Source organism: Microbacterium sp. Root280D1 (assembly GCF_001428975.1).
Classification (GTDB): domain Bacteria; phylum Actinomycetota; class Actinomycetes; order Actinomycetales; family Microbacteriaceae; genus Microbacterium.
In genome coordinates, this window is the sequence record NZ_LMJK01000004.1 from 111,279 (window position 1) to 168,949 (window position 57,671).

The following is a 57,671-nucleotide window of genomic DNA, read 5'->3' on the forward strand; positions in this document are numbered from 1 at the left end:
AGCTCGGCATCCGACCTCGTGCGCGGACGCGCGAATCCGTCGTAGCCCAGGTAGGCACCGCGCTCGGCGAGCGACGCGTGCAGCCCGGCATCCGGATCGCGGTCGGCATGCGCGAGCACGACGCGATCGGATGCCACGCCTTCGCCCTCGAGCAGATCGAGGACCTCGTGCGCGGCGGTGCAGAACTCCAGGTGCACCATGACCGGCGCGCCGGTCGCTCGGTGCGCCGCTGCGACCGCGAGCAGGGTCGTGTGCTCGAAGGCGGTGATGCTCCAGTAGCCGACGCCGGCTTTCAGCATCCCGGCGCGTACCGGCGATCCCTCGGGCGCAGCCGCCCGGGGCACGTCGGGGGTCTCGAACACCAGCGCATCGTCGACGAGCATCCCGCGCATCACCTCGGCGATGAAAAGCTCGGCCAGGCGCTCGACATCCCACACCTGCATCGGATGGTCCTCGCCGTAGTGCGCCTCGCGGTGGCGCCCTGTCGTGGCGACGATGTGCAGTCCGGTGCCGGCGCTGATGCGTGCGACCCCCTCGGGATCGCGCCCGAGCCCGAACGGCGTCGCATCGACCATCGCCGCGAAGCCGCTGGCCCGCAGCAGGGCGGCCTCCTGGCCGGAGAGCTCCTCATCGTCGAGCTCATCGCCGACCAGCAGCGGCGAGATCTGGAACAGGTGCTCGTGATAGTCCGTCGCCCCGAGCCGCGTCGGGTCGATGTCGCCGAGCACGGTCCGCACGACGGGCATCAGCGCACCGATTCGGCGGCCTGGGCGAGCCGCTCGACGATCTCGGGCGTGAGGTCGATCTCGAACACGTCGGCGACGACCTGCGACCACCCGTGGATGAAGTAGCGCCAGCCGTCGACCACGTGCAGACCGCGCGCGCCCTCCTGTGCACGCGCCTGATGCAGGAACTCGAGCGAGCCGCGGTAGTTGAACTCCCACACCCACGCGTCCTCGGGGAACGCGACGTCGTCGGGCAGCGGCGAGCCCGGGCGGTCCTTGCCGAGGCCGGTGGCGTTCACGATCAGCGAGCCCGCGGGAGCGCCTGCGACGATGGCCGCGGCATCCTGCACCGTGTCGGTGCGCACGTACGTGATCAGCCCGTCGGGGGTGCCGTGCTGGCGGTGCACCTCGCGCAGGTGGTCGAGCTTGTCGTCGTCGCGAGCGGTCACGGTGATCTTCGCCGGAGCATCCGCCCTCTCCGCCAGCGCCCAGCTGAGCGCGGTGCCCGAGCCGCCGGCGCCGAGGATCACGACCTCCGCCCCGGTGCGGGCGAAGTGGTCGGCCGGCAGGAAGTCGTCGAGTGCGAGATCGACGGTGAGGGGGTCTTTGGCGCGGCCGATCAGGCGGTCGCCCCGCTTCGAGATGCTCGAGATCTCGGAGCACGAGACGGCGAACGGGTCGAGCTCGTCGAACAGGTCGGATGCCGCGGCGAACACGTTCATCTTGTGGGTCGTGACCAGTGCGCCCCGGTGCTGCGGGTCGTCGCGGATCTGCTCGACCATGGCGACGTACTGCTCGGGAGTCGCATCCATCGGAAGGTCGTGTCCGATGAGGTTCTCGGTGGGGAGGCCCAGCACCTCGGCCCACTTCGGGAACACCTTCATGATCGACGACGAGCCGGTGCTCACGCCGACGAAGCCCATGTAGCCGCCGGTCGTGGTCGCGGTGGTCGCGGTGTTCTCGGTGATGGTCATCGCTGGGTCCTTCAGGGTCGGGGGGAGACGGGGTGGGCGGGAGCGGTGCCCGCGAGAACCGCGAGCACATCGTCGAGGGACATCGAGCCCATGTTGTCGACGGCCTGGGTCGTCTGCGCGCCGAGATGCGGGGTCACGGTGACACGGTCGGCGAGGTCGTCGGCGAGCAGCGGACTCGCGCTCGCCGCGGTGTCGCCGGTCAACGTGTCGGCGGCGTATCCGCCGAGGCGTCCGTCACGCAGGGCGGCGGCGAGTGCCGCCTCGTCGACGAGATCGGGGCGGGCGGTGTTCACCAGGATCGTGCCGGGGCGGATGCGGTCGAGTCGCGCCGCATCGACGAGCGTCTGCCCGCCCGGGGCGTGCAGGGTGATGACGTCGGCGGTGCGGAACAGCTCGTCGAGGTCGACCGGTTCGGCGCCGCGCTCGGCGATCACGTCGGCCGGCAGAAAGGGATCGGCCGCGAGCACGCGTGCGCCGAAACCGCTCAGACGTCGGGCGACGCCCTGGCCGATGCGGCCGAAGCCCACGATGCCGACCGTGGCGGCTCCGAGCTCGCGACCGCGCCGCACGGCCCAGTCGCCGGCCCGCACGCGGCGATCGCCGTCGGGGATGAACCGGAGCGCGGCGAGCATGAGGCCGACGGCGTGGTCGGCGACGGCATCCGCGTTCGCCCCCGGGGTGTTCGTCACCGGGATGCCGCGCCGCAGCGCCGCGTCGAGATCGACCGCCTCGGTGCCGACGCCGTAGCGGGCCACGACCCTGAGGTTCGGCGCGGCGGCCAGGTGGTCGTCGGTCACCGGACCCGTGCCCGCGATCCACCCCTCGGCGGCAGCGAGCAGGGGTGCGAGCTCGGTGAGCCCGTGGTGGGCGGGGCCCCGGACGATCTCGTGGCCGGCGGCCCTGGCTCGCCCGACGAGGTCGAGGTCTCCGTCCGAGAACGACCGGCTGGTCGCGAGGATGACTCCCATCAGGCGCCTCGGGTGGCGGGGGCCTGGGCGAACCACGGCTCGAGTGCGGCGTAGGCGCCGACGAAGCGCGAATGCCGCTGCGCGTGCACGGCGTGCCGGCCGGCGTCCGGAGTGAACTCCGCCGTGACCTCGCTGAGCGCCCGCGCCGCCGAGAAGTCGGCGAGGCCGAGGCCGACGGCACCGGTGACAGCGGCGCCGAGGCTGTTGGCCTCTTCGACGATCGTGCGCCGTCGGATCGGCACACCCCAGACGTCGGCGAGGATGCCGAGCCAGGCGTCGCTCTGCGCTCCGCCGCCCACCGCGTCGATGCGGTCGATCGACGCACCGGATTCGCGGAACGCCTGGATGCAGGTGAGCAGGTTGTACGCGACACCCTCGAGCACGGCTCGGGTGAGGTGCGCGCGGGTGTGGTGACGGGCGAGGCCGACGAATGCTCCGCGGGCGTGCGGGTCCCACAGCGGGGATCGTTCGCCGAGCAGATAGGGGAGGAAGTAGAGGTCCTCGGTGTCGAGGTCGCCCCCGGCCTCCGTGGTGAGCCGGGCGGTGTCGGGGCGGGCGGGGTCGGGGGAGAGGGCTTCGGCGATCCACTGCACCGAGGCGCCGCCGGCCTGCATGGTCGCGGTCGGCACGAAGGATCCTGGCACGACGTTGTCGAACGTCATGGTGCGCATCTGCGGGTCGTGCAGCGGTGTGACGCTCGCGAACGAGATCCACGACGAGGTGCCCAGGCACACGTACGCACCGTCTTCGGGCGCGACGATGCCCGAACCGACGGCGGCCAAGGGGCCGTCTCCGCCGCCCATGACGACGCGGACGGATGCCGGAAGCCCGAGGGCGGTGGCCGAGTCGGCGGTGAGGGACCCGGCGATCGTCGTCGATGCGAGGATCTCGGGGAAGAGAGCGGGGTCGAGTCCCGCGGCGGCGAGCACATCGGCCGACCACTCGCCGCGCACCTGGTCGTAGGCGTTGGTGCCCGAGGCGTCGGAGCGCTCGGTGGCGAGGCGTCCGGTGAGACGGTAGACGATGTAGTCCTTCGCGACGCAGAAGTGCCGCACCCGCGCCCAGACATCCGGCTCGTTGTCGCGCACCCACATGATCTTCTCGACCGAGTAGGTGGGGTTCAGTCGATGGCCGAGCACGCGGTAGGCGTCCTGTGCGCCGAGACGCTCTTCGAGCTCACGGGTCTGCGCGCCCGAGCGGGTGTCGGCCCAGATGATCGCGGGGCGCACCGGCTCGCCGTGTGCGTCGAGCAGCACCGTGCCCATCATCTGGCCGCTGACGACGAGTCCGCCGACGGTCGACGGGTCGACGCCCGCACGGTCGATCAGCTGTCGGGTCGCCGAGACGACGGCATCCCACCAGTCCGCCGGATCCTGCTCGGCGATGCCGCCCGCGGCGAAGTGCGCGGGGTACGGCACCGTGACCGAGGTGACGAGGCGTCCGTCGTCATGGTGCAGGGAGGCCTTGTCGCCGGTGGTCCCCAGATCGTGCGCGATCAGCATGGCCGGAGCCTATTCCGCGGAGGGGGACGCGGAGTAGGGGCGCAGGTCCACGCCCTCGGTGGCGCGATAGGCCCGAGAGCCCATCCCGTGCTCGAGGACCCAGCCGTAGTCGTGGCCGGCGCCGCCCGGGTACACCGCGAGGAACGAGTAGGGCTCGTCGCCCGTGTTGACCGAGCGGTGCGCCCAGCCCGGCGGGATGTAGCCGATCGTGCCGGGCAGCATGTCGAGCCATTCGGTGCGCTCGCCGTCGAACATGAGCAGCCCGCCGCGGCCCTTCAGCGCGAGGTAGATCTCGCCCTGGTGGTTCGGATGCTGGTGGCCCTTGGTCATCCAGAGCTCTCCCGAGGTGTCGCCGGGCATGATCGTGGTGATCGACTGCGGCAGCTCGCGGTCGACCTCGGGCACGGGAGAGCTGACCACGGTGTAGACGACGGGGTTGTCGCCGGCGGCCGCGGCAGCCCAGGCGTCGGCGTCGAGGAAGAGTCCCTCGAGGTCGGACATGCGCCGCGTCAGAGTGGGTCCCTCCGGGGAGAGCGTGAGCTTCTCGGCGTCGAAGGCGATCGCCATCGGCGAGATCGGGGGAGTGTGGAACTGGGGCATCGGTGCTCCTCGTGCGGATGCTGCGGCGCTGCGCAACCTGTAATGACAAGTTGAGTGTACCTGTGATGACAAGTGGCGTCCAGTGCTCGGATGCGCAGGCCGGGGAGCGCGGGTGTGCGCTGCTCCTGGATCGCCCGGACCCGTCGGGCTCGCCATGCGAGTTTCTCCGGAGTCATGGAGCGGAGGCGGCGCGCAGTGCGCGCGCGAGGTGGGCGCGGCCGCCTCTGACGGCCTCGGCTGTCACCTCGTCGGCCCCTGGGTAGTCGGCATGGCCGGCGGGGAGGACGGCGAGTTCGAGCATCCGCGCCGCGTTCGCGACGCCGAACTGTCCGGGCGGCGGCACGTACGGGTCCCACAGTGCCGCCTCCACGCGCACCGGAACGCGGGCGAAGCCGAGGGCTGACGAGGCGTCGAACCAGCGCAGCGCCTCGCGCGCGTCGGGATGCGCGGCGACGTGATCGCGCACGGTCTCCCCGCTGCCGAGGCAGTGAACGGCGAGGCGCTCGTCGTACTGCCCGAAGCTCGGGACGATGAGGGTCGCCCCGATATACCGGTCGTCCCACGGCAGGGCGAGCGCTCCGATGCCGCCGCCGAAGCTCTCGCCGACGTAGTAGAGCGGCACGCGTCCGACGAGCGCGGTCAGGGCATCCGCCGCGAGCCAGAGGTCGCGGGCGCAGAGTCCCAGCACGTAGTCGTCGGGGTTCTCGATCCCGGCCAGCACATGCTCGGCCTGGATCTCGGGGGCGCCGATGCCCGTGTTCAGCGTGGGCAGTCCGCGGGCTACGGGGAAGATCGCCGCCGCATCCTCGGGAATACGAGCGAGGTCGATCGCATCCCGCCCGCCGTATCCGTGGCTGTGCACGACGCCCACCCGCGCGGGCGGCGAGACGGGCTCGACGAGCCAGGCACGCAGTCGGATGCCGTCGACTCCGGCGTGCTCGATGATCGACACCCGCCGTCCGTGGATGCTCTCGGTGGACGGCACGGCGGGTGCGGCATCCACCGTCTTCGCCTGTGCGCGCCACGCCTGCCAACGCGCGGTGAAGCCGTCCGGCGCTGGAACCGGTGCGATCTCGCGGAGCGTGGCGAGCGTGTGTCCGTAAGCGGCGTCGAACTCGGCGTCGGGGAACCAGGTGTCGTAGGGAGGGGGGAAGGTCATGACGAGACGACGCTACCGAACGTCCTCCGGATGCCGCGGCTCAGGCGCTCGCGCGCCGCGCACGATACGCCGCCACCGCGTTGCGATTCGTGCAGGTCGTCGAGCAGTAGCGCTTCGACCGGTTGCGGGACAGGTCGAGAGCGAGCGCCTCGCACGTGTCGTCGGCGCAGATCGAGATGCGGGATCCCTCGTCGGTGCGGATGACGTCGATCAGCGCCATCGCGGTCTCGATCAGCACGCGCTCGGCGAGGGGGCGCTCGTCGGCGACGGCGTGCAGGTGCCAGTCCACGCCGTCATGGCGCACGAGTCGCGGCGCGAGAGACGCTTCGGCCAGCGCGGCGTTGACGTGCTCGGCCATCTCGTCTCGTGGCGCGATGAGCATGGAGCGCAGGCGCGGGCGGATCGCACGCAGCGAGGAGAGCTCGGCGTCGTCGCGGTCGAGGCGGCCGGAGTAGGGGAAGTCCGCGAGAAAGGCGTCGTAGTCGGCGAGCGTCTCGAGGGTCTCGGGCTCTTCCGCCGAGTTCACGAGCCGGATGGCTGCGCGGAGCGCCTCTTCCGTGTCATCGGTGAAGTTCATGTTGACACCTTACAACGTGCACGAGTAGCGTCACCTGTCATGAGCAAAGTTGCGAATGACATCTCGATGCGCGGCGTGCGTCTCGGTCTGCCTCTGGCGATCGGCGCGGCCTTCGCGTTCGGGATGTCCGGTGCCTGGGCTCGCGGGCTCATCGATGCGGGGTGGACGCCCGGTGCTGCCGTGACCGCGCGTGTCTGGGTCGCCGCACTCGTGCTGCTCGTGCCGACGGTCCTGTCGCTGCGCGGGCGGTGGGCAGTGCTCCGCAAGAACGCCGGGATGGTCGCCGCCTACGGACTGCTCGCCGTCACCGCCACGCAGCTCTGCTACTTCCAGGCCGTCGCCCTGATGGACGTCGGTCTCGCACTGCTCATCGAATACACCGCGCCGATCGCCGTCATCCTCTGGCTGTGGCTCCGCCGGGGCGAGCGGCCGAGTCGGCGCAGCGTGATCGGCGCGGCCATCGCCTTCGTCGGACTCGTGCTGATGCTCGACATCATCACCGGCGCCGAGGTCGATGTCGCCGGCATCCTCTGGGCACTCGCCGCGATGGTGGGTGCGGCGACGTACTTCCTGCTCTCGGCCAAGGCCGACACCGGACTGCCTCCGATCGCGCTCGCCGGGGGTGGGCTGCTGCTCGGCGCGATCGCGCTGACGGTCGCCGGACTCGCCGGCATCCTGCCCATCGCCTGGACGACCGACGACATCACCTATCGCTTCGGCACCGTGCCGTGGTTCGTGCCGGTGCTCGCGATCGGCCTGGTCGCGACGGCACTCGCCTATGTGCTCGGCATCGCGTCGACGCGGATGCTCGGCTCCCGCCTCGCATCCTTCGTCGCGCTCTCCGAGGTGGTCGCCGCGCTGCTCTTCGGCTGGCTGCTGCTCGGACAGCTGCCCGATCTGCTGCAGGCCCTCGGCGGGGCGCTGGTGCTGGTCGGCGTCGTCGTGGTGAAGCTCGGCGAGCCGCGTCCCGCCGAGTTCGTCGAGCCGGTGCCGGATGCCGTGGAGCGGCCGCAGCGGTAGCGCAATGTATACGCGAAGCACCAGATGACCGCGCCCCTGATCATCGAAACGTATTTGTGTATACACTGAGGGCATGAGCTCTGTCGCCGATCGCATCACCGCCGGCGATCGAGCCCACGCCGCGCTGCTCGAGGAGATCCAGTCCGGCGCCCTCCCCGCGGGGTTCGTGCTCGGCGAGGTCGAGCAGGCCGCCCGCCTCGGCATCAGCCGCACCCCGATGCGCGAAGCGCTGCGCCGCCTCGCCGCCGACGGCCTCGTCGTGCAGCAGTCGCCGCGAGTGACGGTGGTCGCCGACCTGGATGCGGACGACATCCGCGCGCTGTTCGAGATCCGCCGCGCGCTCGAAGAGACCTCCGCCCGACTCGCGGCCCAGCGGGGTGACGCCGCCCTCTTCGCCGCCCTCGCCGACGAGTTCGCGCACGTCGACCTCACCGCCGTCGAGGGCCGCGACGCGTACTACGCCCTGATCGCCCGCTTCGATGCCGCTCTCGACGGTGCGGTCGACAACGACTACATCGCCTCGGCCCTGCGCACCGTGCGCACCCACCTCGTGCGAGTCCGCCGCATGGCCCGCGACAAGCCGGCCCGCCTCGCAGCCTCAGCCGCCGAGCACCGAACGATCGCGCAGGCCCTCGCCGCCCGAGACGGCGACCTCGCCGCCCACGCCACGCACGTGCATCTGCACAATGCGCTGACCGGCATCCTCGACTCCCTGACCGCCAACCCAGAAGGTGTGAAATGACCGTCACCCACCACGTCCGCGTCCACCGCAGCGATGAGAACCTCGCCCGCGAAGACCAGCTCGCCTGGAAGATCGCCGAGGTCGCCGCCGACCCGGTCGAGGTCGAGCAGGACGTCACCGACATGATCATCAACCGCATCATCGACAACGCGTCGGTGGCCGCGGCATCCCTCACCCGCGGGCCCATCAACGCGGCTCGCACCCAGGCGTTCAGCCACCCCGTCTCGACCGGCGGCATCGGCGCCACGGTCTTCGGCGCGGCGCTCGACCACCGCACCAGCCCCGAGTGGGCGGCGTGGGCCAACGGCGTGGCCGTGCGCGAGCTCGACTATCACGACACGTTCCTCGCGGCCGAGTATTCGCACCCGGGCGACAACATCCCGCCGATCCTCGCCGTCGCCCAGCACGTGCAGGCCGACGGCCGCGCGTTGCTGCGCGGCATCGCCACCGGCTACGAGATCCAGATGGACCTCGTGCGCGCGATCTGCCTGCACAAGCACAAGATCGACCACGTCGCGCACCTCGGCCCGTCGGCCGCCGCCGGCATCGGCACGCTGCTCGGGCTCGACGTCGAGACGATCTACCAGGCCGTCGGTCAGGGCCTGCACACCACCACCGCCACGCGTCAGAGCCGCAAGGGCGAGATCTCGACCTGGAAGGCGCACGCCCCGGCCTTCGCCGGCAAGCTCGCCGTCGAGGCGGTCGACCGGGCGATGCGCGGTCAGACGAGTCCCGCGCCGATCTACGAGGGCGAAGACGGCGTGATCGCCTGGATGCTCGACGGCAAGGACGCCGCCTACGAGGTGCCGCTTCCTGCCGCGGGCGAGGCGAAGCGCGCGATCCTCGACTCGTACACGAAGGAGCACTCGGCCGAGTACCAGGCGCAGGCGTGGATCGACCTCGCCCGCAAGCTCGGCACCGAGAATCCGGCGCTGCGCGACCCCGCCAACATCGAGGCCGTCGTGCTGCACACCAGCCACCACACGCACTATGTGATCGGCTCGGGTGCGAACGACCCGCAGAAGTACGACCCCACTGCATCCCGTGAGACGCTCGACCACTCGATCCCGTACATCTTCGCGGTCGCGCTGCAGGACGGCGGCTGGCACCACGTCGATTCGTACACCCCCGAGCGGGCCGGTCGCGCAGACACGGTCGCCCTGTGGCACAAGATCACCACGGCCGAGGATGCCGAGTGGACCCGCCGCTACCACTCCGAAGACCCCGACGTGAAGGCGTTCGGCGGGCGCGTCGAGTTCCGCCTCACCGACGGCACGACCGTGGTCGATGAGATCGCCGTCGCGGACGCGCACCCGCTGGGTGCTCGTCCGTTCGCCCGTGAGAACTACATCGCGAAGTTCCGCCTGCTGGCCGAGCCCGTGCTCGAGCCCGCGGAGATCGAGCGGTTCCTCGAGCTCGTGCAGCGTCTGCCCGAGCTCACGGCCGCGGAGGTCGGCGAGCTGTCGATCATCGCGAAGCCCGGCCTGCTCGAGGGCGCCGATGCCCCGAAGGGCCTGTTCTGATGCTGTATTCGCACGTCACCCCGGCCGACAAGCGCCGTCTGTTCCGCGAACGGCTCGCGAGTGGCGAGCTGCTGCGCTTCCCCGGCGCGTTCAATCCGCTGAGCGCCCGACTGATCGAGCAGAAGGGCTTCGACGGGGTCTACATCTCGGGTGCGGTGCTCTCTGCCGACCTCGGGGTGCCCGACATCGGCCTCACCACGCTGACCGAGGTCGCCGGTCGGGCCAAGCAGATCGCGCGGATGACCGACATCCCCGCGATCGTCGACGCCGACACCGGTTTCGGCGAGCCGATGAACGTCGCCCGCACGATCCAGGAGCTCGAGGATGCCGGCCTCGCCGGCACGCACATCGAAGACCAGATCAACCCGAAGCGTTGCGGCCACCTCGACGGCAAGAGCGTCGTCGACGAGAGCACGGCGATCCGTCGCATCCGCGCCGCCGCCGACGCTCGACGCGACCCGAACTTCCTCATCATGGCGCGCACCGACATCCGCGCGGTCGAGGGACTCGAGTCCGCGATCGATCGTGCGAAGGCGCTGGTGGATGCCGGGGCGGATGCCGTCTTCCCCGAGGCGATGCGCACCCTCGGCGAGTTCGAGGCGATGGCGAATGCGCTCGACGTGCCGATCCTCGCCAACATGACCGAGTTCGGCAAGAGCGATCTGTTCTCGGTCGACCAGCTGCGGGATGCCGGTGTGAACATGGTCATCTGGCCGGTGTCGCTGCTGCGCATCGCGATGGGCGCGGCGGGCGGTGCGCTCGATACGCTGAACGAGGAGGGGCACCTCACCTCGAAGCTCGGTGAGATGCAGCACCGTGCCGATCTCTACGACCTGATCGACTACGAGTCCTACAAGCAGTTCGACTCCGGCGTCGCAGGCTTCACCGTCACGAAGGAGTGAGCATGACCGAGCCGGACATCAAGAAGGGCCTCGCCGGGGTCGTCGTCGACACGACCGCGATCTCGAAGGTCAACCCCGAGACGAACAGCCTGCTCTACCGCGGATATCCCGTGCAGGAGCTGGCGGCGACCCAGCCTTTCGAGGCGGTGGCCTACCTGCTGTGGCACGGCGAGCTGCCGACGGCCGACGAGCTGGCCGCTTTCCGCGCGGAGGAGCGCCTCCATCGCGCTCTGACCGACAGCGTGAAGACGGCGATCGACCTGGTTCCGCTCGACGCGCATCCGATGGACGAGGTGCGCACGGCGGTCAGCCTGATCGGTGCCTCCGACACGAACGCGGGCGGATCGGTGCTCGATGCCGGCGGCAGCCCGGAGGAGAACCTCGAGCGCAGCATCCGTCTGTTCGCCGCTCTCCCCGCGATCGTCGCGTACGGTCAGCGCCGCCGCCGGGGGCAGGAGACGATCGCACCGCGCGACGACCTCGACTACTCGGCGAACTTCCTCTGGATGACGTTCGGCGAGGAGCCCGATCCGGTGGTCGTCGACGCGTTCAACCGCTCGATGATCCTGTATGCCGAGCACTCGTTCAACGCCTCGACGTTCACGGCCCGCGTGATCACCTCCACCCTCAGCGACCTCTACTCGGCGGTGGTCGGGGCGATCGGCGCGCTCAAGGGGCCGCTGCACGGCGGCGCCAATGAGGCTGTGCTGCACATCTTCGACGAGATCGGCGAGGCCTCGAACGTCGTGCCGTGGCTCGACAAGGCGCTGGCCGAGAAGCGCAAGATCATGGGCTTCGGGCACCGCGTCTACAAGAGCGGCGACTCGCGGGTGCCGACGATGAAGGCGGCGCTCGACACCCTGGTCGAGCACTACGACAAGGCCGAGGTGGCAGAGCTGTACGACGCTCTCGAGTCGGAGTTCGTGGCGCGCAAGGGCATCTACCCGAACCTCGACTACCCGTCGGGTCCTGCCTACAACCTCATCGGCTTCGACACCCTCACCTTCACGCCGCTGTTCGTCGCGGCGCGGGTCACAGGGTGGACGGCGCACATCATCGAACAGGCCGGTGCGAACGCTCTGATCCGCCCGCTGTCGTTCTACGACGGCGTCGACGAACGCCACATCGAGAACTGATCGGCGCACCGGCCCGGGTCGACGAACCCGGGTCGGTCGCCGGATCGGATGCCGCACTCCGCGGCGCGACGTCAGCTCGCGCGCGGGAGGGTGCCCAGCTCCGTGCCGGACGCGTCCTTGATCACGAGGACGTCGCCGTCGATCTCGACCGCACGCACGCCCCGCATCCAGCCGTCCACTCCGGGGCACGCCTTCAGCGTCGAGGCGAATCGGGCGAGATCGACACGGTCGCCGTTCACCGAGTAGGTCGTCGTGATGCCGTTGCAGCCGTCACTGCCGTGCACCTCGCCGTCGGCGGTGAACTCGAGGTGCGGCTGACCGGAGGCATCCTCTCCCCACAGTCCGACGAGCTTCTCGACGACGGCGCTGTCTTCGCCGTTCGGGTCGGCGCTCGACGTCGGCGCACTGCTGGGGCCGCCGGTCGCGCAGGCTGCGCCCATCACGGCGAAGGCTCCCAGGATCGCGAGGCCGACGAGGGTGCGTGCTCTGCGGTGGGTGCTCATGGTGGCCATGGTAACCGTGTCGTCTGCGAACGCAATCCGTTGTGCGGCGGGCGGTCGTTCTGCCGTATCGCAAACGAGAGGGCCAGGTCAAGAGGCGAAATTCTGGTAAACAATTTCCCCATTCTGTGGATTTACTGGGTACGCTTCTGGAGATCCCTGCTCGTCTCGACGAACAGGATCCTGCTTGTCGGGGGGCCAGCGTCGCAGTTCACGCCTCCACCGGGAGGCGAACGGTTCTGTGTGCATCGCACACTGCCGGAGATGAAACTGACTGACGATCCGTGACCAGCAAGGACATACATCACATGAAGCACAGAGTGACAGGCCGCCGCCCATTGGCGCTGACGGCCGCCACCACGCTCGCCCTCTCGGGGCTCTTCCTCGGAGCGCCTGCGGCGTTCGCTGAAGATTCGACCGACGCACCCAGCCAGGACGCTCCTGCTCAGGTGCTGAAGACGAAGGCGGAACTCGACAAGGTCGGCACCGACATGGTCGCCGTCGGACAGACCGCGGATGGCGGCAACGTCGTCGTCGTGACTGCTGACAGCGCGTCCGCCGACTCCGAGATCACGCAGATCGCCGCGACAGAGGGCTTCCCTGACGCAGCCGTCGTCAAGGTCGACCGTGTGCTCTCGGCGTTCGATGAGGGCGACGTCGTCGGCGGACAGGGCTACCTGTCGGTCAGCCCCGACCTCGACGGTTTCCTTGCCAACGAGCCTGGAAGTGCCGCCTGGTCGTGCTCCGTGGGCTTCGCAGCATTCACACCCACCGGTGACCCTGCGCTCCTGAGCGCCGGACACTGTGCCTTCGACGAGAGCGGCGAACCGCTCACCGACACGACTCTCACCGTTCCCGGTGACGAGCCGGCAGTCGGCGGAACCCCCTCGCTCCCCGCGTCGGTCGAACTGCTCGGCACGTTCGGCTTCGCCCAGTTCGGCGGCGGCGACGGTGGCCTCGGCTCGAACGGCGACACCACCGCGACCGACATCTCGGTCATCGACATCGACGAGGCCGCAGGCTGGAACCCGGTTCCCGCGGTCACCGACTGGACAACGGCCGGCGACTCGCTCAGCTCACTCGCTGACAGCGTCATCGCGATCAAGTCCGTCGCCGCCCCGGCGCTCGGCGAGGTCAACAAGAGCGGTCGCACCACCGGCTTCACCACCGGCGTGGTCGACGGCGACGACATCCTCGACGGATGGGCGAGCATCGACGGCCACTGGGTTCAGGGCTTCTCGAGCAACACTCCCGCGGCTCCCGGTGACTCCGGCGGCGCTGTCATCCAGGGCAACGCGGCCGTCGGCGTCATCAGCGGTGGCTCCGAGGCGACCGCGACCGAAGAGCAGTTCACCTGGGCGACATCGCTCGTGACCGCTCTGCCCAAGACCAACGGCTACCAGGTCGCACTCGACCTCGACGCACCGGTCATCACGAGCCCGACCGACGGTGCAGAGGTGCAGCCGGGAACGGCCATCACCGGAACCGCTGTCGGAGCGGCCAAGGTCACGGTCAGCGGCTTCGGCGCAGACCAGACGGTCGACGTCGTGGACGGCGCCTTCTCGGTCGTCGGCCCCGTCGAGCTCGGCGAGCAGACCATCTCGGTCCGTGCACGCACCGGTTTCAGCTCTTCCGAGACCGTCTCGATCGACGTGACCGTGGTGCCTGCTCCGCTCGTCGCACCGGTCATCACCTCGCCGGCTGACGGCTCGACTGCCAACGAGACCGTCACCGCGATCAGCGGCACCGGCCTGCCGGCCACCGCCATCACGGTGACCGACGCCGAGACCGACGACGTGCTCGGCACGACCGAGGTCGCCGCAGACGGTTCGTGGACCGTCGACGGACTCACCCTCGAGTACGGCTCGCACAGCGTCGTCGTGACGCAGACCCGTGACGACGAGGTCTCGCCTGAGGCCACCGCGTCGTTCTCGGTCATCCCCGTCTCGCCGGCCGTGACCTCGGTCACGAACGGCGCGGAGTTCGCCCACAACGACGGTCCTTCCGGGCTCGCCGGCACGGGCATCGACGGCGCGACCGTCACGGTGAAGCTCAACGGCGCTGAGCCGGCGTCGGCCAACACGGCGGCCCTCGCGGGCACCTTCGCCGCCGCGAGCGGCACGTTCACGGCCACGGTCGAAGACGGCGCATGGAGCGTCGACTTCGGTGCGGCTCTCGAGTCGGGCACCTACACGGTCACGGCCACGCAGGCCATCGACGGCGTCTCGTCGGCTCCGACCGACCTGGCGTTCGCTGTTCTCGCCGCACCGGTCGCCGGTGGTGGCGGAGCAGCTCCCGGTGACGGTGGCGCAGCGGCACCCGGTGACGGCGGACTCGCCGTGACCGGTGCCGACATGCTCGTCCCGCTCTCCGCCGCAGCCATCGCGCTCGCGCTGCTGTCGGGCGGACTGCTGCTGGTCGTGCGTCGTCGCCAGCAGATCCAGAGCTGATCGCCTGATCACGATCTGACGGAGTGACCGGCCTCGGCCGTGAACCCCATCGCTGAGAAGCCCGGTATCGATCGATACCGGGCTTCTTCGCGTCTGCAGGGTGCTTCGTGGTGCAGGCGCGCGGGATGCCGGACACGCAGAAGGCCCGACATCGGAATCCGATGCCGGGCCCTCTCCTGTCGAGTCGAACCTCAGGCCAGCTCGATCACCGACCACGACAGCGGCGGGAGCGTCGCGCGCACCGCGCCGTCGACGACCTCGGCGGCTGCGAGCGGCACCATGTGCACGGCATCCTGCGTGGTCTCGAGGTTCGCGGTGCGACGATCGCCGCCCTCGGGGATCGTCAGCGTCTCGGCGTTCACGACGCGGAGGCCGGTGAGGCCGCGCAGCTCGACGGTCAGGTCGCTCTCTTCGGTCAGCGAGCGGTTCGCGACGAAGACCACGACTCGTCCGGTCTCCTCGTCCCACGTGGCCGCGGCATCGACCGAGTCGACTCCGCCGTAGCGCTTCGTCTCGATCTGCGGAGCCGACACCGCGAGGCGCAGGATGCGGCCCTTGGCGAGACGGGCCATGCGCTCGAAGGGCCAGAAGCTCGTCTGGCGCCAGGCCGGACCGTTCTCCTCCGAGCGGATCGGCGCGATCACGTTCACGAGCTGCGCCTGGTTCGCGATCTTCACGCGATCGCCATGACGCAGCAGGCTGTTGAGCAGCGTGCCCACGACGACGGCATCCGTCACGTTGTAGGTGTCCTCGATCAGACGCGGGTGCTTCTTCCACCCGGCCTTCGCGATCTCGACCGACTCGACGTCGTTGAACTTCACCTGGTCCCACACGTTCCACTCGTCGAACGAGATGTCGACCTGCTTCGTGTGCTTGCCCGCCGCCTTCACCGCATCGATCGTCGCGATGACGCCGTCGATGAACGCATCCATGTCGACCGACTCCGCGAGGAACGACTCGGCGTCGCCGTCATGCTCCTGGTAATACGCGTGCATCGAGATGAAGTCGACCTCGTCGTACGCGTGAGTGAGCACCGTGTGCTCCCAGGTGCCGAACGTCGGCATCGACCGGCCGGACGAGCCGACGGCGACGAGCTCGATCGTCGGGTCGACGAGCTTCATGGCCTTGGCCGACTCCTGCGCCAGCCGCCCGTACTCCGTCGCGGTCTTGCCGCCGATCTGCCAGGGGCCGTCGAGCTCGTTGCCCAGGCACCACAGCTTGATGTCGAAGGGCTGCTCGGCACCGTTCTTGCGGCGAAGGTCCGACCAGTACGTGCCGCCCGGGTGGTTGGCGTACTCGACGAGCGACCTGGCCTCCTCGACACCCCGGGTGCCGAGGTTGATGGCCTCCATGACCTCGACGTCGGCATCCTTCGCCCAGTCCATGAACTCGTGCAGGCCGAAGGCGTTGGTCTCGATCGTGTGCCAGGCGCCGTCGATGCGCACCGGGCGGTCTTCGACCGGGCCCACCCCGTCTTCCCAGCGGTAGCCCGAGACGAAGTTACCTCCCGGGTATCGGACCACGGTCGGACCCATCTCCTTCACCAGGGCGAGGACGTCCTGACGGAAGCCGCGCTCGTCGGCCTGCGGGTGCCCCGGTTCGTAGATGCCGGTGTACACGCAGCGCCCCATGTGCTCGACGAACGACCCGAAGAGCCTCCGGGGGACGTCGGCGATGGTGAAGTCGCGATCGATGGTGATGCGGGCCTGAGACATTGCTCTCCTTGTTTCTGGCTCTCGAGCCGGGTGGGGGACTACTGACCGCCGAAGCCGCTGGTCGCGACGCCCTTGACGATCTGCTTCTGGAAGATGATGAACACGATGATCAGCGGCAGCGCCGCCAGCACGGCCTGAGCCATCACCTGGGCGTACTGCACGCCGTAGGCGCTGATCACCGTCTGGAGGCCGACCGGCAGCGTCATCAGCGTGGTGTCGTTGATGACGAGGAACGGCCAGAGGAAGTTGTTCCAGGCGCCGATGAACACGAAGATCGCGACGGATGCCAGGATCGGGCGCGACAGCGGCAGCACGATCGACCAGAAGATACGCAGTCGGCTGGCGCCGTCGACCCGGGCGGCGTCTTCGAGCTCGATCGGGATCGCGTCGAAGAAGCGCTTCAGGATGAACACCATGGCCGGCGCCACGACCTGCGGCAGGATCAGACCCCAGTAGGTGTCGATCATGTTGAACGCGAGCATCTCGTAGAACAGCGGGATGATGAGTACCTGCGGCGGCACGACGATCGAGGCGATGATGGCGACGAACAGCCACTTGCGACCGGTGAAGTCGAGCCGGGAGAAGGCGTAGGCGGCCAATGCCGAGATCGTGAGCGTGATCAGGGTCACGGCGATCGACGTCCACAGGCTGTTGAACGCCCAGGTGTAGACGTTGCCCTGCGACAGGATCGCGGTGAACGCCTCGATCGTCGGGCCCGAGGCGCCGATCCAGGACGGGTCGCCGCTGGCGGCATCCGTCTCGGTCTTGAACGCCGTCGCGATCGCCCAGAGGAAGGGCAGCAGCCAGCCGACCGCCAGGACGATGAGGACGACGAGTGCGCTGATGCGCAGCACGCCGAACGGCTTCTCGCCCGGCAGGTGCGGGCGACGGGCCCGCGCGGGCTTGGTCGTGGTGATGGTCTCGGTGAGAGTGGCGGTGGACATCACAGCTGCGACTCCTTCCGGCGGCGCGTGATCAGAGCCTGCGCGACGCCGATGATGACGATGAGGGCGAAGAACACATAGGAGATCGCGGCCGAGTAGCCGAATCGGTAACTGACGAAGCCGGCTTCGTAGATGTACTGGACGATCGAGCGGGTCGTGTCACTCGCGACACCGCCGAGCATCTGGTACGCCTGATCGAAGAGCTTGAGCGACGCCAGGATCTGCAGGATCAGGATCAGCACGGTCGCCGGTCCCAGCTGCGGAAGAGTGATCGACCAGAACTGGCGCCACGGCCCCGCGCCATCGAGCGATGCGGCCTCGTACTGCTGCGGCGGGATGTTCTGCATCGCCGCGAGGTACAGCAGGAAGTTGAATCCGACCGTCCACCAGACGGTGGCGATCACGATCGACAGCATGTTGGTGTCGGGATTCTGGAGCCAGGCGAGAGGCTCGAGACCGAAGAACTCGAGGATGTTGTTCGCGGCACCGATCTGCGGGTTGAAGATCCACACCCAGATCTGCGAGATCACGGTCGAGGCGAGCAGATACGGCATGAAGAACGACAGTCGCCACAGCCACTGACCCGGGATGCCGCGGTCGACGAGCGCCGCCATCAGCAGAGCGATCACGACGAGCGGCACAGTGGACAGCAGGGTGAACCACACCGTATTGCCCATCGACTGCCACATCTTCGGATCCGTCAGCGCCTCGGCGTAGTTCGCGAAGCCGATGAAGGAGCCGCCGGCGCCCGTGAGCGATTGGTCGGTGAAGCTGAGGATGATGCCGTGCACGATCGGCCAGGCGAGGAACAGCACGAACGCGAGCAGGAACGGAGCGAGGAACGCCCAGCTGATGAGCTGCTCGCGGTTGCGGGAGCCGGCGCGACGGATCGGGATGGCGGCCTTGGAGCCGGTGACGATGGTGCGCGTGGAGTCGGTTGCCGTGGTCATGATGCGAACGTCCCCTCGGGGTCTGCCGGGTTGGGCTGACGGAGCAGGGTGTTCACCCGTGCCTCGAACCGGTCGATCGCCGCCGCGGGGTCATCGCCCGACAGCAGGACGCCCTGCACCGCGGCGCCGAACTCGCCCTGGAAGTTGGAGCCCGATCCGGTGAACCACGCGGTGGGGTCGTACACGACGTGCTGCGCGGCCTCGGCGTAGTGGGCCTGGGGGACGAGATCGGCGTACTCGGGGGACTCGGTGACCGGCAGGAAGGCGGGGATGTGCCCGGCCTCGGCCCAGCCGAACGAGCCCTTGAGCATGTCGGCGACGAACTGGTACGTCAGGTCGCGCTTCTTCTCGTCGGCGTCGGTCTGATGCGGCAGCACGAACGAGTGCGAGTCGGCGTAGACCGCCGGGGTGCCGTAGAGCGTGGGGATCATGGTCGCATCGAACGGGATCTCCGCGTTCTGCATGGTGCGGAGCTCCCAGACGCCGGTGAACAGCATGCCGCTCTTGCCGGTCGCGAACTCGGCGACGGCGCTGCCGTAGTCGGCCTGGGCGAGGGCGATCTCGCCGTCGAGCAGAGTGCGCATGAGCGAGAGGGACTCGACCGCGGCATCCTTGTCGATCACGGCCTTGCCGCCGGCGGGCAGCTCCATCGCACCGCCGTGCTGCGAGTAGAAGGTGTAGAAGAGGCGCCACATCTGCGCGCCGTCGCCGAGATATCCGTACGACAGCGCGTGGCCGTCGGCTTTGCCGCCGATCGTGCGCAGCTGCTCGACGAACTCCTCGGGAGACGACGTCTCTGCGAGGCGACCGTCGCTGTCGAGCACTCCGGCGGCATCGCAGATGTCGGTGTTGAACATCGCGACGAACGGATGCGCGTCGAGCGCGACGCTGTACATGTTCTCGCCGACGAAGCCCTTCTCCCAGATGGGCTTCGGGAACGTCGATGCGTCGACGCCGAGGTCTGCCAGTCGGTCGAGATCCCACGGGTCGAGCAGACCGCCGGGGGCCCAGCCGACCGTTCGGGTGGCGTGCATGATCGCGACGTCGGGGGCGCGGCCACCGGCGCCCGCCATCGCGAGCTTCGTGTAGTACGGGGTGCCCCAGGCGAGCACCGTGGGGCGGATGCGGTACGCGTTCTGCGCCGCGTTCGCGGTGTCGAGCAGTTGCGACATGGTGACGCCGTCGCCACCCGAGAGCAGATGCCAGAACTGGAGGGTCGTGGTGTTCGAGCCCGGGACTGTTCCGGGGGCGCAGCCGGCGAGCAGCGCCGCGGCGGCCGTGACGGAGGCGGCAGTCAGGAACTGCCGTCTGGACATATCGAGCGGGGGCGTCATCGTCACTCCTTCGTGACAGCGGGCGGGGTCGGGGTACATCATTACATCGATGTAATCAGCGGCGCAAGAGTGAGCCGATGCTTCCGGGCCGCGTCAGGGGCGGTAGCCGCGCGGGGTGCCCCGCGTGCTGTCGCGCTCGAGCAGATGATGCGAGAGGGTGAGCGCGCGCGGGGGAGCGGAGCGGTCGTCCATGCGCGACTCGAGCAGCGTGAGGGCCGCGTCGGCGAACGCGCGACGATCGAAGGCGATCGTCGTGAGCGAGGGCGACGTGTACCGCGAGAACTCGACATCGTCGAAGCCCGTCACGATCACATCGTCCGGCACGCTCACGCCGTGATCGTGCAGCGCGTGCAGCGCTCCGAGCGCGAGCGAGTCGGTGAAGGCGATGATCGCGTCGAATGCCACACCCCGCCGGAACAGCGTGGCGACGCCATCCGCCCCACCCGTCATCGACCACGGCATCGGGTTGATCTCGAGAGCGGTGTCGCGCGGGATGCCGACCTCTCGCAACGCGTCGTGCACGCCCTCGAGTCGCAGGCGACCTGTGGCGGTCGCGACCGCCGCGTCGTCATCGGCGCCGATCACCGCGATGCGGGTCGCCCCGCGAGACAGCACATGCCGGGTCACGTCAGCGGCGGCGCGGCGACTGTCGATCCGCACGTGGTCGGCCCTGTTCTGCTCGACCTCCCCGAGCACGACGAGCGGGGGCAGCCGGTCGGCGTACTTCAGCACGCTGTCCTCGAGGCGGATCGGGTTCAGGATCAGCCCGTCGACCAGGTGCGCGCGAGCGCGCGAGACGAGCTCCCGCTCGCGTTCGGGATCGGTCGCGGTCTCCTCGATCTGCACCGCCAGGCCCCGATCGTGCGCAGCGTCGACGATGCGATGCATCAGCTCGGCCGAGAACGCGGTGGCGAGGTCGGGCAGGGCCACGGCGATGATGCCCGAGCGGCCCTTGCGGAGCCCGCGGGCGTTGAGGTTGGGCACGAAGTCGAGCTCCACCATCGCCGACTCGACCCTGAGCCTCGTCTCCTCGCGAACGGCGACCGTGCCGGTGACGACGTTCGAGACCGTCTTGGGTGAGACGCCGGCAAGTGCGGCGACGTCCTTCATCGTCGCGCGCGGCGGCGGCATCGCAGTCATCCGGTCAGCCTATCCATGCGCGTGCCGAGCGCGGTGCCTCTCCGATGGCGGGCGAGGCTGCCGTGGCTACTATGGCCCGATGACCATCGAACGCAACTGGGCCGGCAACCTCACCTATCGCGCATCCGCGATCGAGCACCCGAGCTCGATCGATGAGCTGCAGGGATTGCTCGCCCGGGGCGGGGCCGTGCGCTTCCTCGGGTCGCGGCACTGCTTCAACGACATCGCCGACACCGACGGGGTGCTCATCGCGCTCGACCGGCTGCCCGTCTTGTTCGAGGTCGCCGACGCCCGTGACGCCGTGCGCGTGTCGGGCGGGCTGCGCTACGGGGACCTCGCCCCGCTGCTCGATGCCGAGGGGCTCGCGCTCGCGAACCTCGCCTCGCTGCCGCACATCTCGATCGCGGGAGCCGTCGCGACCGGAACGCACGGCTCGGGCGACGCGACGGGATCGCTGGCCTCCGCCGTGCGCGCGCTGACGATCATCACGCCGGCAGGGGAGATCCGCTCGCTCGCTCGCGGAGACGACGACTTCGACGGCGCGGTCGTCAGCCTCGGAGCCCTCGGAGCGGTCGTCGACGTGACGCTCGATGTCGAGCCCGCCTACGAGGTCGCCCAGCACGTGTTCGAGCATCCGTCGTGGGATGCGATCCTCGCCGACTTCGACGAGGTGACGAGCATCGGAACGAGCGTCAGCATCTTCTCGCGGTGGGAGCACACCGACGTCGCCGACCAGATCTGGGTCAAGCAGCGACAGCCCGAGGCGCGCGAGAACACCCGCGCCGATCTCTTCGACCGACTCGGAGCGGAGCCTGCGACAGCGAAGCGGCATCCGATCATCGGCGTCGACCCGGTGGCCTGCACCGAGCAGCTCGGAGTGCCGGGGCCGTGGTTCGAGCGTCTCGCGCACTTCAAGCTCGAGTTCACGCCGTCGGCGGGCGCCGAGATCCAGAGCGAGTACCTGGTGCCCCGCGCCGATGCGGTCGCCGCGATCCAGGCGGTCCGCACGCTCGCCGGCCAGATCGCGCCGCTGCTGCTCGTGAACGAGATCCGCACGGTCGCCCCCGACTACCTCTGGCTGAGCTCATCGCAGGGTACGGATGCCGTCGGCATCCACTTCACCTGGAAGCCCGACGAGGCGGCCGTTCGCGAGTTCCTGCCCACGCTCGAGGCGGCACTGCCCGAGACCGCCCGCCCGCACTGGGGAAAGGTGTTCACGCTCGATGCCGCCGAGGTGCGCTCTCGCTACTCGCGCTGGGATGACTTCGCCGCGCTCGCGGCGCGGTTCGACCCGGAGCGCCGACTGGTGAACCCCTACCTGGAGCGCCTGGGCCTCTAGCGCCTGCCGCTGCCGCGGGATCCATTGCACCACCGGGCTTGTTCTCGGTAACATTCTCCGAGGCTCGGCCGACGGAGGTGTGCATGGCGAACGTCGGTTCAGACAAGCCCAACATCCGTCAGGTGGCGACCATCGCGGGCGTCTCGCACATGACGGTCTCGCGTGTTCTCAACGATCACCCGAACATCAAGCCCGACACGAAACGCCGCGTGCTCGAGGCGATCGAGGAGCTCGACTACCGCCCGAACCTCGTCGCGCGGGCTCTCGCCACGCAGCGCACCCGCCGGATCGGCGTGATCGTCGAGAGCGCGGTGGCGCACGGTCCGACCAGCATCCTGCGAGCGGTCGAGCTCTCCGCACGTGCCACCGGATACTCCGTCACGCCGATCGCTCTGCACGAGGGTGACCCGCTGTCTCCGCAGGAGGCGGTCGACAATCTCGTGACCCAGGGAGTCGATGCGCTCTGCGTCATCGCGCCCCGCTCGTCGTCCGTGGCGGCGCTGCGCCGCATCGCCATCACCGTGCCGATGCTGGTCGTCAAGGCAGACGCCGACCCGACGTTCCTCACCGTGTCGATCGACCAGCATGCGGGCACGACATCCGTGGTCGACCACCTCGTCGCACTCGGCCACCGCGACATCCTGCACCTCTCGGGTCCGCTCGACTGGCTCGACGCGAGGGCTCGGGAGCGGGCCTTCCATTCGCGGGCCAAGTCGTGGGGCATCCGCGAACGGCCCATCGTCGTCGGCGACTGGTCGGCCGACTTCGCCTACGACTTCGCGAAGGGGCTCACGCGGCTGCCCGACTACACGGCGATCTTCGCCGCGAACGACGACATGGCGATGGGGCTGATCCACGGTCTGCACGACCGGGGCTTCGAGGTGCCGCGGGATCTCAGCGTGGTCGGCTTCGACGACATCCCGCTGGCGCGGCACTTCATCCCGCCGCTCACGACGGTGCGCCAGGACTTCGGGGCGCTGGGCGTCGCGGTGGTCGAGATGCTGCGCGCGGCGATCGAAGGGCGGGACATCCCCACGCTCACCCGGATCCCGACCGAGCTCGTCGCCCGCGGCTCGTCGGCCGCACCTCGGGAGGTGCGATGACCTCCGACCGTGGTCCCGCGCCGGTCGTGCGGCTTGCGGGCATCACGGTCGAGTTCCCCGGCGTGCGCGCGCTCGATGACGTCGACTTCCGGCTGTTCCCCGGCGAGGTGCATGCCGTCATGGGCGAGAACGCCGCCGGCAAGTCCACCCTGGTCGCGGTGATCACCGGCACCCTCGCGCCGGAGGAGGGCACGGTCCTCGTCGACGGCGAGCCCCGTCGGTTCTCGGGGGTCGCCGACAGTCGAGCGGCGGGGATCGCGACGGTGTTCCAGGAGACCCAGCTGAGCCCGAATCTCAGTGTCGCGGAGAACGTGATGCTCGGGCGGGAGCGCCGAGGACGGTTCGGCATCGACTGGCGGAGGACGAGAGCGGATGCCGCGGAGGCGCTGGCCAGACTCGGGCTCGACGGCCTCGATCCGAAGACGCCGCTCTCTCTGCTCACGCCTGCGCAGAAGCAGCTCGTCGCACTCGCGCGCGCGGTCGTCGACGAGCCGAGGGTGCTCGTCCTCGATGAGCCCACCTCCAGCCTCGACGTCGCCGAGGTCGCGACCCTGATGCGCGTCATCCGCGGTCTGCGGCAGCGGGGGGTCGCGATCCTGTTCATCTCGCACTTCCTCGAGCAGGCGTTCGCGATCAGCGACCGCATGACCGTGCTGCGCAACGGGCGGCGCGTGGGGGAGTATGCGACGCGAGACCTCGACCGGGCCGACCTGATCTCGAAGATGCTCGGCAAGGACATCGACAGCCTCCGAGCGCTCGGCTCTGAGCGCAAGGCCCACCACTACGCGTACGACGGAGAGCCCGCGATGCAGGCGTCCGGTGTGGGGCGACGCGGTGAGCTCGAGCAGATGGATGTCGAGATCCAACGCGGAGAGATCGTGGGCCTCGCGGGGCTGCGGGGTTCCGGGCGCACCGAGCTCGCGTCGCTGCTCAGCGGTTCGGCGCGGGCCGACAGCGGCGAGCTCTGGGTCGACGGCGAACGGGTGCAGCTGCGGAGCCCGTCGGCGGCGCTGCGACACCGGATCGCGCTGTCGGCCGAGAACCGGGGGACGCAGGGCATCATCGGCGAGCTCACGGCGCGCGAGAACATCATCCTGTCGCTGCAGGCGCTGCGCGGGTGGACTCGTCCGCTCTCGCACGCGGAGTCGCGGGGACTCGTCGAGACGTACGTCGAGGCCCTGCATCTGGATCCCGCCGACCTCGACCGCCCGGTCGGCCTGCTCTCGGGGGGAACCCAGCAGAAGGTGCTGCTGGCCCGTGCGCTGGCGGTGCGTCCGCACGTGCTGATCCTCGACGAGCCCACTCGGGGGATCGACATCGCGGCGAAGATCGATGTGCAGAGACGCATCAGCCAGCTGGCCGGTGACGGAGTGGCCGTGGTCTTCATCTCGTCCGAACTCGAAGAGGTGGTGCGGCTGAGTGATCGCATCATCGTGCTGAAGGACCGCGAGAAGATCGGCGAGCTCAGCAACGGTCCTGGTGTCACGGTCGACACCGTGGTCGAGATGATCGCCGCTGAGCTCAGCCACAGCGTTGAGCTGTGATCGGTAACAAGATCTTTTCCTTCATGCATCGTTGATTTTCGTTCGACCTCTTGTGTTCCAGAAATTGTTCCCGGTAACATCACCGCAGGACATGCGATGCAGGTGTCCTGCAATCACGATCGGACCATGACTGGTCCACCACCGCCGGAGTGACCACCGGCATCTCAACGAGGAGAAGAAATGTCCGCGAAGAAGCGCATTCGCATCGCGTTCGGCCTGGCAGCAGTCGGCGCACTCACCATCGGCCTTGCGGCCTGCTCGACCGGCGACTCGGGCGACGGGGGTGGCGACGGCGACGACGTCACCACGGTCGGCTTCGTGGCCGTCGGTCCCGAGGGCGCATGGCGCGAGGCCAACGAGCAGAACATCCAGGACACCTTCACGGAGGAAGCCGGATACGACCTCAAGTACGCACCCGCCACCAACCTCGACCAGAAGTCGCAGATCGACGCGTTCACGTCGTTCGTCGACGAGGGCGTCGATGTGATCCTGCTCTCGGCCACCGAGGCCTCGGGCTGGGAGGACTCGCTCAAGCGCGCACAGGAGGCGGAGATCCCCGTCATCCTGCTCGACCGCGGCATCGAGCCCGACGACGACAGCCTGTACGTCACCCGCATCGCTCCCGACAACGTCGAGGTCGCGAAGGAGGTCGGCACCTGGGCTGCGGCGACGTTCCCCGACGGAGGCAACTACGTCGTGCTCGAGGGGCCGGCCGGCGTCGGCGTCGTGAACGAGCGCAACACCGGCTTCGACGAGGGCCTCGGCGACTCGTCGCTCACCAAGCTCGACGCGCAGACGGCGAACTGGTCGGCGGAAGAGGGCAAGAGCGTCTTCGAGACGATGCTCAAGTCCTCGAACAACGACATCCAGCTCGTGTTCGCACAGAACGACGAGATGGGTCTCGGCGCTGCGCAGGCCGCTGAGGAAGCCGGCCTGGTGGTGGGCGAGGACGTCAAGATCGCCACGATCGACGGCACGAAGAACGCCATGCAGGCGCTCGCCGACGGCCAGCTCAGCTACGTGCACGAGTACAACCCGCTCTTCGGCGAGACGGCCCTCGAGGTCGTCGAGAAGGCTCTCGCGGGTGAAGACGTCGACTCGTACATCGTCGTCCCCAGCGAGGCGTTCGATTCCGCAGAGGCGGCACAGGCCGTGCTCGCCGACCGCAAGTACTGACCCCGCCGCCGGAGCGATCAGCCAGTGAGCCCGGGCGGTGCCGCAACAGCCGCACCGCCCGGGCTCTTCCGGAGGAGGAGACACCGATGAACGAAGCACTGCCCATCGTCGAGATGCGTGGGATCTCGATCGAGTTCCCTGGCGTGAAAGCCCTCGACAAGGTCGATTTCCGGCTGTTCCAGGGCGAGGTCCACGCGCTCATGGGCGAGAACGGCGCGGGCAAGTCGACCCTGATCAAAGCCCTGACCGGCGTCTACCGGATCGACTCCGGGTCGATCGTCGTCGCCGGGCAGGAGCGCAGCTTCGGCGGCGCCGGCGACGCGCAGGATGCCGGGATCTCGACGGTGTACCAGGAGGTCAACCTCGCCCCCAACCTCTCGATCGGCGAGAACGTGATGCTCGGTCATGAGACGCGAGGTGTGTTCGGCATCAACTGGACGGCCACCCACCGCGCTGCGACCGACGCCCTCTCCCGACTCGGCCTGGGGCACCTCGACACCCGCCGGCCGCTCTCGACCCTCTCGATCGCGCTGCAGCAGCTCGTCGCCATCAGCCGCGCGATGGCGATCAAGGCCAAGGTGCTCATCCTCGACGAGCCGACCTCCAGCCTCGACGCCGCCGAGGTCGAGGGCCTCTTCACCGTGATCCGGGCACTGCGAGACCAGGGGGTCGCGATCCTCTTCGTCTCGCACTTCCTCGATCAGGTCTACGCGATCAGCGACCGCCTGACGGTGCTGCGCAACGGCCTGTACGAGGGTGAGTACCTCACCCGGGACCTCGACCGCCACGCTCTCATCTCGAAGATGATCGGCAAGGACCTCGATGCGCTCAAGTCGCTCGGAGGCAACCGCCGCCGCGCGCCGCGCGAGGCCGATGAGAAGCCGCTGCTCGCGGCATCCGGAATCGCACGACGCGGAGCGGTCGAGGCGACCGACCTCGACATCCGCCCCGGCGAGGTCATCGGCTTCGCCGGGCTGCTCGGCTCCGGGCGCACCGAGCTCGCCCGACTGCTCTACGGCGCCGACCGCACCGACGAAGGCACGATCGAGCTGCATGGACGCCGGGTCGACCTCAAGTCGCCCGCCGATGCGCTGCCTCGTCGGATCGCCTTCTCGACCGAGAACCGCCGCGACGAGGGGATCATCGGAGACCTGACCGTGCGCGAGAACATCATCCTCGCCGTGCAGGCGGAGCGCGGATGGGCGCGTCCCATGAGCCGCAAGGAACAGGATGCGATCGTCGACCGCTACATCGCGCAGTTCAACGTCCGTCCGGCCGACCCCGACCGGATGATCAAGAACCTCTCCGGCGGCAACCAGCAGAAGGTGCTGCTCGGCCGCTGGCTCGCCACGCAGCCCGAGCTGCTGATCCTCGATGAGCCGACCCGCGGCATCGACGTGGGTGCGAAGGCCGAGATCCAGGAGGCGGTGGCCGAGCTCGCCGAAGACGGCGTCGCCGTGGTGTTCATCTCTTCCGAGCTCGAAGAGGTCGTGCGCCTCTCCGAGCGGATCGTCGTGCTGAAGGACCACCGGAAGATCGGCGAGATCCAGAACGGACCGGACGTCACCGCGCAGGTGATCGTCGATGTGATCGCCGCTCACGGAGTCGAGGCCGCTGCCGAGACGCTCGACGACACCGACGGCGCCGTGCCCGATAGCATCGCCCCCACGACCGACAAGGAGGCAGCGCGATGACCGCGTCAGCCGGCACCACCATCTGGCGGGACCTGATCCACAAGCCGTTCTTCTGGGGCATCGTCGCGATCTTCGCGCTGCTCGCCCTGAACGTGATCAAGGACCCGACGTACCTCGCGCTCTCGATCAACCCCAACAACGGCAACCTCGTCGGCAACCTCATCGACATCCTGCGCCAGGCGGCGCCGATCATGATGATCGCGATCGGGATGTCGCTCGTGATCGCCACCGGTGGCATCGACCTCTCGGTCGGATCTCTGATGGCCGTCGCCGGAGCGGTCTCGATGGAGTTCCTCAGCGCCGCAGGCGACTCCTTCGGCGCAGCGCTCGCCGCGGTAGGACTCGCGCTGGTCATCACCGGCATCCTGGGGGCGGTCAACGGCGTCCTCGTCGCCTATGTCGGCCTGCAGCCCTTCATCGCCACGCTCGTGCTCATGCTCGCCGGCCGAGGCATCGCCAAGGTGATCACCGGCGGGCAGAACACGACGGCATCCAACGATGCGTTCCGGTGGATCGCGAACGGCTTCGTGATCGGCATCCCCGTGGTGTTCATCCTCGCGGTGCTGATCGTGATCGCCGTCGGCTGGGTGGTGAGGCGCAGCGCGCTGGGCCTGATGATCGAGGCGATCGGCATCAACCCCCGGGCCAGCCGCATGGCGGGTATCAAGCCGAAGGGACTGCTGCTCACGGCCTACATCATGAGCGGCATCCTCGCCGGGATCGCGGGCATCATGTCGGTCGGCAGCGTCATGACCGTCGACATCTCCCGCACCGGCTACCAGCTCGAGCTCGACGCGATCCTCGCGGTCGTCATCGGCGGCGCATCGCTGGCGGGTGGCAAGTTCTCACTCAGCGGCGCCTTCGTCGGCGCGTTGCTCATCGCGACCCTCGACAAGACCGTGCTGTATCTCGGCGTCTCGTCGTCGGCGACCCCGGCGTTCAAGGCCATCGTGATCGTCGTGCTGTGTCTGCTGCAGTCGCAGCGCGTGCGCAGCTGGTTCCGGACGCGACGCAGAGCCCGCCCGGTCGAACAGATCATCGCGAAAGAAGAGGTGTCCGCATGAGCGTCATGACCGCCCCTCCGGCCCCTCGGGCGACGGAGAGCGTCGCCGACCGTCTGCGACGCATGATCACGGCGAACCCCTCGGTGCTGCCGACGATCGCCTCGGTGGTCATCTTCGTCGGCATGGTGATCTTCGGCGAGGTGGCCTACGGCCGCATCCTGCAGTTCAACACGCTGTCGAACCTGCTCATCAACAATGCGCACCTCATCGTGCTCGCGGTCGCGCTGACCTTCGTGATCCTCACGGGCGGCATCGACCTCTCGGTGGGATCGATCATCGCGGTCTCGTCGGTCGCCGGTGTGATGCTCTCGAACGCCGGCTGGAACGCCTTCGCCGTGATCGTCGCGATGATCGGCATCGGCGTGCTCTTCGGCATCGTCTCGGGAGTGCTGATCCGGTACTTCGACGTGCAGCCCTTCATCGCGACACTGGCGATGATGTTCCTCGGTCGGGGCCTCGCCTCGCTGCTCAGCACCAAGCCCGAGCGGCTGGGTGAGGAGTCGCCGATCCGCTGGATCGGCACCCAGCTGAAGATCATCGACGGCCCGAAGGTCAACGACCTCGTGATCACCCCCGCCGTGCTCATCGCGGTGATCGTCGTGGCCGCCGCGTTCTTCGTTCTGCACCGCACGCGCACCGGCCGCACCGTGTACGCGATCGGAGGATCGGAGAGCTCGGCGCTGCTCATGGGTCTGCCCGTGCAGCGCACCAAGGTGCTCGTCTACGTGATCAGCGGCGGTCTCGCCGGTCTCGCGGCGGTGCTCTACACCGCACGACTCGGCACCGCTCAGAACATCACCGGCATCGGGTGGGAGCTCGACGCGATCGCCGCGGCAGTGATCGGCGGCACCGTGTTGACAGGGGCTTACGGATACGTGCTCGGCTCGGTCGTCGGTGCGCTGGTGCTCGGTCTGATGAACGTGCTCATCACGCGTGACGGAGGCATCCCGCCCGAGATGACGACGATCATCACGGGCGGCATCCTGCTCGTGTTCGTGCTGCTGCAGCGGGCGGTCACCCGAAAACGGGAGTAGCTTCCGCTCCATCGCCTGAATGGCCCCATCTCGCACCGAGGTGGGGCCATTCGCATGTCTGAGCACCCTGAAGGTCCCATCTCGGAACACCGGTATTCGAGCTGCGGATGTCGGTGACGTCCTCATATGAAGACGTAACGTTGTCGTTCGTGACCGATGGCGTGCGATGACGGATGTGGAGACCGACGAGCTGCGCGCCTTCGCGACGAAGGCCGCCAGTCTGCGGGGCGACTTCGGCTCGGCGGTGGTCGCGCAGTCGTCGGGGCTGGGCGCACGCTCGATCACCGCGGCGGTGGCGCGATTCGGCGACGCATGGACGACGGCACTGGGGCGCCGTCTCGCGGACGTCGACATGGTGGCGGAGAACCTGCGGCAGACCGCCGAGGTGTTCGACCGGGGCGATGAGGCGTCGAGCAGCGAACTCGACCAGATGATCTGGGCCGAGAGCGACTACTGATGTCCGAGCTGGGGACGACGAACGACCCGGTCGCGCTGATACCGGGCTCGTATGCCGCGGCGCATACGGTCGCGTCCGCGTGGCGGTCTCGGTCCGAGGCCGCCACTGCCCTTCGGGACGGGTTGCGGGGCCTCGAGGTCGATTCCGCGTGGACGGGGTACCCGTATGAGAAGTACCTCGAGCGGGCGGAATACGTGCGGTCGTCATGGCAGAGGTGCGGCGAGTACTTGATGAGTGGCGCCGCCGCTCTGTCGGCCTATGGCGATGCTCTGCGATGGGCGCAGGACGAAGCCGCACGCGCCATCGACCTGTGGGAGCAGGCCGAAGCAGCGACGATCGCCTCACGCCAGGAGCACCAGGTGAAGGTGCGTGAGCTGGAACGCGACCTTCACCTGCGACACGTCGAACTCGACGTCCCGTTCGTCGACGGCGGCGCGGACCTGCGCGCACAGGCGGTCGACGTCTTGACGAACGCACAGGGTGTGCTGGATCGCTACGCCGTCGACGCTGCCAACGCCATCCACGCAGCGGCGGATGCCGCGCCCCTGCAGACGCCGAAGCAGGCCGAAGGCGCGACGAACTGGGCAGTCGTCCGGGCGATCGGCTCGATCATGTTCGAGACCGCCGTACTCAACCCGGCGATCGAGCAACTGAACTTCATCGCCTCGATGGGCAACGCGCTCATCAACCACCCCGACATCCTCCTCGAACTCCTCGGCGGAGTCGCGCTCGTGGTCGGTGGCGGCACGATGATCGGCGGCGGAGGTGCCCTCGCGATCACCGGAGTTGGAGGCGTCCCCGGTGCCGGCCTCGCCTGGGCCGGCGTGGGTGTCGCGGGCGCAGGCCTCGCCGCTGCCGGGCACGCCGGGACGCGATGGATGAACGAGGCGACCGGGGATGATGCGGTCCGCATCGTGGAGCGCCCGCCACCCCACCCTGAACACGGGGGCCGTGACATCAAGGGCCACTGGAACGGCGACGGGCAACGCCCTTGGGTCGATACCGAGAAGATCGGGTTGGATCGAGTCGCTGACAGACGCAGCGTCGAGGTCATCCACGATAAAGTTCGTGCGACCATCGACGGGTACCGTCACAAGCCCGACGCGACGTCAGATCAACACCGCTACTACGACGGCCTCTACGAGAATGCCGATGGGACCTACACCGGCATCGAGGTCAAGGGCGGCACCGGCAGCCGCGACGCAGCCCAAAAGGGATTCGACAGCACGGTCAGTCCCGAACGCCCCGCGACCGCCACCCTCAACGGCAAGACGATACAGATCACCCGAGTGGTCCTGGAGACTGTGAAATGAGTACACCTACGCATATCGACCAGATCAATGGTGAGAGCCGTGGCCCTTTCGTCGACTACGTCCGCCCGTACCCGGAGCAACTGCGGGCGTCACTGAAGGGCATGAACGGATCCACGTTCTGGTCCTACAGTCTGTGGCGTGCGCCCGAAGGTGCGGACCTCCTCGAGGACATGCCGTTCAGTGAGGAGTACATGCAGTGTGCGGGAACCGCTGAGGCGCTGGCGCTGGAGGTGCGCCGCATCGAGGCCGACGGCACTCCCCGCCAGTACGCGATCGGCAAGCCCGGCGGCGACCGCACAGGCGAGCCCACCGAGGTGATCCACTACGACGACGGTCGCCACAGCACCACGGTCTACCCGCACGAGGTCTTCACCGCCGACGAGGCGGCGGTCATCTTCTACACGTACTTCCTCACCGACGACGTGTCTCAGCCCTACGAGCTCCGCGATCTGCACCTGAGCTGGCCGAAACCTGAATCCGAAGAGGGCGCCGGCTGATGCGCATCCGCGTCGAGCACGAACCGCTCGCCCAGTCGATCGCGACGCTGGCCGACACCGCGCAGCAGATCCGAGCGCTCCTCGACGACCTGGACGCCGAAGCAACCGGGCTGAGGCACCTGTGGACCGGGGCCGCCCAAGATGCCTACTCCCGCGCTCACCGCGAATGGAACGAGTGTGCCGGCGACATGCAGACCGCTCTCACCAGCGCCGCCACCGCGGCCGCCCGCGCGCAAGCACGCACTCGCGAGGCCGAGGCTCACGTCGCCGACCTCTGGAGCTGACTCACACCGTCGGAATCCAGACCCGCATGGTCGACGGACCGCGCCGCGCCCAGTCGTGATAGGCGATCAAGGGGGCGTCGACCGTCTCGCCGGTCGAGCGGTGGCGCACCGGCAGCACCACGTGACCGTCGCGCTCGACGGGCTCCCCGGCCGCGACCGCGTCGCCGATGTCGCCGCCGAGGTCGATCGACTCGAGTGCCAGCACCTCGGGGCCGCGTTCGATCGCGACGCTGCCGCGCACGGCATCCACCATCGGATGCGGTGATGTGGTCCTCGCCACGATCGGCAGAGTGAGTTCGACGATGTCGCCGGCGCGGAACGCACGAGCGACTTCGACCGCACCCGGAGGTGCAGGCAGCTCCGTGACCTCATTCCCGCTGTGCACACGCACCGTTGCTCCCGACGCCCACGACGGCACTCGCAGCGTCAGTGTGAACTCGGCATCCTCGGTGATCGTGACGCGAACATCGCCCTTCGCCGGGTAGTCCGTCGAGACATCGAACGCGACGATCCGGCCGTCCGGCAGTGTCGTGCGCACGGTCGACGGTGCGTACTGATGCAGCTGCACGCCGTCATCATCGGCCGTCGCGACATACGCGGAGAGGCTCGCGAACGTGCGCGCCACATTCGGCGGGCAGCACGACACCTCGAACCACGGCGCGCGCAGCGATGACGAGGCGCGCGGCGACGTGGCATCCGGATCCGCCGGGATCCCCGGCGTGCGCTGATGCAGGGTGTTGGCGTAGAAGAACGAGCGCCCGTCGTCACCGGGCGAGGTCGCGACGACGTTGAACAGGGTCCGCTCGATCAGGTCGGCGTACTGCGCCTCACCGGTCGCGAGCAGCAGCCGCCACGAGAACATGATCGACCCGATGCCGGCGCAGGTCTCGGAGTAGGCGCGATCCGGCGGCAGCTCCCAGTCGTCGCCGAAGGCCTCGTCCTGATGGTGCGACCCCTGGCCCCCCGTCACATAGGTGCGGCGTTCGACCGTGCGATCCCACTGCGACCGCAGGGAGTCGAGCAGCGAGTCGTCGGAGAGCTCGGCGGCGACGTCGGCTGCGGCGGAGGACAGGTAGTTCGCCCGCACGGAGTGCCCGCGAAGAGCCTCGGCGTCGCGCACCGACACGTCGTCCTGGAAGTAGCTGCGCCCCCACTCGATCTCGCCGAGCGACCCGCGACCGTGCCGCTCGACGAACAGCGCGGCCTGATCGATGTAACGCTGCTCACCGAGCGCTCGGCCGAGCTCGGCAAGCCCCGCCTCGACCTCGGCATGCCCGCAGATCGCGTCCCGGCCGTCGACGCCGAACTCGCGGCAGACGAGATCCGCGGCGCGCCGAGCGATGTCGATCAGACCGTCGTCGGCATCCGGTCTCGTGCGCACGCGGGCGACGGCCGCCTGGAACAGGTGCCCGAGGCAGTACAGCTCGTGCCCCCACTGCAGCGCAGACCAGCGTTCGTCCTGGCCCTCGCGGCCGAACATCGTGTTGAGGTACCCGTCGGGCTCCTGCGCGGCGGCGACCCGGTCGACGACCCGGCGGAATCGCTGCTCGAGGTCGCTGTCGGCTGCGGCATCCGTCCGCCCGATCTCCCACGCCAGCGCCTCGAGGTACTTGTAGATCTCGGAGTCGGCGAACTCGCGTCCCCGACGCCCGTCCGGCAGCGTGCCGGCGGCGGCGAGGTCGAAGTTGGGCAGCCATCCCTCGGACTCGAGTCGCGACTCGATGTGGCTGAGAGTGGCAGTGCCGTTGACGGCCTGGCGGTCGGCCCAGAACCCTCCGGTGATGCGCACCTCGTCGAGGCCGAGCGGGCGCAGACGCCCGTGCGTGGGAACCACCGGGGCGGCCGGTGCAGTGGTGTCGAACATGGTCATCCCTTGAAGGCGCCGGACATGAAGCCGCGCACGTAGTGTCGTTGCAGGATCAGGAAGAGCAGGATGCAGGGGAGCGCCAGCACGACGACTCCCGCCTCGGTGGCGCCGTAGTCGACGACGCCCTGCACCTGTCCGCGGAGGTTCGCCACCGCGAGCGGCAGCGTCATGCGGTTGGTGTCGTTGATGAGGATCAGCGGTGCCATGAAGTCGTTCCAGGCGGTGAGGAACGCGAACAGCCCGACGGTCACGAGCCCGGGCTTGACGGCAGGGAGCAGCACCCGCCACAGGGCGCCCCAGCTCGAGCATCCGTCGACCATCGCCGCCTCGTCCATCTCCCGCGGGATCGACTCGAACGAGATGCGCATCATGAACATCGAGAACGGCAGCTGGAACATCGTGATCACCAGCGCGACGCCGACCAGCGAGTTCTGCAGGCCGACCGCATTGAGGATCACGTAGAGCGGAATGAGCAGGGTCGCATACGGCACCATCAGGATGGCGAGGGTGAGGAGGAACAGTGCGTTCTTGCCGGGGAACGAGAAGCGCGCGAACGCGTATCCGCCCAGCAGCGAGATGAACAGGGTGAGCGCGACGGTGAGCACCGAGACGAAGAGCGAGTTGCCCAGATACACCCAGATGCCGGCCTGGTATTCGCCGAGGGCCGCGTAGTTGCCGAAGCCCCAGCCGTCGGTCTGGCTGGTGCCGGCCATCGGGCTGACCGACGAGACGCCGGTCCAGATGAGCGGATAGAGGAAGATCACGGCCAGCGCGGTCGTGAACACCCAGTACGGGATGCCGAGGACGACGCGAGCGGCCTTCGAGCGATAGCGCGGCGGGGTCGGCTGATGGTTCGGAGCGACGATCGTGCGCGTCAGCGTCTGGGACATGATTCTCAGCTCTCATCCGTGCGGCGGAACGCGCGCAGTTGGAAGACGTTGATGACGATGAGTGCGAGCAGCACGATCACCGAGAGGGCGCCGGCGATGCCGAGGCTGTTCTGCCCCTGGAATGCGACGTTGTAGATGAGCTGCACGACGGTCATGGTGCTGTTGTCGGGGCCGCCCTTGGTGAGGATGTAGAACTGCTCGAACGCGAGCAGCGACCCGGTCACGCACATCACTGTCGTGAGCGCGAAGGTCGGCTTGAGCAGCGGCACGGTGATGTCGCGGAAGGTCTGCCAGCGGTTCGCGCCGTCGATGCGGGCGGCTTCGTAGACGTCATCCGGGATTCCCTGCAGGCCCACCAGCATCAGCAGCATGTAGAAGCCCGCGTATCGCCAGACGATCAGGAAGATGGTCGACCACAGTGCGCCCTCCGGCGTGCCGAGGAACGTGATGCCCCACGACTTCATGAGGTTCGCGAACGGGCCGGCGATGGGGGAGTACAGCACGTAGAAGAGCAGTGACGCGGATGCCAGGCCGAGCGCGCTGGGGATCAGGAAGGCCGTGCGCAGGAACCCCTTCCAGCGGGTGGACTCCTGCACGAGCAGGGCCAGGCCGAGCCCGAGTCCGATCAGGATCACGGTCGTGATGACGGTGTAGAGCAGGGTGAAGCGGATCGAATCCCAGAAGAGGCGGTGCGTGACGGCATCCGCATAGTTCTCCGGGAAGTTGATTCCCTGGTTGCCGCTCAGCAGGGGCCAGTCCGAGGCCGACATCTGCAGCACCAGCACCAGCGGCACGATGAACAGCAGGGCGACGAAGATCGCCGTGGGGGCCGCGTACAGCCAGCCCTGCACCGGGCCGCCGAAGGCGGTGCGCCGTCTGCGGCGATGCAGCGGGAGTGTGGCCTGGGTCATCACGTTCTCTTTCGATGGGGGACTGACGAGGGGGGATGCGGGGGCGACGCGGCGCGCCGCCCCCGCATGATCACTGCGACAGGATCGCCGTGATCTCCTCGTTGTCGGCGGGCACCGAGTCGTCGCCGTTGAGCACGGCGTTGCGCACCAGGGTGAGCCACGGGCTGCCCGGGGCGTTGAACGCCTGCTGGAAGTTCAGGGCCACCGGGGTGTCGCCCTGGGCTGCGACCTCGTTGATCGTCACCAGTCGGGGATCGGCGGCCGCATACTCGTTGTCGGCCAGGTCTCCGCGGGAGACGGCGTTGCCGTCTTTCGCGAGCACCTCGACCTGGGCGTCCTCGGACATCATCCAGTTGAGGAAGTTCCAGGCCTGCGCGGCCTTCTTCGAGTCCTTCGAGATGCCGATGCCGTCGCCGCCGACGAACGTCGAGGCGCCGCCGTCGACACCGGGGATGCCGGCGACTCCCGCGTCGAACTCGAGCGAGGGGAGCAGCGTCGCGGGGAAAGGCATCACGCCGACCTTGCCCTCGCTGAACGCGGCGGTCCAGGTGGGGCCAGCCTCATCGGTCGAGCTCGGGAGAACCGCACCCGCCTCTTCGAGGCCCGCCCACGTGTCGTAGACGGCCTGAGCCGAGTCGCCGTCGAGCAGGGACTCGGTGCCGTCGTCGCTCATGACCTCGTCGCCCGATGCCCAGATGGAGGGGAACCAGGTGAAGACCAGGCATCCGCCGCAGTTGAGGCCGGTCGCGGTGCCGTAGGTGTCCGGCTTGTTCAGCGACTGCACGGCCATGGCCGCTTCGGCGAACTCTTCGAGCGTGGCGGGCGCCTTCTCGGGGTCGAGGCCGGCCTCGGCGAAGAGCTCCTTGTTCCAGAAGAGCATCGAGAGGTCGAGGGCGAACGGCAGCACGTACTCGGCGCCGTCGACGGTGCCGGCCGACAGGTGCCCGGGGTTGATCTCGTCTTTGAAGTCGAGGGCGTCGATCTGCTCGGACATGTCCTGGAACAGGCCCTGCTGCGCCCAGTTCGGCACGTAGACGATGTCGGCGGCGAAGAGGTCGGGCAGGCCGCTCGACCCTGCGGCGGCGCCGACTTTCGCGACGTAGTCGTCGTTGGGCACGACTGTCAGCTCGACCTGGTTCTCGTGGCTGTCGTTGTAGGCGTCGACCAGCAGCTTGGCCTGGCGCTCGATCGGCGCGCGGGTCCACAGTGTCAGGGTCGTGCCGTCGTCGGTGCCTTCGGCGGGGATGGGCTCGTCGGAGGCGGCGTCATCGCCGGCGGGTGCGCAGGCGGCGAGTCCGCCGACGAGCAGGCCGGCCGCGATGACGGCGGCTGCTGCCCGACGTGCGGCGTGGGTGCGAATGGTGTTCATGGGCGGGGGCTCCTCTGGGCTCGTCCTCGAGCGGGTGCGGTGTGGCGCTTCGGCAGTGCAGCGCCGGGAGTGGAGATGAGGGTGAAGATCAGGTTCTTCGAAAGTTACGAAAACCCTTTCGAAAAGGTATAGCGTGGTTTCGGAGGGCGCGTCAACCCTCGTTCCGATAACCTTTCAGCACGAAGGAGTGGGATGACGGATACGACTGGAGCACGAGCTGCGACCCTCAGTGACGTCGCCGCGCGCGCCGGAGTCTCGATCTCGACCGCATCCAAGGCGCTGAACGATCGGGGCGACGTATCGGTCGCCACCCGCGCCAAGGTGCGCGCGATCGCCGAGGAGCTGTCCTTCACCCCCAATGCCATGGCGCGAGGACTCCTCGCCGGGCGCACCGGCACGGTCGGCCTTCTCACCAGCGACCTCGAGGGCCGCTTCATGCTGCCGATCCTCATGGGCGCGGAGGATGCGTTCGGCGCAGGTCGCATCAACGTCTTCCTGTGCGATGCGCGAGGTGACGCGATCCGTGAGCAGCACCACCTGAAGGAGCTGCTGAGCCGCAGGGTCGACGGCATCATCGTCGTCGGCCGTCAGACGGATCCGCGCCCCTCGCTCGGGCAGGAGATCCCCGTGCCCGTGGTCTACGCGTACGCCCCCTCGGATGACCCGCGCGACCTCTCATTGACCCCCGACAACTACGCGGGCGGGCGTCTCGCGATCGAGCACCTGTTGGCCTGCGGACGTCGGCGCATCGCGCACATCTCGGGCGACCCGACCTATGCCGCAGCCCAAGACCGCCTCGCCGGCGCCAGAGCAGCACTCGGCGAGGCGGGGCTCGAACTCGTGGGCGAGCCCATGTTCTCGGAGTGGACCGAGCACTGGGGTCGGGATGCCGCGGCGATGCTGCTGCAGCGGCATCCGGACATCGACGCCGTGTTCTGCGGATCCGACCAGATCGCTCGCGGTGTGCTCGACTCGGCCCGCGATCTCGGCCGCACCGTGCCGGACGACCTCGCGGTGATCGGCTACGACAACTGGGAAGTGCTCGCGACCAACGCCCGGCCCGAGCTCACCAGCATCGACGCGAACCTGCAGCAGCTCGGTCGTCAGGCGGCGCTGCGGGTGTTCGATGCGATCGACGGCATCGACATCGGCGAAGGCGCGCACCACCTGCCGGTGCGGCTCGTGATCCGCGGATCGACCATCGCCCGGCGCTGAGGGGCGCTGCGCGCGCCGGAGTCAGGTCAGGCGTCGTCGCGCCAGGAGTGCTGCGGGTCGAACCCGAGCACGCGGCGGGCCTTGTCGATCGACAGCAGCGTCTCGTTCGGGCCGAACTCGCGGGCGACCGGCACATCGGGGAAGACCTCGGCGAGCAGCTCGGCGTTCGGACGCGTCATCACCGTGTCGGCCGCCGCGATGATGAAGTTGTCGAACCCGGGTGCCGCCACCTCGAGCGCACGCTCCACCGCCTGCGCACCGTCGCGTGCGTCGATGTATCCCCAGAGGTTCCACTTACGGCGCAGCGCATCGGCGTCGAAGTCGGGGAACTCGGCGTAGTCCTCGTGGTTCATCACGTTCGAGAACCGCAGTGCGGTGATCGACAGGTCGGGATGCCAGCGCACGAGCTCCCTCGCCAGCTGCTCCTCGAGGGTCTTCACGAGCGAGTAGACCGACTCGGGGCGGGCGGGGTAGTCCTCGTCGACCGGCACGTAGGGCGGCGGCACGTCGAACGGCAGGCCCAGCACGGTCTCACTCGAGGCGTAGACGACGCGGCGGATGCCGAGGCGCACCGCCGCCCAGAAGACGTTGAACGTGGCGGGCATGTTGTTGTGGAAGGTGGCGACGTCGCTGCGGATGCCGGGCGCCGGGATGGCGCCGAGATGCACCACGGCGTCGATGCCGTCGTGCCGGTCGCCGACGGCCGTGAAAGCATCCACGACCTGGCCGTAATCCGTGAGGTCCACCTGCACGAAGTCAGGGCCGCGGGTGCCTGAGACGTCCATGCCGATGACCTCGTGTCCGTGAGCGCGGAGCTCCCGCGCGACGACGCTGCCGAGCTTGCCCGATGATCCGGTGAGTGCGATGCGCATGTCACCAGAGTGGCACGAAGACGAGGCGCCGGGGCCGCTCGGCATACACTCGTCGGCGTGAGTGACACGAGCAGCGAGCCCCGCCGCACCGTCGGCGTGCGCGACGTCGCCGTGCGCGCAGGGGTGTCTCGGCAGACGGTGTCGCGCGTGCTCAACGACCACCCCGAGGTCGCCGCCGAGACTCGCGAACGGGTGCTTGCCGCGATGACCGAGCTCGGCTACCGCATGAACAACGCGGCCAGAGCGCTGGGCACCCGCCGCTCCCGCACCCTCGGGGTGCTCGCCACCGACGCACTGCACTATGGCCCGTCGCGCAGCATCGCAGCGCTCGAGGCGTCGGCCCGCGAGGTCGGCTACTGGCTGAGTGCGGCCTTCGCGGATGCGGGGGACACGGATGCCGTGGTCGCCGCGGTCGACCACCTCGTCATGCAGGGAGTCGAGGGCATCGTCGTCGTCGCGCCTCACGCCCACACCCTCGACGCGCTCGACTCGGTGCGCATCGGCGTGCCCGTCGTCACCCTGCACGCAGCCGATCGCGGCGCGCGCGGCCTCTCGGTCGATCAGGAGGCCGGGGCTCGACTCGCCGTCGCGGCACTCGCCGACGCCGGGCACACACGCATCGCGCACCTCGCCGGCCCCGCCGACTGGCTCGAGGCCGAGTCCCGCGCTGAGGGGTTCCGGGTCGAGCTCGCCGCACGAGGACTCGCCGCCGGACCGGTCATCGAGGGCGACTGGACCGCCGGCTCGGGCTATGCAGCGGCTCGCGCCGTGCGCGACTCGGGTGTGACAGCGGTATTCGCAGCGAACGACCAGATGGCCCTCGGTCTGCTCGGCGGTCTGCAGGAAGTCGGGCTCTCGGTGCCGGCAGACATCAGTGTGGTCGGGTTCGACGACACTCCGGATGCCGCCTACTACTGGCCGAAGCTCACGACCGTGCGGCAGGACTTCTCGGAATTGGCGCGTCGTGCGGTGGCGGCGGTGCTGGCGGGCAGTGCCGGAGCCGCGGCATCCGACCTCGCGCCGGTGGCACCCGTGCTCGTGACCCGCGATTCGGTGGCGCCGCCGCGCTGAAACGGCGCCAGGGTGTGTGCCGGCGCGCTGCGGGGTCAGTTCTGCCTGTGCGGCGCGATGCGGGGTCAGTTCTGCACGTGAATACGCCGTATCCGATGCGAAAGTGGCCCCGCACGAGACGGGAGATGCGAAAGTGACCCCGCACACGGCGACGCCGAGCGGTCGCCGGTGTCTTGACGGTCCGCCGACCTCCGTGACACACTGCTGTGACCGGTCACAGTGACCACCGCCGACCCCGAGGTATCCGTGAGCAACGAAGCCCCCGTCTTCTCCCCTGAGATCGACGCGTCCATCCAGGCCGTCCGCGAGGATGTCGCCCGTCTGCACGGTGAACTGGTCCGTTACGACCTCATCGTCTGGACCGGCGGCAACGTCTCGGGCCGCGTGCCCGGAGCCGACCTGTTCGTGATCAAGCCGTCGGGCGTCAGCTACGACGACCTCACGCCCGAGAACATGATCCTGTGCGACCTCGACGGCGCCGTGATCCCCGGCACTCCGGGCAGCGACCGCTCTCCCTCGAGCGACACTGCCGCCCACGCCTACGTCTACCGCCACATGCCCGACGTCGGCGGAGTCGTGCACACGCACTCGACGTTCGCCGTCGCGTGGGCAGCCCGTGGCGAAGAGATCCCCTGCGTCATCACGGCCATGGCCGATGAGTTCGGCGGTCCTATCCCGGTCGGTCCCTTCGCGATCATCGGCGACGACTCGATCGGCCGCGGCATCGTGCAGACGCTCACCGGCCACCGCAGCCGCGCGGTGCTCATGCAGAACCACGGTCCCTTCACCATCGGAGTCGACGCGAAGGATGCCGTGAAGGCCGCCGTCATGGTCGAAGACGTGGCCCGCACCGTGCACTACGCCCGTGAGGCCGGCCCGCTGATCCCGATTCCGCAGGAGGCCATCGACAGCCTCTTCACCCGCTACCAGAACGTCTACGGACAGAACTCGGACGCCCGACGATGAGCGACACGACCCGCACGACCGCCCGCGACGACATCCTCGCCGGCCGCACGAGCCTCGGCATCGAGCTCGGCTCCACGCGCATCAAGGCCTGTCTGATCGGATCCGACGCCACCGAGGTGCTCGCGACCGGGTCGTTCTCGTGGGAGAACCGCCTCCAGGACGGCCTCTGGACCTACGCGATCGACGAGGTCTGGAACGGACTGCAGGCGGCATACGCCGGTCTCGTCGCCGACGCGGACGAGCGCCACGGCGTGCGCCCCGAGACGTTCGGCGCGATCGGGATCTCGGCCATGATGCACGGATACCTCGCGTTCGATGCGCAGGGCGAGCTGCTCACGCCGTTCCGCACCTGGCGCAACACCAACACGGGCGCCGCGGCGGCCGAGCTGACCGACCTGCTCGGCGTGAACATCCCCCTGCGCTGGTCGATCGCGCACCTGCACCAGGCGGTGCTCGACGGCGAGGCGCACGTGCCGCAGCTCGACTTCGTCACCACCCTCGCGGGCTATGTGCACACGAGGCTCACGGGCGAGCGCGTTCTCGGTGTCGGCGACGCCTCCGGCATGTTCCCGATCGACTCGGCCACCGGAGACTACGACGAGCGGATGCTGCAGGCCTACGACGCCCTCGCCGCCGACCGTCTTCCCGCCGCAGCCAAGGACCTGCTCCCGACCGTCCTTCCCGCCGGCGCCGCCGCCGGGACGCTCACCGCCGAGGGCGCGGCCCTGCTCGATCCGTCGGGCGCGCTGCCCCCCGGCATCCCGCTCTGCCCGCCCGAGGGCGACGCGGGCACCGGCATGGTCGCGACGAACTCGGTGTCGCCGCGCACCGGCAACGTCTCGGCCGGAACCAGCATCTTCGCGATGGTCGTGCTCGAGCGCCCGCTCGCCGAGGTACACCACGAGCTCGACCTCGTGACGACACCCGCGGGCGACGCCGTCGCGATGGTGCACTGCAACAACGGCGCGAGCGAACTGGCCGCCTGGGCAGGGCTCTTCACCCGTTTCGCCGCCGCCGCGGGGCAGCCGCTGAGCGATGACGCGGTCTTCGACACCCTCTTCCGCGAGGCTCTCGACGGAGAGGCGGATGCCGGCGGCCTGCTGGCCTACAACCACCTCGCGGGCGAGCCGATCGCCGGCCTCACCGAGGGGCGCCCGCTGTTCGTGCGCACCCCCGACAGCGCCTTCACGCTGGCGAACTTCATGCGCTCGCAGCTGTACGGCGTGTTCGGCACGCTCGCGCTGGGGATGCAGGTGCTCGCCGCCGAAGGAGTCGAACTCGACCGCATGTTCGCGCACGGTGGCATGTTCCGCACCGCGGGGGTCGCGCAGCGTTTCCTCGCCGGAGCGCTCGGCGCTCCCGTCGCGGTGGGCGAGCTCGCCTCCGAGGGCGGCGCGTGGGGCATCGCGGTGCTCGCGTCGTACCTCGCGCACTCCGAGACGGCGTCGCTGGGGGAGTACCTCGAGCGCGACGTCTTCGCCTCGGCATCCCTCGCGGTCGCCGACCCCGACCCTGCCGACGTCGCCGGCTTCACCGCCTACCTCGACCGCTACCGCGCGGGCCTCGCGATCGAAGCCGCCGCGACCACCGCTCTCTGACCCCCACGCGCACTCTTCACGCCGACACCGGAACACCCAAGGACTCTCATGCCCCGCACCCCGCTCACCACTTCGCTCGACGGCTACGAGGTCTGGTTCCTCACCGGCAGTCAGCACCTCTACGGCCCCGAGACGCTCGCGCAGGTCGCCGAGCAGTCGCAGGAGATCGCCCGCATCCTCGACGAGGCCGGCGAGGTGCCCGTGACCATCGTCTGGAAGCCGGTGCTGACGGATGCCGCAGCCATCAAGCGCACGGCCCTCGAGGCGAACGCCGACGACCGGGTCATCGGCCTGATCGCGTGGATGCACACCTTCAGCCCCGCGAAGATGTGGATCGCCGGTCTCGACGCACTGCAGAAGCCGCTCGCGCACCTGCACACGCAGGCGAACGTCGAGCTGCCGTGGGCCGACATCGACTTCGACTTCATGAACCTGAACCAGGCGGCGCACGGCGACCGCGAGTTCGGCTACATCCAGACGCGCCTCGGCGTGCCGCGCAAGACCGTCGTCGGTCATGCGAGCGACCCGCGGGTGCGCCAGGAGATCGCGACGTGGCAGCGTGCGGCCGCCGGCCTCGCGGCATCCCGTTCGCTCAAGCTCGCCCGCTTCGGCGACAACATGCGCTTCGTCGCGGTCACCGAGGGCGACAAGACCGAGGCCGAGCTGCGCTTCGGCGTGCAGGTCAACACGTGGGGCGTGAACGACCTGGCGGATGCCGTTGCCGCGGCATCCGACTCCGAGATCGACGCCCTCGTGGCCGAGTACGAAGAGCTGTACGAGGTCGTGCCGGAGCTTCGTCGCGGTGGCGACCGCCACCAGTCGCTGCGCGACGGGGCCGCGATCGAGATCGGTCTGCGGGCGTTCCTCGAAGAGGGCGGCTTCGGCGCCTTCACGACCTCGTTCGAAGACCTCGGCGCCCTGAAGCAGCTGCCGGGCCTCGCGGTGCAGCGTCTGATGGCCGAGGGCTACGGCTTCGGCGCCGAGGGCGACTGGAAGACCGCGATCCTCGTGCGCGTCGCCAACGTCATGGGCGCGGGCCTGCCCGGCGGGGCGAGCCTCATGGAGGATTACACCTACGACATGACGCCCGGCGACGAGCTGATCCTCGGGGCGCACATGCTCGAGGTCTCGCCCTCGCTCACGACGGCGAAGCCGACCCTCGAGATCCACCCGCTCGGCATCGGCGGCAAGGACGACCCGGTGCGTCTGGTCTTCACCGCCGACCCCGGCCCCGCGATCGTCGTCGCCCTCAGCGACATGCGCGACCGCTTCCGCCTCACCGCGAACGTCGTCGAGAACGTGCCCCCGCGCCAGTCGCTGCCGAAGCTGCCGGTCGGCCGCGCCGTGTGGAAGCCGCAGCCCGACTTCACCACCTCGGCCGCCGCCTGGCTGACCGCGGGTGCTGCGCACCACACGGTGATGTCGACCGCCGTCGGGCTCGAGGCCTTCCGCGATTTCGCCGAGATGGCCGAGGTCGAGCTGCTCGTGATTGACGATGCGACCACGCTGCCCGAGTTCCAGAAGCAGGTCCGCTGGAACCAGGCCTACTACCGACTCGCGCAGGGGCTGTGATGACGGGAGCCGGCCGGCCGCGCTCGGGGCGTCAGCTGCGCATCACCGGGCACGGATACGAAGCCGTGATCGCGAGCGTCGGCGCCTCGCTGCGCCTGCTCGCATTCGAAGGACGCGACCTGGTCGTGCCCTTCGACGCCGACGAGGTGCGGCCCGGATACCGCGGCACCACCCTCGCACCGTGGCCCAATCGAATCGTCGACGGTCGCTACACGTTCAGCGGCGCCGAGCATCAGCTGGCCCTCACCGAGCCCGCTCGCGCACAAGCGCTGCACGGGCTGCTCGCCTGGGCCGAGTTCGAAGACCGACTGGTGCTCGACGACCGCGTCGTGCTCGCGGCCGTGATCGAGCCGCAGACCGGCTATCCGTTCCGCGTCGAGGTGGAGACCGAGTACCGCATCGACGGTGACGGCCTTCAGCAGACCGTCACCGCGCGCAACCTCGGGACGGATGCCGCGCCCTGGGGCACAGGGCCGCACCCGTATCTCGTCGCCGGACCCGATGGCCGGGTCGATGACTGGACGCTGACCCTGCCGGCATCCGAGGTGCTGACCGTCACCGACGACCGGCTGAGCCCGGTGGCGCTCGAGGGAGTGTCCGCGCATCCGCACTGGGACTTCCGCGTTGCGCGCCCGATCGCCGACGTCTTCATCGACCACGCGTTCTCCGGCCTCGCCCGCGAGGGCGGAGTCGCCGAGGTGCGCGTGGTGACGGATGCCGGAAGCGGCGTCGTCATGACCTTCGACGAGCGCTGCCCGTGGGTGCAGGTGCACACGGCCGACAACCCCGGCATCGACGCGATCCATCGCATCGGCCTCGCGGTCGAGCCGATGACCTGTCCGCCGGACGCGTTCAACTCGGGGACCGACCTGGTCGTGCTCGAACCCGGCGCGACGCACGCAGCATCCTGGCGGATCGCCGCCGTCTGACGCGTGGCGGCCGGCCGAGTCGCTCGCGGCACGGTCGTGGCGCCGATGCGGGGCCAGTTCGGCACCCGGGACCCGGTGCGGGGTCAGTTCGGCATCCGAATGGGGCGTTTCCGGTGCGCAACTGGCCCCGCACGCAGGGTGCGGGTGCGGGTGCGGGTGCAGGTGCGGGTGACGGATGTCGCGGCTGCGCACCGCGCCTCTCCGATCAGGCGAGTGCCGCGACCAGCGCCCGGGCTGCGGATGCCGACGACTGCGGGTTCTGGCCGGTGATGAGCAGTCCGTCGACGATGGTGTGATCGCTCCACGGGTCGGTCACGTCGATGTCGGCGCCGAGCTCGCGCAGAGAGGTCTCGAGCAGGAACGGCGCGCGGTCCGCGAGCCCTCCGAGGCGCTCCTCCTCGTCGGAGAATCCGGTGATGCGCCGTCCGGCGACGAGCGGCTCGCCCGCAGCATCGCGTGCGGGCAGCAGAGCCGCGAGCCCGTGGCACACCGCGGCCAGTGGACGTCCCGCCGCGACGGTCGCCGAGATGAGCGCCGCCGAATCGGCATCCACAGCGAGGTCCTGCATCGGTCCGTGCCCGCCGGGGTAGTAGACGGCCGCGTAGGCGGCGCCGTCGACATCGGCGAGCACCAGGGGAGTGCTGAGCCCCGGGATCTCCGCGAGCGCCGCGGCATCCCCGTCGCCGAGGCTCGACGCATCGGCGACCGGCTCGACACCGCCGGGTGTCGCGAACACCACGTCGTGCCCCGCGGCAGTGAGCAGGCGATAGGGGGCGAGCAGCTCTTCGGCCCAGTAGCCGGTGGGGTGCTCGGTGCCGTCGGACAGAGTCCAGGTGCGGGCGCCGGAGACGACGAAGAGGACGGATGACATGGATGCTCCCAAGGTTCGGACGACGGATGCCGTGCGGATGCGATATCCAGGACAACGGCCCGCCATGACGAACGATTCCGATAGATTGCCGATATGAGCAATCGGAATTCCGATGGATTGCCCGACCTGGGGCTGTGGCGCACCTTCCTCATCGCGCACCGATCCGGGTCGGTGTCGGCGGCGGCGCGCAGGCTCGGACTCGCGCAGTCGTCGGTCACGACGCAGTTGCAGGCGCTGGAGGCGAGCGTCGGCGAGCCGCTGTTCGTCCGTCATGCCCGCGGCATCCGTCCGACGCCCCGAGCCGACGAGCTCGCCGCGCGGCTCTCGGGCCCGCTCGACGCGTTGGCGGATGCTCTCGGCACCCACCCGGCCCTCGAACCGCCGGTCATCCGCCTCGGCGGGGCGGGGGAGTTCCTGGCCGCCGTCGCCGCCCCGGCTCTCGCGAGTGCTGTGGCCGGCGGACTGCGGCTTGCGGTGACCACGGGCCTGGCCGACGACCTGCTCGATCAGCTGAGGGTCGGCAGCCTCGAGCTGGTGATCTCCGCCGTGCGTCCTCGCGGACGCACGCTGCCGAGCATGCCGCTGTTCGACGAGGAATTCGTGCTCGTGGCCTCGCCGTCGCTGAGCATCGACCCGTCTCCGGCCCTCTCGCCGGACGCGCTCGCGCACGTACCTCTGCTGGCATACGACCGAGACGTCCCGATCGTCCGACGGTACTGGCGCCACGTGTTCGGCATCCGTCTCGACCGGGAACCGGCTCTCGTCTTCCCCGACCTGCGCGCGCTCGCCGCCGCTGCGGTTGCGGGGGCGGGCGTCACCGCACTGCCGACCTACCTGATCGCCGACGAACTCGCCGATGGCAGACTCGTCGACCTGCGACCCACCGAGGATCCGCCGATCAACACGCTGTATCTCGTGCGGCGACCGGGTCCGCTGTCCGACGGGGTCGCGGCCGTGGAGAAGGCGCTGCGCGCCGCCGTCGCCGACCTCTGACGCTCGTCGCGGCGGCGGTGCGGGGTCAGTTTCGCATCTGGAGTCCGGTGCGGGGTCAGTTTCGCATCCACCATCCGGTGCGGAGTCAGTTTCGCATCGGAAACGCCCGATTCGGATGCGGTAGTGGCCCCGCACAGATGCACTGCCCGGCCTCACAGATGTGCAGCCGCTCGCGCGGCGAACGCACACGACGGACGGATGCCGCACCTCACGGACGCACGCGTCTCGCGGGTGCACGCGACTCACGGATGCCGCGCCTCACGGACGCATGCACCTCATGCACGCCCCTCACGGACGGATCGCACACGGCAGGTGCGGCAGACCCGATGCGGCAGTGGCGACCGAGCCTCAGCGGTTGAGCCAGTGGCGCAGCGTGCGCGTGACCCAGGGCAGCACCCAGTAGGTCATGATCGGCGTGAGCACGACGGTCGTGGCGAGCACGCGCAGCCAGATCGGCAGCTCGTTCCAGCCGGGCACGGGGCTCAGCGCATAGGTGAAGGCGAGGTTCAGCGGGAAGAACCCGAGCCAGATCGACACGGCCTGCTTCCACCGCGGCGGAGTGCTGACCATCGCGACGGTGGTCGTCGAGCCGTCAGCGCGGGGGAGGGTGATGGTGTCGGTGGTCGGCTCGTCGAACCAGCCCTCGATGCCCGTGCGGCGGCGCACGCGCTCGCTGCGCACGAACTGCTCGCCGGTCGACTTCCACCACTCGCGCTCGCCCGACTGCTCCCACGCCACAAGCGACTTCTCGTCGGAGAAGCGGTACAGCATGTGCCAGACATGCGAGTCCTCGCCGTCGCGCACCCAGCCGGATCCGAGGAACCCCGGGTATCGGTGCGCCAGATTCACGCCGGTCTGCACCCAGGCGGTGGCGGCGGCGACATGCTCGGGGTCGACCTCGCGGCGGATGGAGACGGTGATGGGTTCGCTGGACATGGTGGGGTCCTCGGAAAGAGCGGATCGCCCGGGTCACGGGCGCCTCGACGGTGGGGGATGCGCCGGGGTGCGGGCGCGTATCCGATTGTATTTCGGATGCCGGGTGGCGCCGGTCGTTTTTCGCCGCGCGCGAAGACGGCATCTCGGGGTGCATGCCGATGCCGATGCCGATGCCGATGCCGGGTGCCGGGTGCCGGGTGCCGGGTGCCGATGCCGGGTACCGATGCCGGGTGCTTCAGAAGGCCGAATGCGCCTGCGACGGCCGGATGCCGGGAATCCGGCCGTCGCGGGCGCGCATGGCCGAGGCTGGTGCAGGGCAGCGACGCGGCATCCGTCCCCGCACTCCGCGACAGGGCGAGAATAGGAGGCATGAGCACGCGCAGCGAAGCCGTCCTGATCGATGTCGTCCGCACTCCCGTCGGACGCGGCAAGCCGGGCGGCGCGCTCTCGGGTGTGCATCCTGTCGACCTCGCGGCGGGTGCTCTCGCCGCGATACTCGAGCGCAGCGGGCTCGAGTCGAGGCAGATCGACGACGTGCTGCTCGGTTGCGTGAGTCAGGTGGGGGACCAGTCGTCGAACATCGCGCGGCAGGCTGTGCTCGCCGCGGGTTTCGACGAGTCGATCCCCGCGACGACGATCGACCGCCAGTGCGGGTCCAGCCAGCAGGCCGTGCACTTCGCCGCCCAGGGGATCATGGCCGGCGCGTATGACGCGGTCATCGTCGGCGGCGTCGAGTCGATGAGTCGGGTGCCGCTCGGATCGTCTGCGTCCGGCGGGTCGCCGATGTCGCCTCGCCTGCGTGAGCGCTACCCCGAGGGACTCGTGAACCAGGGCGTCTCGGCCGAGCTGATCGCCCAGCGCTGGGGCATCGATCGCGCAGCGCTGGATGAGTACGCCGCCGAGTCGCACCGCCGCGCGGCCGCCTCGTGGCACGAGGGATTCTTCGACCGCACCGTCATCCCGGTCGCCGAGGCTCCGGATGCCGCGGGCGACGAGACCGTGCGCGCCGGCACGACGGCCGAGGGGCTCGGGGGACTCAGCCCCGCGTTCCGCACCGACGCTCTTGCCGCCCGATTCCCGGACGTCGACTGGCGGATCACTCCCGGCAACTCCTCGCCGCTGACCGACGGAGCATCCGCTGCGCTCGTGATGAGCGCCGAGCGTGCCGAACAGCTGGGACTCACGCCGCGGGCGAGGTTCCACGCGTTCACGGTGGTCGGCGACGATCCGCTCATGATGCTGACCGGCCCGATCCCCGCGACGCGGCGCATTCTCGAACGCACCGGACTCACGATCGATGACCTCGACGCCTACGAGGTCAATGAGGCCTTCGCGTCGGTGCCCCTCGCCTGGGCCGCGGAACTCGGGGCGGATGCCGCCAAGCTCAACCCGCGCGGAGGGGCGATCGCCCTCGGGCACGCACTCGGTTCGTCGGGCACCCGCCTGCTCGGCACCCTGATCGACCACCTCGACGCGGTCGGCGGCCGCTTCGGGCTGCAGACCATGTGCGAGGGCGGTGGCATGGCGAACGCCACGATCATCGAACGGCTGTAGGCCGGCATCAGTCATCAGGCACCCGCTGTGCCCCTGCCGGGTCGATGTTCGCCGGACAAGACAGAGAAGACCCCCGCCGACCCGATTCGGCGGGGGTCTCTTCGGGAGCAGACGCTCACCGTATGCGCGGATGACGTGACTACCCGATCCGGTCTGAGTCTGTGTCCGCGCATCTGCAGTTGTAGTCGGCGAAGGTGTCCGGGCGGTGAACGCGGCGAGAAATCCTCCTCACCCGGGATTCGCGATCCTGGAAGCGTTTGCGACTTAAGACCATCAGCAACATTCACACCCCTGACTTTTCGCCAGAACACTACTGCAAGCGCTTGCAGTCATAGACCCCGCCCTGCTAGCTTCACTCGCAAGCCTCCGGACACGTCGTCGTGTCCGCCGCCATCAGGGAGCATCATTTGTTCAAGTCGGCTCGGTCGAAGACGACCGCTTCACGTCCGCTCGCCCTACTCGCCGCCACCGCGCTCGTCGTCTCGGGCTTCGGCGCGGCCGGCACTCTCGGCGGCTCATCCGCCGCGGCGGCCGATCGCACCGTGGCTCTCGTGGGCTCGCTGCAGTCCGAGCTCGGCTGCGCGGCGGACTGGGCGCCCGACTGCACCGAGACCGAGCTCGAGCCCACGGGCGCCGAGGGCATCTACTCCGCCGAGTTCGAGGTCCCTGCGGGCACGTGGCAGTACAAAGTCGCGGTGAACGACGGCTGGGACGAGGCGTACGGGCTCGACGGCGGGGCCGACGACATCCCTCTGACCGTGGCCGGCCCGACAACCCTCCGCTTCACGTTCGACGACACGCTCAAGCGCGTCGGGCTCGAGTCCACCGACCTGCGTGGCGGCTACACCTCCGACGATGAGGCGCTCATCGCGAGCCCGGCCCGACAGGCGGGTGCCGGCGAGCAGTTCTACTTCGTGATGACCGACCGCTTCGCGAACGGCGACACGGCCAACGACACCGGCGGTCTCGAGGGCGACCGGCTCACCACCGGTTTCGACCCCACGGACAAGGGCTTCTATCAGGGCGGCGACATCGCCGGAATCCGCGAGAACCTCGACTACATCGAGGGGCTCGGCACATCGGCGATCTGGCTGACGCCGAGCTTCGCCAACAAGCCGGTGCAGGGTGAGGGCGCCAACGCCTCGGCCGGCTATCACGGCTACTGGATCACCGACTTCACCCGCATCGACCCGCACCTCGGCACCAATGAGGAGCTGCAGGCGCTGATCGCCGACGCGCACGCCCGCGACATCAAGGTGTACTTCGACATCATCACCAACCACACCGCCGACGTCATCGACTACGCCGAGGGGCAGTACTCCTACATCGACCAGGCGACGAGTCCCTACACGGATGCCGCGGGCACGGCGTTCGACCCGGCCGACCACGCGGGCACCGACGGGTTCCCCGAACTCGACCCGGCGACGAGCTTCCCCTACACGCCGGTGATCGACGACAGCGAGGCCGACGTCAAGGTGCCGGCCTGGCTGAACGACCCGTCGCTCTATCACAACCGCGGAGACTCGACCTGGTCGGGGGAGTCGGTCACATACGGCGACTTCAGCGGACTCGACGACCTGATGACCGAGCACCCGACGGTGGTCAACGGCTTCGTCGAGGTCTACGACAAGTGGATCGACCTCGGCATCGACGGTTTCCGCATCGACACCGTCAAGCATGTGAACTTCGAGTTCTGGGAGAAATGGACGGCCGACGTCCTCGACTACGCGCACGAGAAGGGCAACGACGACTTCTTCATGTTCGGCGAGGTCTACGACGCCGACCCCGTGAAGCTCGCACCGTACGTGCGAGACACCGACATGAACTCGATCCTCGACTTCACGTTCCAGTCCTCCGCCGTCAGCTACGCGTCGGGCAATTCGGCCAAGGGCCTGCAGTCCCTGTTCGCGGGCGACGATCGCTACACGACACCCGACTCGTCGGCGACGGCACTGCCCACGTTCCTCGGCAACCACGACATGGGCAGGGTCGGATCCTTCCTCCAGACGACGGATGCTCCGCTCGAGCGCGACGAGCTGGCGCACGAGCTCATGTTCCTCACCCGGGGTCAGCCGGTCGTCTACTACGGCGACGAGCAGGGCTTCGCCGGCCCCGGCGGCGACAAGGACGCCCGGCAGTCGCTCTTCGCCACCCAGGTCGCCGACTACGCGAATCAGAACCTCATCACCGGCGAGCAGGCCGGCTCGGTCGACCGCTATGCGACGGATGCCGCGCTCTACGAGCACATCGCCGCGCTGTCAGAGCTCCGGGAGTCGAACCCGGCGCTCAGCGAGGGCGCGCAGATCGAGCGGTACGCGGCGTCCGGTGCTGGTGTGTACGCGTTCTCCCGCGTGGATGCCGACGACAAGGTCGAATACCTGGTGGCCGTGAACAACGCCGCCACCGCGCAGACGGTCGACCTCACCACGCTGACCGCCGACGCCTCGTACGAGGTGCTCTACGGTGACGCCGCGTCCCTCGCCACGGATGCCGGTGCGGCCGCCTCGATCACGGTGCCGGCTCTGTCGGCGGTGGTCTGGAAAGCCGACTCGACCGTCACGGCGCCGTCCGAGGCGGCATCCGTCGAGGTCGTCGTGCCCGCCGCCGGAGCCGGTGTCACCGGACAGTCCGCCGTGCAGGCCGACATCGCCGATCAGTGGGCGCAGACGAGCTTCGCCTGGCGCGTCGTCGGCTCCGAGGAGTGGCAGGCGCTCGGCACCGCGGAGGACACCGACCCCCGCGTCTTCCACGACATCCGCGATCTCGCGAACGGCACGCTCGTCGAATACCGGGCCGTGACGACGGATGCCGCGGGCAACCACGCCGCAGCCTCGACGTACGCGTCGGTCGGCAACGCCGTGACGCTGACGGCCGGCGAGGAGCCCGAGTCTCCGATCGACATGGTGACCGTGCCCGGCAGTCTCAACTCCGAGATGGGCTGTGCGGGCGACTGGGACCCTGCCTGCGAGAAGGCGAAGCTGACCCTGCGCGCCGACGGCGTATGGGAGGGGACCTTCGATCTGCCGGCCGGCGACTACGAGTACAAGGCGGCGATCAACGGCAGTTGGGCCGTCAACTACGGTGCGAACGGTGTGCCGGACGGCTCGAACGTCACGCTCACCCACGCGGGCGGGCCGATCACCTTCTACTTCGACCCGCGCACGAACATCGTGCAGTCCTCGGCCGACGGACCCATCGTGACGCTGCCGGGCTCTCTGCAGGACGAGCTCGGCTGCGCGGCGGACTGGTCTCCCGACTGCCTCGGCACCCTCATGGCCGACGGCGACCGCGACGGCGTCTACGAGTTCTCGACCGCCGACCTCCCCACCGGAGCCTACGAGCTCAAGGTGGCGCACGGCCTGAGTTGGGCTGAGAACTACGGCGCCGACGGAGTGCCGGGCGGCGCGAACATCTCGTTCAGCGCGGCCGAGGGCAGCGTGACGTCGTTCCGCTACACGCTGGCGACGCACGTCCTCGAGGTCGTGAGCGCGGACCCGCAGCTCCCCGGCACCGGAGAGCAGCGCGCACAGTGGGTCGACGCCGAGACGATCGCCTGGCCGGCGACTCTCGGGTCTGTCGACAAGGCCGCCTATCAGCTGTACTCCTCGGCGGACGCCTCGCTCGCGGTGGCAGACGGCGACATCGCGGGTGGCGAGTCGATCGCGCTCGAGGTGATCGAGGGCGGCCTGACGGACGAGCAGCTCGCCCGGTTCCCCGCGCTCGACGGATACCTCGCCCTGCGGGTGACGGATGCCGATGCGGCGGCACTGCTGCGCGCGCAGCTCGCGGTCGTCCAACGTGACGAGACGGGTGCGCCCTCCGCATTCACCGGCGTGCAGATCGCCGGGGTTCTCGACGATCTCTATGCCGCAGCCCTCGACGACGTCGACCTGGGCGTGACGTTCTCGGGCAAGAAGCCGACGTTCCGGCTGTGGGCGCCGACGGCGCAGAGCGCGACCCTTCTCACCTGGGACGAGGGCGCCGAGGGCGACCCCGCTCGGCACGAGGCCGCGTGGGATGCGGCGTCCGGCGTCTGGTCGGTCGCGGGCGCCAAGGATCTCAAGGGCGACGAGTTCCTGTGGGAGGTCGTGGTCTATGCGCCGACGACCGGTGCGATCGAGACGAACCGGGTCACCGATCCCTACTCGACGGCGCTCACTCTGAACTCGCGGCGTTCGGTCGCCATCGACCTCGACGACAAGGCCTGGCAGCCGAAGCAGTGGCAGAAGGCCGAAGCGCCGGTCGTCGAGCGCGCGGTCGACCGGGCGATCTACGAGCTGCACATCCGCGACTTCTCGATCAGCGACGAGACGGTTCCGGCCGACGAGCGCGGCACGTACCTGGCGTTCACCCGCGACAGCGCGGGCACCGATCAGCTGAAGCAGCTCGCGGATGCCGGAATCAACACCGTGCACCTGCTGCCCTCCTTCGACATCGCCTCGATCGAGGAGGACCGCGCAGCGCAGGCGGTGCCCGACTGCGACCTCGCCTCGTTCGGCCCGGCCGACGCGGCACAGCAGGCGTGCATCCAGGCGGTCGCGGATGCCGACGGCTTCAACTGGGGCTACGATCCGTACCACTACTCGACGCCAGAGGGCTCGTACGCGGTCGACGCCGACGGCGGCGCCAGGGTCAGCGAGTTCCGGTCGATGGTCGGCGCTCTCCATGACATGGACCTGCAGGTCGTGCTCGATGAGGTGTTCAACCACACGGCGGCATCCGGTCAGGCCGAGAAGTCGGTGCTCGACCAGGTCGTGCCCGGCTACTACCACCGGCTGAACGCGGCCGGCGGCGTCGAGACCTCGACGTGCTGCCAGAACGTCGCGACCGAGCACCTCGCCGCGCAGAAGCTCATGGTCGACTCGATCGTGACCTGGGCGCGCGACTACAAGGTCGACGGCTTCCGCTTCGACCTCATGGGTCACCACTCGACGACGAACATGCAGGCGATCCGCGACGCGCTCGACGCCCTGACCCTCGCGAAGGACGGCGTCGACGGTTCGGCGATCCATCTGTACGGCGAGGGCTGGAACTTCGGCGAGGTGGCGGACGATGCGCTGTTCGAGCAGGCCACCCAGGGGCAGCTGGGAGGCACCGGCATCGGCACGTTCAACGACCGCCTGCGCGACGCCGTGCACGGCGGCAGCCCGGTCGACTCGTCGTCGACGTTCCGTCAGGGCTTCGGCACCGGTCTCGGCACCGACCCGAACGGCGATCCGATCAACGGCACGGTCGAGCAGGCGCTCGCCGACCTCGGCCACGAGACCGATCTCGTCAAGCTCGGGCTGGCGGGCAATCTGCGCGACTTCGAGTTCACGACGAGCGACGGCTCGGTGACGGCGGGAGAGGCGATCGACTATCGCGGCTCCGCGGCGGGCTATGCCGATCAGCCGGACGAGACGATCAACTACGTCGATGCGCACGACAACGAGACGCTCTACGACCTCTCGGTGCTCAAGCTCCCGGTCGACACGACGATGGCCGACCGCGTGCGGATGAACACGCTGGAGCTCGCGACCGTGACGCTCTCGCAGTCGCCGTCGTTCTGGCACGCAGGCACCGAGCTGCTGCGGTCGAAGTCCCTCGATCGCAACAGCTACAACTCCGGTGACTGGTTCAACCGCATCGACTGGACCGGTCAGGAGTCGACGTTCGGCTCGGGGCTGCCGACCGCGGCAGGCAACGAGGAGAAGTGGCCGATCATGGCGCCGCTGCTCGCCGATCCTGCGCTCAAGCCGGCCGCGGCCGACATGGCGGCCGCAGAGGCATCCGCTCTCGATCTGCTGCGCATCCGCGACGAGGTCGATCTGCTGCGGCTCGGCTCGGCCGAGCTGATCCAGCAGAAGGTCACGTTCCCGAACGGCGGGGCGGGGGCGGCTCCGGGCGTGATCTTGATGCAGATCGACGACCTGACGGGTCCCGACGCCGACGCCGATCTCGACGGGGCGCTCGTCGCGTTCAACTCCTCTCCTGCGCCGGTCACGCAGACCGTCGCGGGGCTGGCCGGGCGTTCGTTCGCGCTGACCCCGGCTCAGGCGAACGGAGCGGATGCCGTGGTCAAGACCACGACCTGGGACGCCGCGACCGGCACCGTGACGATCCCCGCCCGGTCGGTCGCCGTGCTGGTCGACGACCAGGTGCAGCCGATCGATACGCGGGTGCGCGCCTCCTCCGACCTGCTGGTGAAGTCGGGCAAGAGCGCCACCGTGAAGGTCACCGTGGCGGCCGACGACGGCAGCGCGCCGGTGGGCACGGTGACGGTGCACGAACGCGGCAAGGTCGTCGCCACGGTCGAGCTGGCTCCCTCCGACAAGGGCAGGGTCACCGTCTCGGTGCCGAAGCTGAGCCGTGGGGTGCACCTGCTCACGGTCCGCTTCGACGGCACGGAGCCGTGGCAGGACTCCCGCAGCACGCGCAGCCTCCCGGTGATCGTCTATTGAGGTCGAGGGGTGCGGCCCGCGCGCCGCACCCCTCGACCCGCGCGACCGCGGCCGTCCTCGCGTGATCAGTCCCGCGCGTCGACCCCGCTCGTGTCGATGAACGCCCAGCCGTACGCACCGAGCTCGCGGCGCGCCGCGGTCGACCCCGTGAGCACATCGCGGCCGGGCACATCGACCGCCAACGGCTCCGCACTGTGGTTGATGGCGGTGAGGATGCCGCCTCGGCGTGCGATCTCGACGTGCTCGGGAAGGCCCTCGATCTCGGCGGTCACTCCCGCCTCGACGGCGAGCCAGCGCAGCACGGCTGCCATGCCGGCGTCGTCCGGGATCGTCGCGAGGTAGTAGCCGTTGCCGTCCCCGAAGGCCTTGCGGGTGAACGCCGCTCGCCCGGCGGTGCGACCCTCGGTGAAGCGACCCAGCACCTCGGCATCCTGCACGAGGAGCTCTTCCGCGAAGTACTGGCCGACGATCGTCCCCGCGGGGCCGTCCACTCGCGCCTCCGACTGGCCCGGCCCGTCGGGCACGGCGTGGCTCGCGACCTCTCCGGCAGAGTCGGCCGATCGCACCGACTCGGGCGGCACCAGCGCCCCGAAGTCCTCGAGCGCGACGCCGAGCGCGTCCCGCAGCGAGACGATGAAGCCGCCCTCGCGGAACGCGTCGTCCTGGTCGACGACATCGCTGAACGCCGAGACGAACAGGTTGCCGCCCTGCGCGACATACGCCGTGAGATTCGCGGCGCCCTCATCGCTCAGCAGATACTGCTGAGGCGCGACCACGAGTGAATAGCCGCGGAGATCGCTCGTCGTGTTCACGATGTCGACCGCGAGGTTCTGCCGATGCAGCGCCGCATGCCAGCGGTGCGAGAGCGTCAGGTAGTCGAGCACGATCGGGTGGTCGCGCCCGTCGATCGCCCACCAGTTCTCCCAGTCGAAGACGAGAGCGATCTTCGCCCCCGACGAGACGTCCGGCATCTCGGGGAGCTGCGCGAGCTGTCCGCCCAGCTCGACGACCTCCCGCCAGGTGCGGGTGTCGAGCCCGGCCTGCGGCACCATCGCCGAGTGGAACTTCTCGCTGCCGCGGCGCGACTGCCGCCACTGGAAGAACATGATCCCGTCGGCGCCTCGGCCCACCGCCTGCGCGCTGATCGCCGCCATCTGACCGGGTGCTTTCGGGGCGTTGGTGGGACGCCAGTTCAGGGCATTGGTGGACTGCTCCGTGAGGATCCAGGGCACCCCGGGCTTGAGACCGCGC

General features: G+C 69.2%; 47 protein-coding genes (2 of these 47 cut by a window edge). 26 read left to right on the forward strand and 21 right to left on the reverse strand.

Features of this window, described 5'->3' with window-relative positions:
• The 7 genes from ASE34_RS17110 to ASE34_RS17140 form a co-directional block, all read right to left on the reverse strand.
• Positions 1-746: the 5' portion of a phosphotriesterase gene (locus ASE34_RS17110; protein WP_056280544.1), read on the reverse strand. Its footprint begins 223 nt before the window's first position; the window shows 746 of its 969 coding nt (coding positions 1-746); the start codon lies at positions 744-746; the stop codon falls past the left edge of the window.
• Positions 746-1,699, reverse strand: coding sequence for a shikimate dehydrogenase family protein (locus tag ASE34_RS17115; RefSeq protein WP_056280548.1), 954 nt, complete (start codon positions 1,697-1,699; stop codon positions 746-748). Before ASE34_RS17115 ends, ASE34_RS17110 begins: the two co-directional genes overlap by 1 nt.
• An 11-nt stretch (positions 1,700-1,710) precedes the next feature.
• Complete coding sequence (locus ASE34_RS17120; RefSeq protein ID WP_082586715.1) at positions 1,711-2,667, reverse strand: phosphoglycerate dehydrogenase; 957 nt, start codon at positions 2,665-2,667, stop codon at positions 1,711-1,713.
• Positions 2,667-4,169 (reverse strand): xylulokinase, encoded by a 1,503-nt coding sequence (gene xylB, locus ASE34_RS17125; RefSeq protein WP_056280550.1) that lies wholly within the window; start codon positions 4,167-4,169, stop codon positions 2,667-2,669. Before xylB ends, ASE34_RS17120 begins: the two co-directional genes overlap by 1 nt.
• A gap of 9 nt (positions 4,170-4,178) precedes the next feature.
• The gene (locus ASE34_RS17130; protein ID WP_053097935.1) at positions 4,179-4,769 is read right to left on the reverse strand and encodes a glucose-6-phosphate isomerase family protein; all 591 of its coding nucleotides are present in this window, start codon (positions 4,767-4,769) and stop codon (positions 4,179-4,181) included.
• 172 nt (positions 4,770-4,941) lie between these two features.
• On the reverse strand, positions 4,942-5,928 hold the full coding sequence (locus ASE34_RS17135) for an acetylxylan esterase (protein ID WP_056280552.1): 987 nt from the start codon (positions 5,926-5,928) through the stop codon (positions 4,942-4,944).
• Positions 5,929-5,968: 40 nt separating this feature from the next.
• Positions 5,969-6,505 carry a CGNR zinc finger domain-containing protein gene (locus ASE34_RS17140; RefSeq protein WP_053097930.1) on the reverse strand — a complete coding sequence of 179 codons (537 nt, stop codon included), beginning with the start codon at positions 6,503-6,505 and terminating at the stop codon, positions 5,969-5,971.
• 39 nt (positions 6,506-6,544) lie between these two features.
• On the opposite strand from ASE34_RS17140, the gene ASE34_RS17145 reads away from it, so the two are divergent.
• The 5 genes from ASE34_RS17145 (at position 6,545) to ASE34_RS17165 (ending at position 11,828) form a co-directional block, all read left to right on the forward strand.
• Positions 6,545-7,525, forward strand: coding sequence for an EamA family transporter (locus ASE34_RS17145; RefSeq protein WP_056280554.1), 981 nt, complete (start codon positions 6,545-6,547; stop codon positions 7,523-7,525).
• A gap of 73 nt (positions 7,526-7,598) precedes the next feature.
• On the forward strand, positions 7,599-8,267 hold the full coding sequence (locus ASE34_RS17150; RefSeq protein ID WP_056280558.1) for a GntR family transcriptional regulator: 669 nt from the start codon (positions 7,599-7,601) through the stop codon (positions 8,265-8,267).
• Positions 8,264-9,790, forward strand: a complete 1,527-nt coding sequence (locus ASE34_RS17155) for an MmgE/PrpD family protein (protein WP_056280561.1) — start codon at positions 8,264-8,266, stop codon at positions 9,788-9,790. The genes ASE34_RS17150 and ASE34_RS17155 overlap by 4 nt, the downstream gene beginning before the upstream one ends.
• Positions 9,790-10,692: a methylisocitrate lyase gene (gene prpB / locus ASE34_RS17160; RefSeq protein ID WP_056280563.1), complete on the forward strand. Its 903-nt coding sequence runs from the start codon at positions 9,790-9,792 to the stop codon at positions 10,690-10,692. The genes ASE34_RS17155 and prpB overlap by 1 nt, the downstream gene beginning before the upstream one ends.
• A gap of 2 nt (positions 10,693-10,694) precedes the next feature.
• Positions 10,695-11,828 (forward strand): bifunctional 2-methylcitrate synthase/citrate synthase, encoded by a 1,134-nt coding sequence (locus ASE34_RS17165; protein WP_053097920.1) that lies wholly within the window; start codon positions 10,695-10,697, stop codon positions 11,826-11,828.
• 71 nt (positions 11,829-11,899) lie between these two features.
• On the opposite strand, the gene ASE34_RS17170 is transcribed toward ASE34_RS17165, so the two are convergent.
• Positions 11,900-12,331 carry an META domain-containing protein gene (locus ASE34_RS17170; RefSeq protein ID WP_162253870.1) on the reverse strand — a complete coding sequence of 144 codons (432 nt, stop codon included), beginning with the start codon at positions 12,329-12,331 and terminating at the stop codon, positions 11,900-11,902.
• 305 nt (positions 12,332-12,636) lie between these two features.
• On the opposite strand from ASE34_RS17170, the gene ASE34_RS17175 reads away from it, so the two are divergent.
• On the forward strand, positions 12,637-14,778 hold the full coding sequence (locus tag ASE34_RS17175; protein WP_157538307.1) for a S1 family peptidase: 2,142 nt from the start codon (positions 12,637-12,639) through the stop codon (positions 14,776-14,778).
• A 191-nt stretch (positions 14,779-14,969) separates the two neighbouring features.
• Here the strand turns inward: ASE34_RS17175 and ASE34_RS17180 are convergent, their stop codons facing one another.
• From ASE34_RS17180 to ASE34_RS17200, 5 genes are all read right to left on the reverse strand, one after another.
• Positions 14,970-16,493, reverse strand: coding sequence for an alpha-N-arabinofuranosidase (locus ASE34_RS17180; RefSeq protein WP_056280569.1), 1,524 nt, complete (start codon positions 16,491-16,493; stop codon positions 14,970-14,972).
• Positions 16,494-16,531: 38 nt separating this feature from the next.
• Positions 16,532-17,437: a carbohydrate ABC transporter permease gene (locus ASE34_RS17185; protein WP_053097912.1), complete on the reverse strand. Its 906-nt coding sequence runs from the start codon at positions 17,435-17,437 to the stop codon at positions 16,532-16,534.
• Complete coding sequence (locus tag ASE34_RS17190; protein ID WP_053097910.1) at positions 17,437-18,387, reverse strand: carbohydrate ABC transporter permease; 951 nt, start codon at positions 18,385-18,387, stop codon at positions 17,437-17,439. The genes ASE34_RS17185 and ASE34_RS17190 overlap by 1 nt, the downstream gene beginning before the upstream one ends.
• A complete protein-coding gene (locus ASE34_RS17195) occupies positions 18,384-19,721 on the reverse strand; it encodes an extracellular solute-binding protein (RefSeq protein WP_056280572.1) in 1,338 nt (445 codons plus the stop codon). The genes ASE34_RS17190 and ASE34_RS17195 overlap by 4 nt, the downstream gene beginning before the upstream one ends.
• 93 nt (positions 19,722-19,814) lie before the next feature.
• The gene (locus tag ASE34_RS17200) at positions 19,815-20,861 is read right to left on the reverse strand and encodes a LacI family DNA-binding transcriptional regulator (RefSeq protein ID WP_056280575.1); all 1,047 of its coding nucleotides are present in this window, start codon (positions 20,859-20,861) and stop codon (positions 19,815-19,817) included.
• A 79-nt stretch (positions 20,862-20,940) separates the two neighbouring features.
• Here ASE34_RS17200 and ASE34_RS17205 point away from each other — a divergent pair, with 79 nt between their 5' ends.
• The 11 genes from ASE34_RS17205 (at position 20,941) to ASE34_RS17255 (ending at position 32,366) form a co-directional block, all read left to right on the forward strand.
• Positions 20,941-22,200, forward strand: a complete 1,260-nt coding sequence (locus tag ASE34_RS17205) for a D-arabinono-1,4-lactone oxidase (protein WP_056280578.1) — start codon at positions 20,941-20,943, stop codon at positions 22,198-22,200.
• Positions 22,201-22,283: 83 nt separating this feature from the next.
• A complete protein-coding gene (locus tag ASE34_RS17210; RefSeq protein ID WP_053097905.1) occupies positions 22,284-23,303 on the forward strand; it encodes a LacI family DNA-binding transcriptional regulator in 1,020 nt (339 codons plus the stop codon).
• The gene (locus tag ASE34_RS17215; RefSeq protein ID WP_056280582.1) at positions 23,300-24,847 is read left to right on the forward strand and encodes a sugar ABC transporter ATP-binding protein; all 1,548 of its coding nucleotides are present in this window, start codon (positions 23,300-23,302) and stop codon (positions 24,845-24,847) included. Before ASE34_RS17210 ends, ASE34_RS17215 begins: the two co-directional genes overlap by 4 nt.
• A gap of 180 nt (positions 24,848-25,027) precedes the next feature.
• Positions 25,028-26,023: a substrate-binding domain-containing protein gene (locus tag ASE34_RS17220; protein WP_053097901.1), complete on the forward strand. Its 996-nt coding sequence runs from the start codon at positions 25,028-25,030 to the stop codon at positions 26,021-26,023.
• 86 nt (positions 26,024-26,109) lie between these two features.
• Complete coding sequence (locus ASE34_RS17225) at positions 26,110-27,717, forward strand: sugar ABC transporter ATP-binding protein (protein WP_053097899.1); 1,608 nt, start codon at positions 26,110-26,112, stop codon at positions 27,715-27,717.
• Complete coding sequence (locus tag ASE34_RS17230; protein ID WP_053097897.1) at positions 27,714-28,781, forward strand: ABC transporter permease; 1,068 nt, start codon at positions 27,714-27,716, stop codon at positions 28,779-28,781. The genes ASE34_RS17225 and ASE34_RS17230 overlap by 4 nt, the downstream gene beginning before the upstream one ends.
• On the forward strand, positions 28,778-29,815 hold the full coding sequence (locus ASE34_RS17235; protein WP_082297904.1) for an ABC transporter permease: 1,038 nt from the start codon (positions 28,778-28,780) through the stop codon (positions 29,813-29,815). The genes ASE34_RS17230 and ASE34_RS17235 overlap by 4 nt, the downstream gene beginning before the upstream one ends.
• 166 nt (positions 29,816-29,981) lie before the next feature.
• Positions 29,982-30,272, forward strand: a complete 291-nt coding sequence (locus ASE34_RS17240; RefSeq protein WP_053097891.1) for a type VII secretion target — start codon at positions 29,982-29,984, stop codon at positions 30,270-30,272.
• Positions 30,272-31,585 carry a putative T7SS-secreted protein gene (locus tag ASE34_RS17245; RefSeq protein ID WP_056280585.1) on the forward strand — a complete coding sequence of 438 codons (1,314 nt, stop codon included), beginning with the start codon at positions 30,272-30,274 and terminating at the stop codon, positions 31,583-31,585. Before ASE34_RS17240 ends, ASE34_RS17245 begins: the two co-directional genes overlap by 1 nt.
• Complete coding sequence (locus ASE34_RS17250) at positions 31,582-32,082, forward strand: hypothetical protein (RefSeq protein ID WP_056280588.1); 501 nt, start codon at positions 31,582-31,584, stop codon at positions 32,080-32,082. Before ASE34_RS17245 ends, ASE34_RS17250 begins: the two co-directional genes overlap by 4 nt.
• Complete coding sequence (locus tag ASE34_RS17255) at positions 32,082-32,366, forward strand: WXG100 family type VII secretion target (protein ID WP_056280591.1); 285 nt, start codon at positions 32,082-32,084, stop codon at positions 32,364-32,366. Before ASE34_RS17250 ends, ASE34_RS17255 begins: the two co-directional genes overlap by 1 nt.
• Position 32,367: 1 nt before the next feature.
• Here the strand turns inward: ASE34_RS17255 and ASE34_RS17260 are convergent, their stop codons facing one another.
• From ASE34_RS17260 to ASE34_RS17275, 4 genes are all read right to left on the reverse strand, one after another.
• Positions 32,368-34,236 (reverse strand): beta-L-arabinofuranosidase domain-containing protein, encoded by a 1,869-nt coding sequence (locus tag ASE34_RS17260; protein WP_157538308.1) that lies wholly within the window; start codon positions 34,234-34,236, stop codon positions 32,368-32,370.
• Positions 34,233-35,123 (reverse strand): carbohydrate ABC transporter permease, encoded by an 891-nt coding sequence (locus ASE34_RS17265; RefSeq protein ID WP_082297903.1) that lies wholly within the window; start codon positions 35,121-35,123, stop codon positions 34,233-34,235. The genes ASE34_RS17260 and ASE34_RS17265 overlap by 4 nt, the downstream gene beginning before the upstream one ends.
• 5 nt (positions 35,124-35,128) lie before the next feature.
• On the reverse strand, positions 35,129-36,034 hold the full coding sequence (locus tag ASE34_RS17270) for a carbohydrate ABC transporter permease (protein ID WP_053097880.1): 906 nt from the start codon (positions 36,032-36,034) through the stop codon (positions 35,129-35,131).
• 70 nt (positions 36,035-36,104) lie between these two features.
• Positions 36,105-37,403 carry an ABC transporter substrate-binding protein gene (locus ASE34_RS17275; protein ID WP_056280597.1) on the reverse strand — a complete coding sequence of 433 codons (1,299 nt, stop codon included), beginning with the start codon at positions 37,401-37,403 and terminating at the stop codon, positions 36,105-36,107.
• 192 nt (positions 37,404-37,595) lie between these two features.
• On the opposite strand from ASE34_RS17275, the gene ASE34_RS17280 reads away from it, so the two are divergent.
• Positions 37,596-38,618, forward strand: coding sequence for a LacI family DNA-binding transcriptional regulator (locus tag ASE34_RS17280; RefSeq protein ID WP_053097877.1), 1,023 nt, complete (start codon positions 37,596-37,598; stop codon positions 38,616-38,618).
• Positions 38,619-38,644: 26 nt separating this feature from the next.
• Here ASE34_RS17280 and ASE34_RS17285 read toward each other — a convergent pair whose 3' ends face one another.
• On the reverse strand, positions 38,645-39,490 hold the full coding sequence (locus ASE34_RS17285; RefSeq protein WP_056280600.1) for an NAD-dependent epimerase/dehydratase family protein: 846 nt from the start codon (positions 39,488-39,490) through the stop codon (positions 38,645-38,647).
• 57 nt (positions 39,491-39,547) lie between these two features.
• Here ASE34_RS17285 and ASE34_RS17290 point away from each other — a divergent pair, with 57 nt between their 5' ends.
• The 5 genes from ASE34_RS17290 (at position 39,548) to ASE34_RS17310 (ending at position 45,626) form a co-directional block, all read left to right on the forward strand.
• A complete protein-coding gene (locus ASE34_RS17290) occupies positions 39,548-40,561 on the forward strand; it encodes a LacI family DNA-binding transcriptional regulator (protein WP_056280603.1) in 1,014 nt (337 codons plus the stop codon).
• A gap of 246 nt (positions 40,562-40,807) precedes the next feature.
• The gene (locus ASE34_RS17295) at positions 40,808-41,527 is read left to right on the forward strand and encodes an L-ribulose-5-phosphate 4-epimerase (protein ID WP_056280604.1); all 720 of its coding nucleotides are present in this window, start codon (positions 40,808-40,810) and stop codon (positions 41,525-41,527) included.
• A complete protein-coding gene (locus ASE34_RS17300; protein ID WP_056280607.1) occupies positions 41,524-43,125 on the forward strand; it encodes a xylulokinase in 1,602 nt (533 codons plus the stop codon). Before ASE34_RS17295 ends, ASE34_RS17300 begins: the two co-directional genes overlap by 4 nt.
• 48 nt (positions 43,126-43,173) lie before the next feature.
• A complete protein-coding gene (gene araA, locus ASE34_RS17305) occupies positions 43,174-44,697 on the forward strand; it encodes an L-arabinose isomerase (RefSeq protein ID WP_056280610.1) in 1,524 nt (507 codons plus the stop codon).
• Positions 44,697-45,626, forward strand: a complete 930-nt coding sequence (locus ASE34_RS17310) for an aldose 1-epimerase family protein (RefSeq protein ID WP_056280611.1) — start codon at positions 44,697-44,699, stop codon at positions 45,624-45,626. The genes araA and ASE34_RS17310 overlap by 1 nt, the downstream gene beginning before the upstream one ends.
• 205 nt (positions 45,627-45,831) lie before the next feature.
• Here the strand turns inward: ASE34_RS17310 and ASE34_RS17315 are convergent, their stop codons facing one another.
• On the reverse strand, positions 45,832-46,497 hold the full coding sequence (locus ASE34_RS17315) for a type 1 glutamine amidotransferase domain-containing protein (RefSeq protein ID WP_056280614.1): 666 nt from the start codon (positions 46,495-46,497) through the stop codon (positions 45,832-45,834).
• 93 nt (positions 46,498-46,590) lie between these two features.
• Here ASE34_RS17315 and ASE34_RS17320 point away from each other — a divergent pair, with 93 nt between their 5' ends.
• Entirely contained in the window at positions 46,591-47,490 is a 900-nt protein-coding gene (locus tag ASE34_RS17320; protein ID WP_056280618.1) for a LysR family transcriptional regulator, read from the forward strand.
• Between the two features lie 348 nt (positions 47,491-47,838).
• Here ASE34_RS17320 and ASE34_RS17325 read toward each other — a convergent pair whose 3' ends face one another.
• Positions 47,839-48,426 carry an antibiotic biosynthesis monooxygenase gene (locus ASE34_RS17325; protein ID WP_053097861.1) on the reverse strand — a complete coding sequence of 196 codons (588 nt, stop codon included), beginning with the start codon at positions 48,424-48,426 and terminating at the stop codon, positions 47,839-47,841.
• A gap of 369 nt (positions 48,427-48,795) precedes the next feature.
• Here ASE34_RS17325 and ASE34_RS17330 point away from each other — a divergent pair, with 369 nt between their 5' ends.
• Together ASE34_RS17330 and pulA are read left to right on the forward strand one after the other, a co-directional pair.
• Positions 48,796-49,980 (forward strand): thiolase family protein, encoded by a 1,185-nt coding sequence (locus tag ASE34_RS17330; RefSeq protein ID WP_056280621.1) that lies wholly within the window; start codon positions 48,796-48,798, stop codon positions 49,978-49,980.
• Positions 49,981-50,387: 407 nt separating this feature from the next.
• The gene (gene pulA, locus ASE34_RS17335; RefSeq protein ID WP_162253871.1) at positions 50,388-56,420 is read left to right on the forward strand and encodes a pullulanase-type alpha-1,6-glucosidase; all 6,033 of its coding nucleotides are present in this window, start codon (positions 50,388-50,390) and stop codon (positions 56,418-56,420) included.
• Between the two features lie 65 nt (positions 56,421-56,485).
• Here pulA and ASE34_RS17340 read toward each other — a convergent pair whose 3' ends face one another.
• On the reverse strand, positions 56,486-57,671 hold the 3' portion of the coding sequence (locus tag ASE34_RS17340) for a beta-galactosidase (RefSeq protein WP_056280624.1). Its footprint extends 854 nt past the window's final position; 1,186 of the gene's 2,040 nt are visible here — the last part of the coding sequence; its start codon lies beyond the right edge, outside the window; the stop codon is at positions 56,486-56,488.

Coding starts and splice junctions, on each gene's coding strand:
- ASE34_RS17180 (WP_056280569.1), bottom strand. CDS start 16,493: ATGTCTCAGGCCCGCATCACCATCGATCGCGACTTCACCATCGCCGAC.
- ASE34_RS17310 (WP_056280611.1), top strand. CDS start 44,697: ATGACGGGAGCCGGCCGGCCGCGCTCGGGGCGTCAGCTGCGCATCACC.
- ASE34_RS17155 (WP_056280561.1), top strand. CDS start 8,264: ATGACCGTCACCCACCACGTCCGCGTCCACCGCAGCGATGAGAACCTC.
- ASE34_RS17225 (WP_053097899.1), top strand. CDS start 26,110: ATGAACGAAGCACTGCCCATCGTCGAGATGCGTGGGATCTCGATCGAG.
- ASE34_RS17240 (WP_053097891.1), top strand. CDS start 29,982: ATGACGGATGTGGAGACCGACGAGCTGCGCGCCTTCGCGACGAAGGCC.
- ASE34_RS17115 (WP_056280548.1), bottom strand. CDS start 1,699: ATGACCATCACCGAGAACACCGCGACCACCGCGACCACGACCGGCGGC.
- ASE34_RS17150 (WP_056280558.1), top strand. CDS start 7,599: ATGAGCTCTGTCGCCGATCGCATCACCGCCGGCGATCGAGCCCACGCC.
- ASE34_RS17330 (WP_056280621.1), top strand. CDS start 48,796: ATGAGCACGCGCAGCGAAGCCGTCCTGATCGATGTCGTCCGCACTCCC.
- ASE34_RS17260 (WP_157538308.1), bottom strand. CDS start 34,236: ATGACCATGTTCGACACCACTGCACCGGCCGCCCCGGTGGTTCCCACG.
- ASE34_RS17300 (WP_056280607.1), top strand. CDS start 41,524: ATGAGCGACACGACCCGCACGACCGCCCGCGACGACATCCTCGCCGGC.
- ASE34_RS17205 (WP_056280578.1), top strand. CDS start 20,941: ATGACCATCGAACGCAACTGGGCCGGCAACCTCACCTATCGCGCATCC.
- ASE34_RS17250 (WP_056280588.1), top strand. CDS start 31,582: ATGAGTACACCTACGCATATCGACCAGATCAATGGTGAGAGCCGTGGC.
- ASE34_RS17315 (WP_056280614.1), bottom strand. CDS start 46,497: ATGTCATCCGTCCTCTTCGTCGTCTCCGGCGCCCGCACCTGGACTCTG.
- ASE34_RS17325 (WP_053097861.1), bottom strand. CDS start 48,426: ATGTCCAGCGAACCCATCACCGTCTCCATCCGCCGCGAGGTCGACCCC.
- ASE34_RS17220 (WP_053097901.1), top strand. CDS start 25,028: ATGTCCGCGAAGAAGCGCATTCGCATCGCGTTCGGCCTGGCAGCAGTC.
- ASE34_RS17285 (WP_056280600.1), bottom strand. CDS start 39,490: ATGCGCATCGCACTCACCGGATCATCGGGCAAGCTCGGCAGCGTCGTC.
- ASE34_RS17215 (WP_056280582.1), top strand. CDS start 23,300: ATGACCTCCGACCGTGGTCCCGCGCCGGTCGTGCGGCTTGCGGGCATC.
- ASE34_RS17120 (WP_082586715.1), bottom strand. CDS start 2,667: ATGGGAGTCATCCTCGCGACCAGCCGGTCGTTCTCGGACGGAGACCTC.
- ASE34_RS17245 (WP_056280585.1), top strand. CDS start 30,272: ATGTCCGAGCTGGGGACGACGAACGACCCGGTCGCGCTGATACCGGGC.
- ASE34_RS17265 (WP_082297903.1), bottom strand. CDS start 35,123: ATGTCCCAGACGCTGACGCGCACGATCGTCGCTCCGAACCATCAGCCG.
- ASE34_RS17230 (WP_053097897.1), top strand. CDS start 27,714: ATGACCGCGTCAGCCGGCACCACCATCTGGCGGGACCTGATCCACAAG.
- ASE34_RS17170 (WP_162253870.1), bottom strand. CDS start 12,331: ATGAGCACCCACCGCAGAGCACGCACCCTCGTCGGCCTCGCGATCCTG.
- ASE34_RS17135 (WP_056280552.1), bottom strand. CDS start 5,928: ATGACCTTCCCCCCTCCCTACGACACCTGGTTCCCCGACGCCGAGTTC.
- ASE34_RS17140 (WP_053097930.1), bottom strand. CDS start 6,505: ATGAACTTCACCGATGACACGGAAGAGGCGCTCCGCGCAGCCATCCGG.
- ASE34_RS17280 (WP_053097877.1), top strand. CDS start 37,596: ATGACGGATACGACTGGAGCACGAGCTGCGACCCTCAGTGACGTCGCC.
- ASE34_RS17175 (WP_157538307.1), top strand. CDS start 12,637: ATGAAGCACAGAGTGACAGGCCGCCGCCCATTGGCGCTGACGGCCGCC.
- xylB (WP_056280550.1), bottom strand. CDS start 4,169: ATGCTGATCGCGCACGATCTGGGGACCACCGGCGACAAGGCCTCCCTG.
- ASE34_RS17165 (WP_053097920.1), top strand. CDS start 10,695: ATGACCGAGCCGGACATCAAGAAGGGCCTCGCCGGGGTCGTCGTCGAC.
- ASE34_RS17195 (WP_056280572.1), bottom strand. CDS start 19,721: ATGACGCCCCCGCTCGATATGTCCAGACGGCAGTTCCTGACTGCCGCC.
- ASE34_RS17130 (WP_053097935.1), bottom strand. CDS start 4,769: ATGCCCCAGTTCCACACTCCCCCGATCTCGCCGATGGCGATCGCCTTC.
- ASE34_RS17255 (WP_056280591.1), top strand. CDS start 32,082: ATGCGCATCCGCGTCGAGCACGAACCGCTCGCCCAGTCGATCGCGACG.
- ASE34_RS17235 (WP_082297904.1), top strand. CDS start 28,778: ATGAGCGTCATGACCGCCCCTCCGGCCCCTCGGGCGACGGAGAGCGTC.
- prpB (WP_056280563.1), top strand. CDS start 9,790: ATGCTGTATTCGCACGTCACCCCGGCCGACAAGCGCCGTCTGTTCCGC.
- ASE34_RS17190 (WP_053097910.1), bottom strand. CDS start 18,387: ATGACCACGGCAACCGACTCCACGCGCACCATCGTCACCGGCTCCAAG.
- ASE34_RS17200 (WP_056280575.1), bottom strand. CDS start 20,861: ATGACTGCGATGCCGCCGCCGCGCGCGACGATGAAGGACGTCGCCGCA.
- ASE34_RS17210 (WP_053097905.1), top strand. CDS start 22,284: ATGGCGAACGTCGGTTCAGACAAGCCCAACATCCGTCAGGTGGCGACC.
- ASE34_RS17270 (WP_053097880.1), bottom strand. CDS start 36,034: ATGACCCAGGCCACACTCCCGCTGCATCGCCGCAGACGGCGCACCGCC.
- araA (WP_056280610.1), top strand. CDS start 43,174: ATGCCCCGCACCCCGCTCACCACTTCGCTCGACGGCTACGAGGTCTGG.
- ASE34_RS17275 (WP_056280597.1), bottom strand. CDS start 37,403: ATGAACACCATTCGCACCCACGCCGCACGTCGGGCAGCAGCCGCCGTC.
- ASE34_RS17185 (WP_053097912.1), bottom strand. CDS start 17,437: ATGTCCACCGCCACTCTCACCGAGACCATCACCACGACCAAGCCCGCG.
- ASE34_RS17320 (WP_056280618.1), top strand. CDS start 46,591: ATGAGCAATCGGAATTCCGATGGATTGCCCGACCTGGGGCTGTGGCGC.
- ASE34_RS17145 (WP_056280554.1), top strand. CDS start 6,545: ATGAGCAAAGTTGCGAATGACATCTCGATGCGCGGCGTGCGTCTCGGT.